General features: G+C 63.8%; 49 protein-coding genes and 2 tRNA genes (1 of these 51 running past the window's edge). 25 read left to right on the plus strand and 26 right to left on the minus strand.

Annotated elements, in window-relative coordinates; genetic code table 11:
* Window positions 1-780 precede the first annotated feature (780 nt).
* From P0D71_RS25365 to P0D71_RS25375, 3 genes are read right to left on the minus strand one after another with little or no spacing between them, the layout of a single operon-like run.
* The gene (locus tag P0D71_RS25365; RefSeq protein WP_408482684.1) at window positions 781-1,824 is read right to left on the minus strand and encodes a Gfo/Idh/MocA family oxidoreductase; all 1,044 of its coding nucleotides are present in this window, start codon (window positions 1,822-1,824) and stop codon (window positions 781-783) included.
* A complete protein-coding gene (gene iolG / locus P0D71_RS25370) occupies window positions 1,824-2,840 on the minus strand; it encodes an inositol 2-dehydrogenase (RefSeq protein WP_091792654.1) in 1,017 nt (338 codons plus the stop codon). The genes P0D71_RS25365 and iolG overlap by 1 nt, the downstream gene beginning before the upstream one ends.
* Window positions 2,833-3,714, minus strand: a complete 882-nt coding sequence (locus P0D71_RS25375) for a MurR/RpiR family transcriptional regulator (protein ID WP_007181073.1) — start codon at window positions 3,712-3,714, stop codon at window positions 2,833-2,835. The genes iolG and P0D71_RS25375 overlap by 8 nt, the downstream gene beginning before the upstream one ends.
* A 276-nt stretch (window positions 3,715-3,990) precedes the next feature.
* Here P0D71_RS25375 and P0D71_RS25380 point away from each other — a divergent pair, with 276 nt between their 5' ends.
* The 7 genes from P0D71_RS25380 to iolB all read left to right on the plus strand — a co-directional run bounded on the left by P0D71_RS25380 (window position 3,991) and on the right by iolB (window position 12,998).
* Window positions 3,991-5,037 carry a sugar ABC transporter substrate-binding protein gene (locus P0D71_RS25380; RefSeq protein ID WP_091792652.1) on the plus strand — a complete coding sequence of 349 codons (1,047 nt, stop codon included), beginning with the start codon at window positions 3,991-3,993 and terminating at the stop codon, window positions 5,035-5,037.
* A gap of 145 nt (window positions 5,038-5,182) precedes the next feature.
* Entirely contained in the window at window positions 5,183-6,337 is a 1,155-nt protein-coding gene (locus P0D71_RS25385; protein WP_091792651.1) for an ABC transporter permease, read from the plus strand.
* A 13-nt stretch (window positions 6,338-6,350) separates the two neighbouring features.
* Entirely contained in the window at window positions 6,351-7,187 is an 837-nt protein-coding gene (locus P0D71_RS25390) for an ATP-binding cassette domain-containing protein (RefSeq protein WP_091792650.1), read from the plus strand.
* Between the two features lie 64 nt (window positions 7,188-7,251).
* Window positions 7,252-9,294 (plus strand): bifunctional 5-dehydro-2-deoxygluconokinase/5-dehydro-2-deoxyphosphogluconate aldolase, encoded by a 2,043-nt coding sequence (locus tag P0D71_RS25395; protein WP_408482687.1) that lies wholly within the window; start codon window positions 7,252-7,254, stop codon window positions 9,292-9,294.
* On the plus strand, window positions 9,291-11,264 hold the full coding sequence (gene iolD, locus P0D71_RS25400) for a 3D-(3,5/4)-trihydroxycyclohexane-1,2-dione acylhydrolase (decyclizing) (RefSeq protein WP_408482689.1): 1,974 nt from the start codon (window positions 9,291-9,293) through the stop codon (window positions 11,262-11,264). Before P0D71_RS25395 ends, iolD begins: the two co-directional genes overlap by 4 nt.
* Window positions 11,265-11,274: 10 nt before the next feature.
* The gene (gene iolE, locus P0D71_RS25405) at window positions 11,275-12,201 is read left to right on the plus strand and encodes a myo-inosose-2 dehydratase (protein ID WP_408482691.1); all 927 of its coding nucleotides are present in this window, start codon (window positions 11,275-11,277) and stop codon (window positions 12,199-12,201) included.
* A complete protein-coding gene (iolB, locus tag P0D71_RS25410; RefSeq protein ID WP_408354142.1) occupies window positions 12,198-12,998 on the plus strand; it encodes a 5-deoxy-glucuronate isomerase in 801 nt (266 codons plus the stop codon). Before iolE ends, iolB begins: the two co-directional genes overlap by 4 nt.
* Window positions 12,999-13,076: 78 nt before the next feature.
* Here iolB and P0D71_RS25415 read toward each other — a convergent pair whose 3' ends face one another.
* The 11 genes from P0D71_RS25415 to P0D71_RS25465 form a co-directional block, all read right to left on the minus strand.
* Entirely contained in the window at window positions 13,077-15,461 is a 2,385-nt protein-coding gene (locus P0D71_RS25415; RefSeq protein WP_408482693.1) for a hypothetical protein, read from the minus strand.
* 195 nt (window positions 15,462-15,656) lie between these two features.
* Window positions 15,657-15,854 (minus strand): hypothetical protein, encoded by a 198-nt coding sequence (locus P0D71_RS25420; RefSeq protein ID WP_143048271.1) that lies wholly within the window; start codon window positions 15,852-15,854, stop codon window positions 15,657-15,659.
* Window positions 15,851-16,564: an ABC transporter ATP-binding protein gene (locus P0D71_RS25425; protein WP_408482695.1), complete on the minus strand. Its 714-nt coding sequence runs from the start codon at window positions 16,562-16,564 to the stop codon at window positions 15,851-15,853. The genes P0D71_RS25420 and P0D71_RS25425 overlap by 4 nt, the downstream gene beginning before the upstream one ends.
* Window positions 16,561-17,313, minus strand: coding sequence for an ABC transporter ATP-binding protein (locus P0D71_RS25430; RefSeq protein WP_091792643.1), 753 nt, complete (start codon window positions 17,311-17,313; stop codon window positions 16,561-16,563). The genes P0D71_RS25425 and P0D71_RS25430 overlap by 4 nt, the downstream gene beginning before the upstream one ends.
* Entirely contained in the window at window positions 17,310-18,620 is a 1,311-nt protein-coding gene (locus P0D71_RS25435; protein ID WP_408482761.1) for a branched-chain amino acid ABC transporter permease, read from the minus strand. The genes P0D71_RS25430 and P0D71_RS25435 overlap by 4 nt, the downstream gene beginning before the upstream one ends.
* A gap of 5 nt (window positions 18,621-18,625) precedes the next feature.
* Entirely contained in the window at window positions 18,626-19,564 is a 939-nt protein-coding gene (locus P0D71_RS25440; RefSeq protein WP_408482697.1) for a branched-chain amino acid ABC transporter permease, read from the minus strand.
* A 4-nt stretch (window positions 19,565-19,568) separates the two neighbouring features.
* Window positions 19,569-20,018 (minus strand): acyl-CoA thioesterase, encoded by a 450-nt coding sequence (locus P0D71_RS25445; RefSeq protein WP_408186632.1) that lies wholly within the window; start codon window positions 20,016-20,018, stop codon window positions 19,569-19,571.
* 53 nt (window positions 20,019-20,071) lie between these two features.
* Complete coding sequence (gene gbd / locus P0D71_RS25450) at window positions 20,072-21,220, minus strand: 4-hydroxybutyrate dehydrogenase (protein ID WP_408186631.1); 1,149 nt, start codon at window positions 21,218-21,220, stop codon at window positions 20,072-20,074.
* A gap of 48 nt (window positions 21,221-21,268) precedes the next feature.
* Window positions 21,269-21,799, minus strand: coding sequence for an NUDIX domain-containing protein (locus tag P0D71_RS25455; RefSeq protein WP_091792639.1), 531 nt, complete (start codon window positions 21,797-21,799; stop codon window positions 21,269-21,271).
* 66 nt (window positions 21,800-21,865) lie between these two features.
* Window positions 21,866-22,897 carry a threonine aldolase family protein gene (locus P0D71_RS25460; protein WP_091792638.1) on the minus strand — a complete coding sequence of 344 codons (1,032 nt, stop codon included), beginning with the start codon at window positions 22,895-22,897 and terminating at the stop codon, window positions 21,866-21,868.
* 121 nt (window positions 22,898-23,018) lie between these two features.
* Window positions 23,019-24,308 (minus strand): YbfB/YjiJ family MFS transporter, encoded by a 1,290-nt coding sequence (locus tag P0D71_RS25465; RefSeq protein ID WP_408482699.1) that lies wholly within the window; start codon window positions 24,306-24,308, stop codon window positions 23,019-23,021.
* A gap of 116 nt (window positions 24,309-24,424) precedes the next feature.
* On the opposite strand from P0D71_RS25465, the gene P0D71_RS25470 reads away from it, so the two are divergent.
* Window positions 24,425-25,342: a LysR family transcriptional regulator gene (locus P0D71_RS25470; protein ID WP_408482700.1), complete on the plus strand. Its 918-nt coding sequence runs from the start codon at window positions 24,425-24,427 to the stop codon at window positions 25,340-25,342.
* A 270-nt stretch (window positions 25,343-25,612) separates the two neighbouring features.
* Here the strand turns inward: P0D71_RS25470 and alaS are convergent, their stop codons facing one another.
* Window positions 25,613-28,237, minus strand: a complete 2,625-nt coding sequence (gene alaS / locus P0D71_RS25475; protein WP_408186628.1) for an alanine--tRNA ligase — start codon at window positions 28,235-28,237, stop codon at window positions 25,613-25,615.
* Between the two features lie 341 nt (window positions 28,238-28,578).
* On the opposite strand from alaS, the gene P0D71_RS25480 reads away from it, so the two are divergent.
* Window positions 28,579-29,799, plus strand: coding sequence for a CaiB/BaiF CoA transferase family protein (locus P0D71_RS25480; protein ID WP_408186627.1), 1,221 nt, complete (start codon window positions 28,579-28,581; stop codon window positions 29,797-29,799).
* Between the two features lie 70 nt (window positions 29,800-29,869).
* Here P0D71_RS25480 and P0D71_RS25485 read toward each other — a convergent pair whose 3' ends face one another.
* Window positions 29,870-30,439, minus strand: coding sequence for an RBBP9/YdeN family alpha/beta hydrolase (locus tag P0D71_RS25485; protein ID WP_408482701.1), 570 nt, complete (start codon window positions 30,437-30,439; stop codon window positions 29,870-29,872).
* 73 nt (window positions 30,440-30,512) lie between these two features.
* Window positions 30,513-32,252, minus strand: coding sequence for a gamma-glutamyltransferase (gene ggt, locus P0D71_RS25490; RefSeq protein WP_408300358.1), 1,740 nt, complete (start codon window positions 32,250-32,252; stop codon window positions 30,513-30,515).
* A gap of 364 nt (window positions 32,253-32,616) precedes the next feature.
* Here ggt and P0D71_RS25495 point away from each other — a divergent pair, with 364 nt between their 5' ends.
* Together P0D71_RS25495 and P0D71_RS25500 are read left to right on the plus strand one after the other, a co-directional pair.
* Window positions 32,617-34,326: a glutamine--tRNA ligase/YqeY domain fusion protein gene (locus tag P0D71_RS25495; RefSeq protein WP_091792632.1), complete on the plus strand. Its 1,710-nt coding sequence runs from the start codon at window positions 32,617-32,619 to the stop codon at window positions 34,324-34,326.
* A gap of 138 nt (window positions 34,327-34,464) precedes the next feature.
* Window positions 34,465-35,478, plus strand: a complete 1,014-nt coding sequence (locus P0D71_RS25500) for a transporter substrate-binding domain-containing protein (protein ID WP_408482703.1) — start codon at window positions 34,465-34,467, stop codon at window positions 35,476-35,478.
* A gap of 44 nt (window positions 35,479-35,522) precedes the next feature.
* Here the strand turns inward: P0D71_RS25500 and P0D71_RS25505 are convergent, their stop codons facing one another.
* Both P0D71_RS25505 and P0D71_RS25510 read right to left on the minus strand, forming a co-directional pair.
* On the minus strand, window positions 35,523-35,972 hold the full coding sequence (locus P0D71_RS25505; protein ID WP_091792631.1) for an NUDIX hydrolase: 450 nt from the start codon (window positions 35,970-35,972) through the stop codon (window positions 35,523-35,525).
* A gap of 106 nt (window positions 35,973-36,078) precedes the next feature.
* Window positions 36,079-36,468 (minus strand): RT0821/Lpp0805 family surface protein, encoded by a 390-nt coding sequence (locus P0D71_RS25510; RefSeq protein WP_091792630.1) that lies wholly within the window; start codon window positions 36,466-36,468, stop codon window positions 36,079-36,081.
* 301 nt (window positions 36,469-36,769) lie between these two features.
* Here P0D71_RS25510 and P0D71_RS25515 point away from each other — a divergent pair, with 301 nt between their 5' ends.
* Window positions 36,770-37,009: a hypothetical protein gene (locus P0D71_RS25515; RefSeq protein WP_091792629.1), complete on the plus strand. Its 240-nt coding sequence runs from the start codon at window positions 36,770-36,772 to the stop codon at window positions 37,007-37,009.
* 67 nt (window positions 37,010-37,076) lie between these two features.
* On the opposite strand, the gene P0D71_RS25520 is transcribed toward P0D71_RS25515, so the two are convergent.
* Window positions 37,077-38,474, minus strand: coding sequence for a cytochrome-c peroxidase (locus P0D71_RS25520; protein WP_408482705.1), 1,398 nt, complete (start codon window positions 38,472-38,474; stop codon window positions 37,077-37,079).
* Between the two features lie 247 nt (window positions 38,475-38,721).
* Here P0D71_RS25520 and P0D71_RS25525 point away from each other — a divergent pair, with 247 nt between their 5' ends.
* Both P0D71_RS25525 and P0D71_RS25530 read left to right on the plus strand, forming a co-directional pair.
* On the plus strand, window positions 38,722-40,299 hold the full coding sequence (locus P0D71_RS25525; RefSeq protein ID WP_408482706.1) for an acid phosphatase: 1,578 nt from the start codon (window positions 38,722-38,724) through the stop codon (window positions 40,297-40,299).
* Between the two features lie 248 nt (window positions 40,300-40,547).
* A complete protein-coding gene (locus P0D71_RS25530; protein ID WP_408482708.1) occupies window positions 40,548-40,931 on the plus strand; it encodes a DUF427 domain-containing protein in 384 nt (127 codons plus the stop codon).
* Window positions 40,932-41,033: 102 nt separating this feature from the next.
* Here P0D71_RS25530 and P0D71_RS25535 read toward each other — a convergent pair.
* Together P0D71_RS25535 and P0D71_RS25540 are read right to left on the minus strand one after the other, a co-directional pair.
* Window positions 41,034-41,107: transfer RNA gene (locus P0D71_RS25535), tRNA-Arg, on the minus strand.
* A 299-nt stretch (window positions 41,108-41,406) separates the two neighbouring features.
* Window positions 41,407-42,237, minus strand: coding sequence for an undecaprenyl-diphosphate phosphatase (locus tag P0D71_RS25540; RefSeq protein ID WP_091792625.1), 831 nt, complete (start codon window positions 42,235-42,237; stop codon window positions 41,407-41,409).
* A gap of 645 nt (window positions 42,238-42,882) precedes the next feature.
* Between P0D71_RS25540 and P0D71_RS25545 the strand changes: the two genes are divergently transcribed.
* The 3 genes from P0D71_RS25545 to P0D71_RS25555 all read left to right on the plus strand — a co-directional run bounded on the left by P0D71_RS25545 (window position 42,883) and on the right by P0D71_RS25555 (window position 45,276).
* Window positions 42,883-43,791 (plus strand): aldose epimerase family protein, encoded by a 909-nt coding sequence (locus P0D71_RS25545; RefSeq protein ID WP_408482710.1) that lies wholly within the window; start codon window positions 42,883-42,885, stop codon window positions 43,789-43,791.
* Between the two features lie 233 nt (window positions 43,792-44,024).
* Complete coding sequence (locus P0D71_RS25550) at window positions 44,025-44,738, plus strand: peptidoglycan DD-metalloendopeptidase family protein (RefSeq protein ID WP_408482711.1); 714 nt, start codon at window positions 44,025-44,027, stop codon at window positions 44,736-44,738.
* Window positions 44,739-44,949: 211 nt separating this feature from the next.
* Window positions 44,950-45,276: a hypothetical protein gene (locus P0D71_RS25555; protein ID WP_091792622.1), complete on the plus strand. Its 327-nt coding sequence runs from the start codon at window positions 44,950-44,952 to the stop codon at window positions 45,274-45,276.
* An 889-nt stretch (window positions 45,277-46,165) separates the two neighbouring features.
* Here P0D71_RS25555 and P0D71_RS25560 read toward each other — a convergent pair.
* Window positions 46,166-46,894: a pentapeptide repeat-containing protein gene (locus P0D71_RS25560; protein WP_408482713.1), complete on the minus strand. Its 729-nt coding sequence runs from the start codon at window positions 46,892-46,894 to the stop codon at window positions 46,166-46,168.
* Between the two features lie 107 nt (window positions 46,895-47,001).
* Between P0D71_RS25560 and P0D71_RS25565 the strand changes: the two genes are divergently transcribed.
* Entirely contained in the window at window positions 47,002-47,310 is a 309-nt protein-coding gene (locus tag P0D71_RS25565; protein ID WP_091792620.1) for a DUF2288 domain-containing protein, read from the plus strand.
* Window positions 47,307-48,674, plus strand: coding sequence for an MATE family efflux transporter (locus P0D71_RS25570; RefSeq protein ID WP_408482716.1), 1,368 nt, complete (start codon window positions 47,307-47,309; stop codon window positions 48,672-48,674). Before P0D71_RS25565 ends, P0D71_RS25570 begins: the two co-directional genes overlap by 4 nt.
* A 348-nt stretch (window positions 48,675-49,022) precedes the next feature.
* Here P0D71_RS25570 and P0D71_RS25575 read toward each other — a convergent pair whose 3' ends face one another.
* Window positions 49,023-49,193, minus strand: coding sequence for a hypothetical protein (locus tag P0D71_RS25575; protein ID WP_177204941.1), 171 nt, complete (start codon window positions 49,191-49,193; stop codon window positions 49,023-49,025).
* A gap of 189 nt (window positions 49,194-49,382) precedes the next feature.
* On the opposite strand from P0D71_RS25575, the gene P0D71_RS25580 reads away from it, so the two are divergent.
* From P0D71_RS25580 to P0D71_RS25600, 5 genes are all read left to right on the plus strand, one after another.
* Window positions 49,383-49,556, plus strand: a complete 174-nt coding sequence (locus P0D71_RS25580) for a hypothetical protein (protein WP_177204940.1) — start codon at window positions 49,383-49,385, stop codon at window positions 49,554-49,556.
* Between the two features lie 378 nt (window positions 49,557-49,934).
* Window positions 49,935-50,093, plus strand: a complete 159-nt coding sequence (locus P0D71_RS25585; RefSeq protein WP_091792618.1) for a DUF3309 family protein — start codon at window positions 49,935-49,937, stop codon at window positions 50,091-50,093.
* 95 nt (window positions 50,094-50,188) lie between these two features.
* Window positions 50,189-50,265: transfer RNA gene (locus tag P0D71_RS25590), tRNA-Pro, on the plus strand.
* 252 nt (window positions 50,266-50,517) lie between these two features.
* A complete protein-coding gene (sixA, locus tag P0D71_RS25595) occupies window positions 50,518-50,976 on the plus strand; it encodes a phosphohistidine phosphatase SixA (protein WP_091792617.1) in 459 nt (152 codons plus the stop codon).
* A 352-nt stretch (window positions 50,977-51,328) separates the two neighbouring features.
* Complete coding sequence (locus P0D71_RS25600) at window positions 51,329-52,141, plus strand: GNAT family N-acetyltransferase (RefSeq protein WP_091792616.1); 813 nt, start codon at window positions 51,329-51,331, stop codon at window positions 52,139-52,141.
* Between the two features lie 108 nt (window positions 52,142-52,249).
* Here the strand turns inward: P0D71_RS25600 and ppx are convergent, their stop codons facing one another.
* The gene (gene ppx / locus P0D71_RS25605; protein ID WP_408482718.1) at window positions 52,250-53,875 is read right to left on the minus strand and encodes an exopolyphosphatase; all 1,626 of its coding nucleotides are present in this window, start codon (window positions 53,873-53,875) and stop codon (window positions 52,250-52,252) included.
* Between the two features lie 201 nt (window positions 53,876-54,076).
* Here ppx and ppk1 point away from each other — a divergent pair, with 201 nt between their 5' ends.
* Window positions 54,077-56,140, plus strand: coding sequence for a polyphosphate kinase 1 (gene ppk1, locus P0D71_RS25610; protein WP_408185377.1), 2,064 nt, complete (start codon window positions 54,077-54,079; stop codon window positions 56,138-56,140).
* A gap of 237 nt (window positions 56,141-56,377) precedes the next feature.
* Here ppk1 and phoR read toward each other — a convergent pair whose 3' ends face one another.
* Window positions 56,378-57,671 carry the 3' portion of a phosphate regulon sensor histidine kinase PhoR gene (gene phoR / locus P0D71_RS25615; protein WP_091792612.1) on the minus strand. Its footprint extends 20 nt past the window's final position, so only the last 1,294 of its 1,314 coding nucleotides appear in the window; its start codon lies off the right edge, out of view; it ends in the stop codon at window positions 56,378-56,380.

Consider the following 57,671-nt stretch of genomic DNA (forward strand, 5'->3'; position numbering starts at 1 on the left):
CTGTGCGGGGCGGCACCTCCTTTCTTTGCCGCGGCAAAGAAAGGAGGCAAAGAAAGCCGCTTTGAACCGCCAGCCCATAAGCGGGTCCCCCGCACAGTTGCAGTAGTGGTGCATCTGGAATCGGTGTCCTCGCACATTCGGCGCTTGTGACACAGCAGTCATTCTTCCGGCGGCGCTGCGCGCGCCGTTGTGGTCGTTCAACTAACCAAGTGTGTTTGGGCTTGGCGGTCTTTCAGCGAAACGGCTGTGTTTTGGGGTTGAGGCTGTTCATTAGATCGTCTGCTCTCTGCGCTCGACGGGCGTCATCAAAACGTTGGCGTTCTTCCGGCGTGCTGTGGCACGCTTGGGTGCCCGGTCCTGTTCGCAGCGGGACTGGGTTGCCCAGTTGGGCTCTGACGCGAGCGGCAGCAGATTGCGATGCCCCGTCGCCCACGCCAGGACCTCCAAAACCACCGCCCCTTCAAAGCATCGCCGAGGCGTAGCCGATGGCCTCCGTAGCGCAGACACAACCGCTGATTCAAAGGCGGACCGTTCCGACGAGCGCGGAGCGCGAGGCGGGAAGGATGACGCCCTTGTCACTGAAGCTGAATGTGCGAGGACACCGATTCCAGATGCACCACTACTGCAACTGTGCGGGGGACCCGCTTATGGGCTGGCGGTTCAAAGCGGCTTTCTTTGCCTACTTTCTTTGCCGCGGCAAAGAAAGTAGGTGCCGCCCCGCACAGGGGCAACGCTAATACACCACCAACAAATCAAGGAAAGGCCAAAACCCCAAAAACCCTACAACCCAACCGCCTCCCCGCTCAACAACGACTCCCTCAACGCCACCCCAATCCGCGTAGCCTCCAAAGCATCGGCAAGCGAAGCCCCGGCCTGCGCAGCCGCAGAACCAGCCCCACCTCGCACGGCAGCGACAAACGCCCGCGCCTCCAACAAGAACGCATCCTCGAACCGATCAAAAAAATTCGCCGTACATTCGTTCCGGATCCCGGTGGCGTCATAAATCTCGACGCGATTCGCACGCGGATTATGGCCAATAGCCAGCGCCCCATCAGTACCAATCACTTCGCTATGCGTATCATTTCCGTGCGCCTGCGTCCGTGACGCATAAAACATGGCCAGCTTGCCGTCTTCGAACTCGCAGATCGCCACACCGTTATCGACATCGCCGAACTCACGCAGCCCTTCGTGCATCGCGGCAACACCTGCCGCAAACACACGTTTGGCCCGTGGCCGACCCAATAACCACCGGGCCACATCGATATCGTGCACCGTGCAATCTAAAAAGATGCCGCCAGACGTCGCCGCAAAGCGCACAAAAAAACCGTCGCTATCGTTCTGATCGGCAGTCTGCGAGCGCACCAGAAACGGCCGGCCGATCTTGCCCGCTTCGATCTTGTCGAACGCGTCCTTATAGCTCGGATCGAAGCGCCGCATGAAGCCGATCGTCGCCTGCAAATGCGGATAGCGCGCCGACTCGGCCAGCACCCTCTCGCACTCCGCCAGATCCAACGACAAAGGCTTCTCGCAAAACACATGCTTGCCGGCGCGCAACGCATCGACAATCTGTTGCGCGTGCAACGAAGACGGCGTCACCAGCCAAACGGCATCCACCTCCCGATCGGCGAGCAACTCCGCGTAATCGTCGTACAGCCGCGGCGCGGGCAACGCTTCACGCGCCCACGCTCGCTCCTCTTCCACAGGACTGCAAGCCGCCACGACCGACGCGCCCGGCACGCGATACGCCAGATTTTCCGCATGCCGCTTGCCGAGACGCCCGAGTCCGACCACGCCCACCCGAAGCCGTGCCGCGGCCGCCGTCATCACAACGCCTCGCCCAGTTTGACCACGCGGCCCTCGCGCCACGAACGGCTCGCGGCCTCGGCGAGTTCGAGCGCTTTCAGGCCGTCCGCCACCGTGGTGCGCACCGGCTTGCCGTGCGTCACGGCATCGAAGAAATGCGCGATTTCATGCGCGTAAGCGGCACGATAACGTTCGAGGAAAAACGCTTCGGGCACATCGCTCGACACCTCGGTTTTCGAGTACGCCGTGACTTCCGTGGGCCGCACGTTGCCCGCCTGCAGCATGCCGGCGCTGCCCAGCACCTCGAAGCGCTGGTCATAGCCGTACGCGGCGCGGCGCGCGGTGTTGATCTGGCACAGGCGGCCGCGCTTCGTGCGGATCGTCACAGCGGTCGAATCGATATCGCCCGCATCGGCGATCGCCGGGTCGCTCAGACAACTGCCGGTGGCATGCAGCGTGTCGGCCTCGTCGTCGAGAATCCAGCGAAAAATGTCGAAGTCGTGAATCAGCATGTCCTTAAAGATGCCGCCCGAATGCCGGATGTAGTCGACGGGCGGCGCACCGGGGTCGCGGCTCGTCACCACCAGCATTTCCGGCGTGCCGATTTCGCCGGCGTCGAGTCGCGCTTTCAGCGCCGAGAAGGTCGGGTCGAAGCGCCGCTGAAAACCGATCATGCACACCACGCCGGCACGCTCGACCGCGTCCGCGCAAGCCTGCGCACGCGCCAGCGTCAGATCGACCGGCTTCTCGCAGAACACGTGCTTCTTCTGCGCGGCGGATTGCATGATCAGATCCGCATGCGTGTCCGTGCTCGAACAGATCACGGTCGCGCCAACGGACGCATCGCCCATCGCGCAGTCGATATCCGCGACCTGCGCGCCGTGCTCGGCGGCGAGCGCGGCGGCCGCCTCACGATTCACGTCGACCACATACTTGAGCCGCACGCCCGGCTGCCGCGCGAGATTCGCCGCATGAATCTTGCCGATGCGCCCCGCGCCGAATACGGCCACGTCGATCGTCTTTGCCCCATCAGTCATCGTATCCTCCGGTGTCTTTGGATTCTTCAACATTCAATTCGAGCTTGTACGCGAGCGCGATGAACAGCGCCTGGCACAAACAGATCGTGCTGGTCAGCGAGCGGAACGCGAACGCGCTGCCCTCTTTTACATACAATTGCGTGGTGGCGTAACGTGCGAGCGGAGATAGTTGGCTATCCGTAATAACGAGCGTCTTGGCCTGGTGATGATGCGCAACACGCAAGCAATACTGCGTTTCCTTTCCATAGGGCGCGAAGCTGATCGCAATCACCACGTCGCCCTTTTTCACGCTGCGAATCTGTTCGCGGTACATGCCGCCGAAACCGGACACCAGATGCACGCGTTTGGGCGTGTGCTGCAACGCGTAGACGATATAGCTCGCCACCGGAAACGAACGCCGCACGCCGATCACGTAAATGTTGTCGGCCTGCTGCAGCATCTTCACCGCGGCGTCGAACTGCTTGTCGTCGAGCCCTGCTTCGAGTTCTTCGAGACCGCCGCGCGAGGCCGCGATGAATTCACGCGCCACTGAACCGCCGGACAGCGCGCCCGGCTTTTCGTCGATCAGCTTGCGGATCCGCTGTTGATAACTCGGCGACGAACTGCCCTGTCCGGTGTAAGCCTGACGGAATACCGCCTGCAGATCAGAGAATCCGGAAAAGCCGAAGCGCTGCGCAAAACGCACCACGGCGGACGGATGCACGCCGCAACTCGCGGCGATGTCGCTGGTGCGGTCCACCATCACGCTCGAACGGTGCTGCTCGATATAGGTCGCGACATTCTTCAACTGACGCGGCAACGCGTCGTAGTTTTCCGCGATGCGCTGCATCAATTCTTCGACACTTGGCAATTCCTCGGTGCTCTCTTCCGCCATGGCTCTCTCTCGGGTGCTTTATTGCAGTGCGGCAGCCGCTCGTCACGCCCGCCACACGGCCTCCTGACGCTGCCGATTATAGGCAGCCGCCGAATCAAATGGAACGTATTTTCCATTTTTATTTGTAATGAAATTTTCATTGCAACGCCTCGGAAGATGGCCTAATCTTGGTCGTGAGCGATGGTGCTTTGGTGGACACACCCGGGCCGTATGCGGATGAAAAGCCGCCCGCCAGACGCTCCCTTCAAAAACGACATACCGAGAAAGGTGGAGACAATGAGACTTTGCAAGGGCAAGGCTACGCTCAGGATTCTGGTGACGGCATTGACGTTGGCGACGGGATTCGGCGCGGCCTCGGCCGCCCGCGCGGCTGACGCACACTTCGTGCTGATCAGCCACGCGCCGGATTCGGATTCGTGGTGGAACACCATCAAGAACGCCATCAAACAGGCCGACGAGGACTTCAACGTCGAGACCGACTATCGCAATCCGCCGAACGGCGACATTGCCGATATGGCGCGTCTGGTCGAGCAGGCAGCCGCGCGCAACTACGACGGCGTGATCGTCACCATCGCCGACTTCGACGTGCTGAAGAGCTCGATCAACAAAGTCACTGCGAAAAAGATTCCGCTCGTCACGATCAATTCCGGCACGGAGGAACAGAGCGCGCAACTCGGCGCGATCATGCACGTGGGCCAGCCCGAATATGTGGCAGGCAAAGCCGCCGGTGAGAAAGCCAAGGCAGCAGGCGTGAAGTCGTTCCTGTGCGTGAATCACCTCGCCACCAACACCGTGTCGTTCGACCGTTGCCGCGGTTTTGCCGAGGCGATCGGCGTCGATTACAAGTCGTCCACCATCGACTCCGGCCAGGACCCGACCGAAATTCAATCGAAGGTCAGCGCGTATCTGCGTAATCACCCGAACACCGGTGCAATCCTGACGCTCGGACCGACCCCGGCTTCGGCCACACTGAAAGCGGTCACGCAAATGGGTCTGGCGGGCAAGATCTACTTCTGCACGTTCGACTTCTCCGACGACATCGCCAAAGCGATCCAGAACGGCACGATCCAGTTCGCGATCGACCAGCAGCCGTACCTGCAAGGCTATATCCCCGTGGCCGTGCTGGCGATCGTGAAGAAAGAGCACACCACCGATCCCGCGAAGATCCGCAAGATTCTCGAGGCGAATCCGAAGTTCAAGGAACGGCTTGCCACCTACGGTCTCGCGCCGTCCTACGGGCCGAAGAATATCCGTTCGGGCCCGGGCTTCATCACCAAAGAAAACCTCGACAAGGTCATCAAATACGCAGGGCAGTACCGCTGATTCTTTTCTCTAGTTAGTCACGCGCACGGCGGGCACCGTTCCGATACCGGAAGGGCCGCCCGCCGCCACCGCGCATTTCACCGGCTGTCGTTCTCGCAATTCATCCCCGCGCGAGGCAGGCACAACCGGGTTCCAAGGAGACATCATGGGTGTAGCCGGCAAACACTTCCCACCGCACGTCAAGACGAATGCCGAGGCAGCCCCGCCGCTGCCCGATTCGGATGAACGGCTGCGCAAGGAATCCAGGTTCGGCCATGTGCTGAACCGCCCCGAATTCGCCGCGATTTCCGGCGCGGTACTGGTGTTTCTCGTTTTCGCGCTGACGGCCGGCAACTCCGGCATGTTCAATCTCGACGGCGTGATGAACTGGTCGCAGGTGTCCGCGTATCTGGGCATTCTCGCCGTGGGCGCGTGTCTGTTGATGATCGCCGGCGAGTTCGATCTGTCGATCGGCTCGATGATCGGTTTCGCCGGCATGATGGTCGCGATTCCGTCTGTCTATTTTCACTGGCCGATTTCCCTCGCCATTCTGTTCGCGTTTGCCGGTTCCATGCTGCTCGGCGCGCTGAACGGCTATCTGGTCATGCGTACGCGCCTGCCCTCGTTCATCGTCACGCTCGCGTTCCTGTTCATCTTGCGCGGCCTCACGCTCGCGCTGTCGATCATGTTCGCGGACCGCACCATCGTCTCCGGCGTCGGCGATCTCGCGCAACAGGATTGGCTTGCGAACACGCTGTTTCACGGCGTCGCGCTGAACGGTCTTTTCACGATGCTCGCGCATCACGGCATCGGCACGCTGCTCGATAACGGCCACGCGCTCGTGCCGGGCATTCCGAAGGTGATTCTGTGGTGGCTCGGACTCGCCGCGGTCTGCGCGTTCGTGCTGGCGAAAACACGCGCCGGCAACTGGATTCTCGCGGTTGGCGGCGACGCCAACGCCGCCAAGAACGTCGGCGTGCCGGTGCGTCGCGTGAAGATTTCGCTGTTCGTGCTGACCGCGTTCTGCTCGTGCCTGTTTGCGGTGCTGCAGGTGTGCGATATCGGCTCGGCTGCCGCCGACCGGGGCTTGCAGAAGGAGTTCGAAGCGATCATCGCCGCGGTGATCGGCGGCACGTTGCTGACGGGTGGCTACGGATCCGTGGTCGGCGCGTGTTTCGGCGCGTTGATCTTTGGCGTGGTGCAGATCGGCATTACCTACACGAACGTCAGTTCCGACTGGTTCCGAGTGTTCCTCGGCGTGATGCTGCTGATCGCCGTGCTGTTCAATCACTATGTGCGCCGCCGCGTCTCGCAGGCGTAACGAGGAGACGACCATGTCCGATACGAATACCGTAGCGAATGCCGTGGGCAGCGCGAGCGATCGCGAGGACGACGTGATCCTCGCGCTCGAAAACGTCAACAAATACTTCGGCAAGGTGATCGCGCTGAGCGGCGTGACCTTGCGTCTGCGACGCGGCGAAGTGCATTGCCTGCTCGGCGACAACGGCGCGGGCAAGTCGACACTGATCAAGACGCTCGCCGGCGTGCATCAGCCCTCTTCCGGCCAGTATCTGGTGGATGGCAAACCGGTGTTGTTCGAGTCGCCGAAAGACGCGCTCGACCTGGGCATCGCCACCGTCTATCAGGATCTGGCGCTGGTGCCGCTACTCTCCGTCGCACGCAACTTCTTCATGGGACGCGAGCCGCAAAAGAAACTGTTCGGCTTCCTGAGCGTGATGGACCTGGAAACGAGCGCCACCACCGCGCGCGACAAGCTCGCGGAAATGGGCATCAACGTGCGCGACCCGCATCAGCCGATCGGCACCATGTCCGGCGGCGAGAAACAGTGTCTGGCCATCGCGCGGGCGATTCACTTCGGCGCACGCGTGCTGATTCTCGACGAACCGACTGCCGCGCTCGGCGTGAAGCAGAGCTTCAACGTGCTGAAGCTGATCCACAAGGCGCGCGCGAAAGGCATCTCCGTGATCTTCATCACGCACAACGTGCATCACGCGTATCCGATCGGCGATTCGTTCACGGTGCTCAATCGCGGCAAATCGCTCGGCACGTTCACCAAGGAAACCATCAGCAAGGACGAAGTGCTCGACATGATGGCCGGCGGCGCCGAGATGCAGAAGATGATCGGCGAACTCGAAGGCGCGACGATCTGATTCATTCGCGCGAGGAACCGGCGCCGCTGCGCCGGCCACCGCGCTCAGCTATTCAGGAAACTTCATGGATCATTCCAGCACATCCAGCGCAAACACGTCCGCCCCGGCGACGGCGGCCAGCCGCTTCGCGCCGGGCCGCAGCCGCGACATCGTCTGCCTCGGGCGCCTCGCCGTCGATCTGTACGCGCAGCAGGTCGGCGCGCGGCTCGAAGACGTGTCGAGCTTCGCGAAGTATCTCGGCGGATCGTCGGCGAATATCGCGTTCGGCTGCGCGCGCCTCGGTCTCGCGTCAGCGATGCTGGCACGCGTCGGCAACGATCATATGGGCCGCTTTCTCACGGAGACGCTCACCAAAGAGGGCTGTGACGTCAGCCACGTGCGTATCGACCAGGAGCGCCTGACCGCCCTCGTGCTGCTCGGCCTGAAAGACCGCGACACGTTCCCGCTGATCTTCTACCGCGAGAACTGCGCGGATATGGCAGTGGATGAAGCGGATTTCGACGAGGCTTTCATCGCGTCGTCGAAAGCGCTGCTCATTACCGGCACGCACTTTTCCACCGAGCAGGTGAACCGCACGAGCCGCCGCGCGCTGGATTACGCGCGCCGCAACCAGGTGCGCACCGTGCTCGATATCGACTACCGTCCGGTCTTGTGGGGTCTCACCGGCAAAGCGGACGGTGAAACGCGTTTCGTCGCGAGCGAAGGCGTCACCGCGCATTTGCAGCGCATTCTGCCGCTGTTCGATCTGGTGATCGGCACCGAGGAAGAATTCCGTATTGCCGGCGGCAAGACCGAACTGGTCGACGCCCTCGCGATGGTGCGCGCCGTCACGCCGGCCACGCTGGTGCTCAAGCGCGGACCGCTGGGCTGTCAGATTATCGACGGCGCGGTGCCCGCCTCGCTCGACGACGTGCCGATTCAAGGTGGCGTGGAAGTCGAAGTGCTGAACGTACTCGGCGCCGGCGACGCGTTCGCCTCGGGCTTTCTCTCGGGCTGGTTGCGCGATCAACCACTCGAAGCGTGCGCACGCGCCGCGAACGCGAGCGGCGCGCTGGTCGTGTCACGTCACGGCTGCGCACCGGCCATGCCGACGCCCGCCGAACTCGACTACTTCCTGCGCGAAGCCAAAGCCGATCCGCAGCGCATGCGCCGCCCGGATCGCGACGCGCGCCTCGCACGACTGCATCGCGTCTCGCCGGCCCGCAAACAATGGGACGAAGTGCTCGGCTTCGCCTTCGACCACCGCAACCAGTTCTTCGAACTCGCGCAGCAAACCGGCGCCGACGACGCGCGCATTGCGCAACTGAAAGGGCTGTTCGTGGAAGCCGTCGCGCAAACCGAGCGCGCGCTGGGTTTGCAAAGCCGCATCGGCGTGCTGATCGACGACCGCTACGGCCAGGACGCGCTGAACGCGGCCACCGGCCGCGGCTGGTGGATCGGCCGGCCGGTGGAACTGCCGGGCTCGGTGCCGCTCGTGTTCGATCATGGCCGTTCGATCGGCACCACGCTGATCCCTTGGCCGCAGGAACATATCGTCAAATGCCTCGTGCAGTTTCATCCCGACGAACCCATCGAGCAGCGCCTCGAACAGGAAGCCCAACTGCGCGCGCTCTACGACGCGACGCAGGCGAGCGGCCATGAACTGCTGCTCGAAGTGATCCCGCCGAAACACGCGCATTTGCCGCAAGCGCCGGACACCGTGTATCGCGCGTTGAAGCGCCTGTACAACATCGGCATCTATCCCGAGTGGTGGAAGCTCGAACCGATGGACGCCGCGCAATGGCGCAATGTCGACGCGCTGATCGCCGAGCGTGATCCGTATTGCCGGGGCGTGGTGCTGCTCGGTTTGTCGGCGGCCGTCGAACAGTTGAACGAGGGTTTTCGCGCGGCGGCGCAATCGGCGACATGCCGCGGCTTCACGGTCGGGCGCACGATCTTCCACGAACCGAGCCATGCGTGGCTCGCCGGAGAAATCGGCGACGACGAATTGATCGCGCGCGTGCGCCGCACCTTCGAAACGTTGATCGCTTCGTGGCGCGCGGCACGTGGCGCGAGCGCCGCGCAACCGGGCGCGACCCACCACGTCCATCAGGAGCAGGCCGCATGAATCAGCGCGTAATGCATCACGACGCGGCGTCCGCCAACGACGCCAGCCTTGCTCGCACGGGCGCGGGCGGCACAGCGCGCCTGACAGCCGCGCAGGCGCTGGTCCGCTATCTCGCCGCGCAACGCGTCGCGACCGAGGACGGCCACGGCACCGATCCGCTGTTCGGCGGCGTGTTCGCCATCTTCGGCCACGGCAACGTGGCGGGGATCGGCGAAGCGCTGTATCAGCACCGCGACGAATTACCGACTCTGCGCGCCCATAACGAACAGGCGATGGCGCACAGCGCGATCGCCTATGCGAAGGCGCATTTCCGCCGCCGCATGATGGCCGTCACGACGTCGATCGGACCGGGCGCCACCAACCTCGTGACCGCGGCGGCGCTGGCCCACGTGAACCGTTTGCCGGTGCTGCTGTTGCCCGGCGACATCTTCGTCTCGCGCGCACCCGATCCTGTATTGCAGCAGCTCGAAGACTTCCACGACGGCGGCGTCTCCGCCAACGACGCGCTCAAGCCGGTGTCGCGCTACTTCGACCGCATCGTGCATCCGGCGCAATTGCTCAATGCGCTGCCGCGCGCCGTGCGCGTACTGACGGACGCCGCCTTGTGCGGACCGGTTACGCTCGCGTTGCCGCAAGACGTGCAGGCGCAGGCATGGGATTTCCCCGTCGACTTCTTCAAGCCGCACATCGTTACGTTTCATTCGCCCGCGCCGCGCATCGACGAAATCGAGGCCGCCTTCGCGCGTCTGCGGCAGGCCAGGCGGCCGTTGATCGTCGCGGGCGGCGGTGTGCTCTACGGCCGCGCCTCCGATGCACTGCATCGTTTCGCCACCGCGCACGGCGTTCCGGTCGCGGAAACGCAGGCCGGCAAAGGGTCGCTTGCCTGGAACGATCCGTTGAACGCGGGCGCGCTGGGCGTGACGGGCTCGCCCGCCGCGAACGCGCTCGCACACGACGCCGATTGCGTGCTGGCGATCGGCACGCGCTTGCAGGACTTCACGACCGGCTCGAACACCTTGTTCACGCAAGCCGATGTGATTGCCATCAACGTCAATGCTTTCGACGGCCTCAAGCATCGCGCGCTGGTGGTCGAAGCCGACGCGCGGCTTGCGCTCGATGCACTCGCCGAACCCCTGCAAGGCTGGCACGCCGATCGCACCTGGACCGCGCGCGCACACAAACTCGCGGCGGGCTGGCGCGATACGGTGAGCACGCTCACCCATGCGCCGCAACGCGACAGCGTGCTGCCTTACGAGGGCGATGTAATCGGCGCGATACAGCGTTCGAGCGCAAGCTCGCCGGCGAACGATATCGTCGTCTGCGCGGCCGGCACCCTGCCCGCCGAATTGCATAAACTGTGGCGCGCCGGCAAACCGGGCTCGTATCACGTCGAGTACGGCTATTCGTGCATGGGCTACGAGATCGCCGGCGGACTCGGCGTCAAGCTCGCACGGCCCGCGCGTGAAGTGATCGTGATGGTCGGCGACGGCAGCTATCTGATGATGAACAGCGAGATCGCGACCTCCGTGATGATCGGCACCAAGCTGATCGTCGTGGTGCTCGACAATCGCGGCTATGGTTGCATCAACCGCTTGCAGCAGGCGTGCGGCGGCGCGCCGTTCAACAACCTGCTCGAAGACTGCAAGCAGGGCCCGCTCGGCGCACCCAAGATCGATTTCGCCGCCCATGCGCGCGCCCTGGGCGCGCAGGCCGAACACGCCGCGAACGTCGCCGAACTCGAAGCTGCGTTGCAACGCGCCCGCGTGGCCGATCGCACCTATGTCATCAGCATCGATACCGACGCTGCCCGCACCACGGACGACGGCGGCTGGTGGTGGGAAGTGGCCGTGCCGGAAGTCTCGGCGCGCCCCGCGGTACGCGACGCCCGTGCGAAATACGAAACCCAACTCGCGGCACGCGCCGAACCGTCCAGCTCCGCGCCAAACGCCGGCCCCACCGACAACGAATGAGGACGCCCGCATGACTGCTTTCGACGTACGTATCGGCATCAATCCGCTCTCGTGGATGAACGACGATCTGCCTTCGCTCGGCGGCGAGACGCCGCTCGAGGTGGCGCTGACGGAAGGCCGCCAGATCGGCTATCAAGGCTTCGAACTGGGCAACAAGTTTCCGCGCGAGCCGCAGGCGCTGAAGACGCTGCTCGCGCAATACGATCTTGCGCTGGTCTCGGGCTGGTATTCCGGACGTCTCGCTCGGCAAAGCGTAGCGGAGGAAATCGCCGCCGTCGGCCCGCATCTGGAGTTGCTCGCGCAAAACGGCGCGACGGCGATGGTGTATGGCGAGGTCGCCGATTCGATTCAGGGCGCGCCGCAGCCGCTTTATCAACGGCCGCGTTTTTTCAGCGACGCGCAACGGGCCGCTTATGCGGAGCGTGTCGACGAATTCGCGCGCTATACCCTAAGCCGCGGCGTGCGGCTCGCGTACCATCATCACATGGGCGCTTATGTCGAGACGCCTGCCGATGTCGATCAGTTGATGGCGCGCACCAGTGACGCTGTCGGCCTGCTGTTCGACGCGGGACATATCACGTTTGCCGGCGGCGATCCCATTGCCGTGCTCGACAAACATATCGCGCGGGTCTGCCACGTGCATTGCAAGGACGTGCGCCCCGCCGTGATGAAACTCGCGCGCAATCGCAACTGGAGTTTTCTGGACGCGGTGATCGCCGGCGCCTTCACGGTGCCGGGCGACGGCGCGGTGGATTTCCCGGCGATCATCCAGCGATTGAAGCGGCACGGTTATCGCGGCTGGCTGGTGGTCGAAGCCGAACAGGACCCGGTCGTGGCGCCTTCGTTCGAGTATGCGCAAAAGGGCTACAAGACGTTGCGCGCGTTGGTCGACGCACCGCTCGACGCCGCAAACAGGACAGAGCAGGAGGCAGCATGAGCTTGTTGGTGAAGGCGCAGCGCGAAGGCCAAACGATCGCGCGAGTGACACCGGAGTCGGCCTGCTGGCGATATGTGGGGTTTGCCGCTTACCGCCTCGGCACGAACGAAGTGGTGCACGTGCACGAGCCAGCTCGCGAAGTGTGCATTGTCGTGCTCACCGGCACAGTGGACATCGAAACCGCGGAGACGACCTGGCGTTCCATCGGCTCGCGTGACAGCGTGTTCGAGGACGCCGCGCCTTATGCGGTGTATCTGCCGCCGAACGTGCGGGCGACGGTTCGCGCTTGCCGCGATGCCGAGATCGGCGTGGCGAGCGCGCCTGCCGAAGGCAAGTATCCCGCGAGGTTGATCGAGCCCGCTTCGATGAAGCGCTCGACACGCGGCAAAGGCCTGAATACGCGATACGTCTGCGATATTCTTCCGCAGACCGAGCCCGCGGAATCACTGTTGGTGGTCGAAGTCAGAACGCCTGGCGGACACGCTTCGAGCTACCCGCCGCATAAGCACGATACCGACAACGTGCCGCACGAGAGTTCGCTCGAAGAGACTTACTATCACCGGCTCGATCCGCCGCAAGGGTTTGCGTTCCAGCGCGTGTACACCGACATGCGCGATATCGACGAGTCGATGGCGGTGGAGGATCACGACGTCGTCATGGTGCCGCGCGGCTATCACCCCGTGGTCGTGCCGTATGGCTATGACTCGTATTATCTGAACGTCATGGCAGGCGGCAAGCGGACCTGGCATTTCCGCAATGACCCGGCGCACGAGTGGATCATCAATAAGGACGCTTGAACTTGCGGCCTGCGCGGCGCATCAAGACGGCATCGCGCAGGCTTCAACCAATTTCAAACGGGCTCCAGTTGAGCCACGCTACTTCCTGACGGCCAGATCGACATCCAGGCCGCCATCCTCGCCCATCCTCACGGTTCCCTTCGACACGTCCTTGCGATAAGCGTACAGATCGAACTTCATGACGCCCGCGTTCGAGCTGTCCTTGATGAACGTGCGCGTATTCGTCACCAGCGAATTGAACATCTTCACGTCGCCGGACTCGATCCAGACGAAGCTCTTGCCCGCGCCCGCAGGCGGCCTTGCCGCCGCGACGTTGCTATCGCGCTTGAACTTCAGCACGAGGCCTTCATCCGTAACCGTCGCGCTGGCGAGACGCCCTTGCAGGACCGGCGGCGGAAACACCGTGTACTGATCGAACACCAGCTCGTTACCCTTGAGCGCCACACCCTTGCGCGTGAACGGCGTGAGTGAGGCGAGCGGAATATCCAGCGCGCGCAGCAAGCCGGCCTGCGGCACGCCCAGCACCTTCACCGAAGTCGGTTCGTACACCAGGTGCCGCTCGTCTTTGGCGACGATCGTGCCGCTCATCGTGGTCGGCAGCCAGACTCCAGGAAAGTGATTCCACAACTTGATGCCACCTGTCACTTCGAGTTTGCCGTCCACGGGTTTCAGCTGCAGGTCGTTGAGCGAACGCGGCTCGTAGTCGAGCAGATAGTCGTTGAAGAGCGCCGCCATGGCGGGCCACGGCTCCACGACCTCGCCGCCGATAATGCGGATATCGTACTGATCGGGATCGTCCAGATCGACCGGTTGTCCCGGCTTTTTCGGCACCATCTGCGCGTCCAGCGAACGCACATGAAAACCGATGCGCCCCGCCACGTAGAAGTCGACGTTCTCGACGTGAATCAGCGGCGCGGGGCCCGGCGAATGGCGCTCATCGCTGAACGCCGAACCCGGCGTCGACATGCGCTGCCCGGAAAACGCCGCGCGTGTGCCGACCGGAATCGCGCGCGCCACCGCGGCGGTTTGCACGGTCTGCGGCACGCGTTGCCACACGAGCCGCGCCTGCGCGAGCGCTGCCTGCTGGGCGCGAATGAAGCTGTCGTTATAACGCGCGCTCGCGCTGCCGGTTTGCGCCGGCGAGTCCTTGTCTTTGTCCGCGCTGGCTAGCGTCGTATACGACGGCAGATGCACGTCCAGCGCGCCCGCTTCGTCGAAGGTGAAAAAACCGGCCGCCATCTGCTCGCGATAGTGATACAGATCCAGCACGAACGGTGCTTTGTTGTCGATCGGCGTGAGCGCCATGTCGATGTTCATCGGCATCGAGCGCATGAATTTGACGTCGCCGCCCTGCACCAGCATGCCGCGCGCGGGCATCGTCGCGGGCCAGACGATGTTCGGCACGCTCCGGTCGTCGAGCGTGAAGCGCACGCCCGCGGCGCTCGTCTCGATCTGCGTGATCGTCATGCGCAACGCGGGCGGCGGCGTCAGTTTGGCCACCTGCATCACAACGTCGTCACCGTCGAGACGCGCGATCGGCGTGTCCACTTTCAGCAGGTCGGCCATCTTCACGTGGGCGGCCTGCATCAGCTTGTCGGCGCCCACGCCAGCCACTTCGACATGATCGGCGTGAAACACGAGTTCCTCGGTGTTGCGCATCGACAGTGATCCGCTCAACACGATCGGCACCCATGTCTCGCGATGCATCTCGCCGGTAATGCGCAAGTTGCCGCCTTCTTGCGGAACGACGCGCATGTTGCGCAGCGGCGAGCCCTGATACTGGAACAGGTAGCGATTGAAGATCGCGGTGAGCTTGGCGCTGTCCAGCGTGACATGGCCGCGGTGGACGTTGATCGTGACGCTGGTCGGATCGTCGAATACGATCGGCTGGCCGGCGCGCGCCGGGCTTAGCGTCGCCGCCATGTCGTGAATCATGAAGCCGATGTCGCCCGTCACGCGAAAGTCCACGTCGCGCGCGAACATCAGCGAACCGTCGATGCCGGAATCGCGCAGCGTCAGCGGGCGGCTGCGCTTTTCGGTCAGGCCGCTCGCCGATGGCACGCGCGCCGCGACGCTTTGTTCCGCGAGTAGCTGTTTGGCTTTGGCCAGTTCGAGTGTGGGACGACGTGTAGAAGCGGCAGGTTGAGTGGCGAGCGCGGGACCCGTAGCGGCGGCGTTGGCGTTGGCGTTGGAATTGGCGTTGCCGTTTCCACGGCTGTCATTCGTGCTGACGTTGTTGCTCGCCACATCGGCTGCCTCGTTCGCGGGATTCGCCGGTGCGGATGCCGCGTCGCCCGTCGTCGAACTGGCATCGGCGCAGGCGGACATCAGCAACGCCGCCGTCAACAACGCGGCGCCCGCGCTGATCGGCGAGCGCCAGGCGCGCTTCGGGCTTGCCTCGTGCGAAGCCGGCATCGGCGCATGATTCGCCGACACCTTATCCAACGCGCGTCCGTATCTCATGATGTCTCCTCCTGGAGCCGCGACGCGTCTTTCGCGCGCCGGGCACGGCATGGTGAGTCGCGCATACGCAGGCTTTAAACAGCAAGCCGCCGTCGCGCGTCTTTTACCCGATTGTCTTTATTTGTCAGCGCGCTGCCGACAAGATTTCTGGAGGACGCTCACCAAACGATCAAGCGTTTGAATCGCCGTGACGCGTCATCGGAAAGCCGCATGCGCGCGGCCTGAGCGGCGCACTGGCAAATGAGATTCAAACGGCATGTCCGGCGCGATTGCCGCGCCGCGCACGCAATGCGCTCGCCAACCGACGCGCGAGGCATTCAGCAGCACAGCAAAGCGATCATCCTTCACCATGCGGCGCTGCAATAAAACCCGGCGAGTCAGCGCCTCGATCAACCGACGCCGAGCCATTCCCGCATCACGTCAGTCCTTTGCACGAACGACGCGAGCGCATCGTCGAACACCACTTCGCCATGCCCCATCACCGCGACGCGGCTGGCGATGTCCTGTGCGATCACGAGCCGTTGTTCAATCAGCAGCATCGCCACACCGCGATCGCGCAGCGCCCGCAAACATCCGGCGACCTGCTCCATCACGAGACGCGCGAGACCCTCGCCCGGTTCGTCGATCACGAGCAGATCGGGATCGCCGAGCAGTGCCCGCGCGAGCGTCAGCATCTGCTGCTCGCCGCCCGACAGCGCGCCCGCGCGCGTGCGCTTGCGCTCGTGCAGCACGGGAAAAAGCGCATAGGCGTCGTCGAAAGTGAAGCGCGGCGCACGGCCGCGCTCGCGCGGCGCAACGCCGAGTTGAAGATTCTCGTGCACGCTTAGCGTCGGAAAGACGTCGCGATGTTCGGGCACGTAACCCAGCCCGAGACGCGCGATTTCGAAGGTGCGCAGACCGCCGAGCGAGCGGCCCGCAAAACGCAGTTCGCCTTCGCTGCGCACGAGGCCCATGATCGCCCGCGCGAGTGTCGAACGGCCCGAGCCGTTGCGGCCGACCAGCGCCAGCACTTCGCCCGCCTCGATGCGCAGCGTCACGCCGTGCAACGCCTGGCTCGCGCCGTACCACGCATTGAGTCCGCGAATGTCGAGCAAGGCGCTCATGTCCCGAACCCTTCGCCGAGATACGCGGCACGTACCGCCGCATCCGCGCGGATCGCCGCCGGCGTGCCGCTCGCGATAATGCGCCCTTGCACGAGGACAGAAATGCGATCGGCGATCGCGAACACTGCGTCCATGTCGTGCTCGACCATCAGCAGCGTGCGGCCCGCCGTGGTCTCGCGGATCAGTTCGATGGCATGCGCCGCCTCCGCGCGATTCATGCCCGCAGTCGGTTCGTCGAGCAGCAAGGTATGCGCGCCGCCCGCGAGCGCGATGCCGAGATCGAGCGCGCGTTGCTCGGCATAGCTGAGCGTACCCGCCTGAGCGTGGCGGCGCGCACTCAGGCCCACCGCGTCGAGCACCTGTGCCGCGCGCGCGTCGACCGTGCGCGAGCCGCTGAAACGCTGCCACCAGCGCGTGCGGTCGCGCTCCGCCAGCAGCGCCGCGCAGCGCAGGTTGTCGAACACGCTGAGGCGCGTGAACACGCTGGTGTTCTGGAAGCTGCGCGCAAGTCCGCGGCGCGTGATCGCGGCCGGCGCAAGGCGCGTAATCTCGGCGCCGAACAGATCGATGCGCCCGGCGTTCGGCCGCGCGCCGCCGGCGATCAGATTGAAGAGTGTCGACTTACCCGCGCCGTTTGGACCAATCAACGCGTGCCGTTCGCCGGGCTGAACCGCGAGATCGACGCCGCGCAGAATCTGCGTAGCGCCGAAACGTTTTTCGATACCGTAGAGCGCGAGTGCCGGGATCATCGCTCGTCTCCGTCGGTGTGCGTGGCGCTCGAAAGCGTGTCTGCGAGGCGGGCCTGCGCGCGAATCGCGTAATGCGCCGCGACTCCGCCAAGCGCGGCCAGCATGAAGACCACGGCGCCGAGCTTGAGCGGCGACCCGCCCAGCCAGACCAGCGCGCCCATGCCGCCGGCGCCACCGGTGCCGCTAAAGACCCCGCCGTCGTCCAATCCGAATTGCACGGCGTACGCCCATTGCACCGCGAGCACGACGGCCGCCGTCCACAGCAGCGCGGCCGCCGTGCCCCACAGGTACGCTGCGCGGCATCGCTGCCAGCCGTGCGTGGCTACACGCGCGGCATGCCGCTCAACGAAACCCGCGAGTCCGTCCGGCGAAATCACCACGACCACGATGAAGAAGAGTCCCAGATAGAACAGCCATGCGCGCGTGACGCTTGCCACCGCGACACTGAAAAACGTCAGAACGACCGCGCCCGCGACCGGACCGAAAAACACCGCCGTGCCGCCGATCACCGTGGCGATCAGCACCGCGCCCGAGCGCATCATGCCGACGCTTTCCGTCGACACCAGCTCCACGTTGATCAGCGCCAAGGTTCCCGAGATACCGGCGAAAAACGCCGACAACACCACGACGCCATAGCGGACGCGGCGCGGATAACAGCCGATCGCGGCCGCGCGCACCGGGTTGTCGCGCACCGCATTGGCAACGCGCATGAAGGGCGTGCGCGAGAGCGCGAACATCGCCGCGCTCGCGAGCAGACACCACACGACGATCAGCGCATACGCCTCGCGCGCCGGACCGAAGCTCCAGCTTCCCCACGGCGCTCCGCTCGCGCGATCGATCGCCACGCCCGCCTCGCCGCCGAACCAGTCGGGCAGCGTCCATGCGGCGGCCGCCACGAGTTCGCCGAGACCGAGCGTGATCATCGCGAAGGCCGTGCCGGCACGCCGCGTCGAGACGAAACCGAACAACCCACCGCACAGCGCGCCGCCGATGCCGCCGACCAACGGCAACAGCACGAGCGGCACGCCGATCCGGTTGAACACCTGCGCGGCGAGGAGTGCGCCAAGGCCGGAATAAGCGGCATGACCGAATGACAGCAGTCCCGTCTCGCCAAGCAGCAGATTGTAGGAAAGCGCGAACACGATCATCGTCGCGGTCTGCGCGAGATAGGCGAGCAGCCAGCTTTGCGGCCAGACAAAAGGCGGCACGGCGAGGAACAGGATAAGCGCGAGCCACGACGCGAGCACGCGCCAGACCGCACGCGGCGCGGTCGCGGATAGCGCGGACGATGCGCCTGGGTCACGCACGGTCGTCACGCATGGTCGTCACGCCGCCCGAAGAGGCCGCGCGGGCGCAGCGCCAGCATCGCGACCAGCAGCAGATACGGAATCAGCGGCGCGAGTTGCGCGAGCGTCAGCGCGTCCCATTGCGCCGGCAGCGATGCGTCGAATAGCGACAGCACGTCGCCCAGCGACACATTGCTCGCCACGGCCAGCGTCTGCACGCAGCCCACCAGCAGCGACGCCGCCAGCGCCCCGCTCAGCGAGCCCAGTCCACCGATCACGACCACCACGAACACGATCGAGCCAAGCGACTCCGCCATGCCCGGTTCGATCACGAAGAGCGGCGCGCCGATCACGCCGGCCAACGCGGCGAGCGCCGTGCCGGCCGCGAACACGCCGGTGAACACGCGCGGCACGTTGTGGCCGAGCGCTTCGACGGCGCTCGCGTGCGTGAGCGCGGCGCGCACGATCAGCCCCGCCTTCGACACGCGCAACACCGCGTAGAGCACGCCCAGCATGGCGAGCGATACCACCATCATGAACGCCCGATAGCGCGCGAACGCCGCGCCGTAGACCGTGAAGAGCGGCCCGTCGAGCACGGCCGGCACCGTCGCGGAAAGCGGGCTCAAGCCCCAGCCGAGCTTGACCAGTTCGCCGAGCAGATACGCGGCGCCGAACGTCAGCAGTAATTCCGCGAGATGGCCGTGTACGCGCACGCGCCGCAACAGCCAACGCTCCAGGCCCGCGCCGATCAGCCCGACGACCAGCGGCGCGATCACCAGCGCGCTCCAGAATCCCGCGCGCGCCGCCACCGAAAAGCCGACGTACGCGCCCAGCATGTAAAAGCCCGCGTGCGCGAAATTCAGCACGCCGAGCATGCTGAAAATCAGCGTCAAGCCTGCCGACAGCATGAACAGCAACAGGCCGTAACTGACACCGTTGAGCAGATTGATGACGAACGACTGCACGCGCCTATTCCGCCTGGCCGGCGACGCACAGCGGTTCGAGCGCCGCGCGCAATTCGGCGGGCAAGCTCACCGGACGCCGTGTGACGCGATCCACATACACATGCACGAAGTGTCCTTGCGCGGCGGGTTGATCTTCGCCCTCCTTGAAAAGCCCCACTTCGTAGCGCACGCTCGACGTACCGAGCCGCACCACCCGCAGGCCCGCTTCGATCCGCTCGGGAAACACCAGCGGCGCGAAGTAATTGCAGTGCGTCTCGACCACCAGCCCGATCGTCGCGCCATGCTCGAAATCGAGCACGCCGGTGCGGATCAGATACTCGTTCACCACCGTGTCGAAGTAGCTGTAGTAGACGACGTTGTTGACATGGCCATAGACGTCGTTGTCCATCCAGCGCGTGGTGATCGGCAGGAAATGCCGGTAGGCGGTGCGCGCGACGGGTACGGGTTTGTTCATGCTGGCGTGAGTATCTTTAGCGTTGTCGTGCGCGGTGCGCGGCGATTGTTTTTTCAGAGCGATTCGCTCAGCATGCGGCGGTAGTCGTCGGCGGTCGCTTCGCGTGGATTCGTGCGGTGACAGTGGTCGGCGAGCGCACCCTGAATCACCTTGTCGAACATGCTTTCGTCGACGCCCATCTGCCTGAGGCCGGTCGGTAAACCGAGCCGCGCGGTCATGTCGAACAGCGCCTGGGCGAGATCGGCATTCTCCGGCAAATTCATCACGCGGCGCATTCTTGCATAGCGGCGCTCGGCCACTACGCTGTCCGCCGTCTCGTTGAAACGCAGCACTGCGGGCAGCACAACCGCGTTCAGCGTGCCGTGATGCAGCGACGTGCGCCCGTTCACCGTCAGGCCGCCCAGCGGATGCGACAACGAGTGCACGCAGCCCAGCCCTTTCTGGAAAGCCATGGCGCCTTGCATCGAAGCGCTCATCATGTTCAGGCGCGCGTCGCGATCGCTGCCGTCCGCCGTCGCGCGTTCGATGTTGGCCCACGCGCGCTCCAAGCCGTCCAGCGCGATGCCGTCCGCGGGAGGATTGAAGGCCGGCGCGAGAAAAGTTTCGATGCAGTGCGCAACCGCGTCCATGCCGGTGGCCGCCGTCAACCCCGGCGGCAGGCCGAGCGTGAGCGCCGGATCGCACAACGCCGACTTGGGCAACAGATGCCACGAATGAAAGCCGAGCTTGCGGCCATCGTTCAGGATCACGATTGCCCCGCGCGCGACTTCGCTGCCCGTGCCCGCCGTGGTGGGTACCGCGATCAGCGGCGCGACCGCGGCCGTGATCTTCGGGCTGCCGCCTTCAATGGTCGCGTATTGCGTCAGCGCGCCTGGATGCGTGGCGGCGATCGCTACGCCCTTGGCCAGATCGATGGACGATCCTCCGCCGACCGCGATCAGGCCGTCGCAGCCTTCGTCACGGTACATCTGAGCGGCCGCGAGCACCATCGCCTCGGTCGGGTTCGACGGCGTGTCGTCGAAGACCGGGACGTCGCCGAGTTTCAGCGCGTCGAGCGCGCGCTGCGCGAGACCCGCTGCGACCACGCCCTTGTCGGTGATGATCAGCGGCCGCTTGATGCCGACGCGTCCGCATTCCGACGGCAACTGCGACAGCGCGTCGTAGCCGAGATGGATGTGGGTCAGATAGAAAATATAGGCCATGCCGTGCTCCTCCCTGAGCGCGAGCTCGTTTACCTGCTGCCTGGTCCGTTACTGCCCGGGCCTTTCGACAAACTCGAACGGCAAGCCGCGCCGCCGCATCCATTCGCCGAGCGCCTGGCCGGTGCCCGCGCGCCACGGCCGCAACCTGGCCGGCTCGACCAGCCGGTATTCGAGCAATTCCGGCGAGAGCGCAACCGTGCCGTATGCCTTCACGTGGTACGCGATGATCAGCTCGTTCTTGCGGATGAATTCATACACGCCGATCAGCTCGACCGTCTCCGCGTGCAACGAAGTTTCCTCGAGGACTTCCCGGGCAATCCCCTCTTCCGGCGTCTCGCCGTTTTCGAGGAAGCCCGTAATCAGCGCGAATACGCCTTCCTGCCACGCGGCATTGCGCGCCAGCAGAATCTTGCCTTCGTATTCGACGATCGCCGCCACCACGGGCAGCGGGTTGTTCCAATGGACGTAGCCGCACTCGGTATCGGGGCAGGTCTGGCGGATGCGCCCGCCTTCATGCGCTTCATCGGCGCGCTCGATCAGCGGCGTGGAACAGCGTGGGCAGAATCGGTATTCGGTCATGGCGTGAGAGAGACGTCCCGTTTGTTTTGTGTGATTGTGTCTGACTTCTGGGGAATGGCGTTCGGGTCACGCCGCGCACAACTCCCGCACCTCGGCGGCGAACCGTTCGACCGTTTCCGGCTGCGTATCCCACGCGCACATCAGCCGGCAACCGCCCGCGCCGATGAATTCGTAAAACTTCCAGCCGCGCGCGCGCATGGCCTTGGCGGCTTGCGTGGGCAACTGCGCAAAGACCGCGTTCGATTCTCTGGGAAACATGATGCTCACGCCCGGAATTTCCTGCAACCGCGTTTGCAGCAGTTGCGCCATCGCATTCGCGTGACGCGCGTTGCGCAACCAGACGTCGTTATCGAGCAGACCCAGCCACGGCGCGGAAATAAAGCGCATCTTAGAAGCCAGTTGGCCCGCCTGTTTCAGGCGGTAGGCGAAATCGTCGGCGAGCGCGCGGTCGAAGAACACCACCGCTTCACCGACCGGCAAGCCGTTCTTGGTGCCGCCGAAACACAGCACGTCCACGCCCGCGCGCCACGTGATCTCCGATGGATGCACGTCCAGCGCGGCGACCGCGTTGGCGAAACGCGCGCCGTCCATATGCACTTTCAGATGACGCCGCTTGGCGATCGCCGCGATCGCCCGCACTTCCTCGACGCTGTAGACCGTGCCGACTTCCGTCGATTGAGTCAGCGTGACGACTTTCGGTTTCGGGTAGTGGATGTCGGCACGGCGTGTGACCACCGCTTCGATCGCGTCCGGCGTGAGTTTGCCGCCGACGCCCGGCGCCGTCAGCAGTTTCGAGCCGCCCGAGAAGAACTCCGGTCCGCCGCATTCGTCGGTTTCGATATGCGCGAGTTCGTGGCAGATCACCGAATGGTACGACTGGCATAGCGACGCGAGCGCCAGCGAATTGGCGGCCGTGCCGTTGAATACGAAGAACACTTCGCAGTCGGTCTGGAACAGCTCGCGCAGACGGTCGCATACCTGGTTGGTCCAGGAGTCGTCGCCGTAGGCCGGCTCGTGGCCGCTGTTGTTGGCGGCGATCAGCGCTTCGAGCGCTTCGGGGCAGATGCCGGCGTAGTTGTCGGACGCGAAATGTTGCATGGCTGGCGGCGCGCCCGGCGACAGGCGCGCTGAGATGACGGGAAAGCGGTCATTTTAGTGCGCCCTTCGGTTATTTGTTTTCCGGTTGCGGGCCGGCGGGGGCGGTCGCGTCGATACGCGCTCAGTTGCAGCCGCAATCGGGCATGCGGCCACGGCCACGAGTCATGCGCGCGACGACGATCAGCCCGGCCGCGCCCACCAGCAACGCGGTCGCCGCCAGCCACAGCGCCGGCGAAAACGACCCGCTCCGTGCGGCAATCGGCGCCGCGACCAGCGGGCCGACGATCTGACCGACACCATAGGCCGCCGTCGCATAACCCATCAGCGCGGCAGCGTCGTCGCCACGCAGACGCCTCGCCTCGCGCATCGCGAACAGGGTGATCGCGGTAAACGGCAAGCCGATCAGGATGCTGCCGAATGAGAAGCCGCCTGCTGTCGGCCAGACGATACCGAGCGCAATGCCGCACGCCTGCAGCACGTAACAGCCGGCCAGCAGCTTGCGATTGTCCCAATGCACCGGCAAACGCGCGGCCAGCAGTGCGCCGACGATTAGCGCCGCGCCGAACATCGGCCAGAACAGGTCCGGCCAGGACGAGCCGGGCAACGCGTGACGCGCGATCACCGGCAGGAAAGTCGCGGTGATGATGTAGCCGAAGCCGGGGATGCCGTAGAGGAGGATGAGCCAGAAGGCGTCGGCGGGGCGGGTGGTGGTGGGGAGGGCGTGGCTTCTTGGGGCGGGGGCCGGAGTGGCGGGAGTCTCGGCAGGCGCGGCATTGCTGTCCACCTGGCGAGCACCCTGCTCATTCCCGCGAGCGGTGAAAACCGGCCAAACCACAATCGCCAGAACTGCGGCGACAAGCCCAAAACCGAGCCACCCCGTCGAGGGCCCGTACCCATCCGCCACGGTGACCAGCAGACCCGTTCCGACGATACCCACACCCGGCCCCGTATAGATCACCCCGCCCCACTCCGGCGCACCGAGTTCGGCGAGCCGCCGCAAGCCCCACTGCGACGCGAAAACGAACGTCATCGCACTGACCGCGCCGGCGACGAAGCGTACCGCCGCCCATACCCAGAACTGGCTCGTCACGCCCATCGCCAGCGTCAGCAGCACCGTCGCCGCAAGCCCCGCGCGCACCATTCGCGCCGGCTCGATCCGCAGCGCGGCGCAACTGACCGCGCCGACGAAATAGCCCGCGTAATTGAACGACGCAAGCCACCCACCATGCTGAATGTCGATCTGCGGCTGGCCAAATGCGCCGCCGTGCAGCATCAGAGGCAAGAGCGGCGTGAACGCAAATCGGCCGATGCCGAGCGCAACGGCCAGTGTGACCATGCAGGCAAGCGCGGCGCGGCGGGCGGCGTGGTGCCCGGCTAGGCTGCCGCGCGCAATGGAGGCGAATTCGTTCATGAGCGGGCGGTGATAGATGCCGTTAGCAGGATCGGAATGGTTGAATTCATGATAGCTTGACCTTTCGATCACGAAAAATGAATAATTCGGATATCACCAATCGCCAGGAGAGAATCATGGATCTGGCCGCCCTGACCATTTTTCGCGCCGTCGTGCGGGAAAACGGCGTGACGCGCGCCGCTGCCAAGCTCAACCGCGTGCAATCGAACGTCACCACGCGCATCAAGCAGCTTGAAGAGCAACTGGGCACCGACCTGTTCATCCGCGACGGCCGCCGTCTCGTGCTGACGCCGGCCGGCGAGACGCTGCTGCCATATGCTGAACGGCTGCTCGCGCTCGCCGACGAGGCGCGTCACGCGGTGCGCGAGGATCGTCCGAGCGGGCGCCTGCGTTTGGGCACGATGGAAAGCGTCGCGGCAACGCGTCTTCCCGCGTTGCTCGCGCATTACCACCAGCGGTGGCCCGCAGTTGCACTGGAACTGGAAACCGGCACGACCGGCAAGCTGATCGAGCGGGTGCGCGAATTCGAAGTGGATGCGGCGTTGGTGGCAACGCCGTTGGACCCCGCCGCGCTCGGCGAATTATTCGAGTCGGTGCCTGTGTTCAGGGAGGAGCTGGTGATGCTGACGCCCCGCGGGCATCGGCCGATCCACGACGTACGGGACATTGCGCTGTCAACGCTGATCGCGTTCGAGCGCGGTTGCGCTTACCGGGCCTACATCGAGAAGTGGTATCTGGAACACGGCGTGAGGCCCGCGCGCGTGCTGGAGTTGGGCTCCTACCACGCGATCGTGGCTTGCGTGGCCGCCGGCGCGGGAGTGGCGGTCGCGCCACGATCGGTGCTGAATTTGCAGGCTGACGCCAGCAATATCGCGGTGCATGAGCTACCGGATATCGGCGAGATCGAGACATTGCTCGTGTGGCGGCGCGGGCATTTTTCGTCCGCACTGAACGCGCTCAAGCAGGCAATGGTGACTCGGGAAAGTGTCGCGAATTTGCCTGAGCCAGCAACTGCGGCGGAAGGTGCTTCCTGATCTTGCCGCTGTGGCTGTGGCTGCGGTTGCGGTTGCGGTTGCGGTTGCGGTTGCGGTTGCGGTTGCGGTTGCGGTTGCGGTTGCGGTTGCGGTTGCGGTTATGCCTGCGCGGCGCGGCATGAGATCAATTGTGCGAAGGTGAACTACGAGGGAATCCTCGCGAGGCGGGGCGCCACGCCAATGAACAAACTGGCGTGACAGACCTAAAAAAACTCAGGCCACACGGCACGCCCAAACTGCGGCGCGCGGTGTGGCCCAATCATGCTCGAATCAGAGCTGGCCTTCGACCCAGCCCTTGACGCCGGCCAGTGCCGCCGGCAGATTCGCCGGCTCGGTGCCGCCCGCCTGCGCCATATCCGGACGGCCACCGCCCTTGCCGCCGACTTGCTGCGCGACGAAGTTCACCAGTTCGCCTGCCTTGACCTTCTTGCTGGCGTCCGCCGTGACACCCGCGATCAGGCTCACCTTGCCGCCTTCGACCGATGCCAGCACGATCGCCGCGCTCTTCAGCTTGTCCTTCAGCTTGTCGACGGTTTCGCGCAGCGTCTTCACGTCCGCGCCTTCGAGCGTAGCTGCGAGCACGTGCACGCCGCCGACTTCGATCGCCTGACCGGCCAGTTCGTCGCCCTGGCTCGACGCCATTTTCGACTTCAGCGCGCTCAGTTCCTTTTCCAGCGACTTCACCTGGTCCTGCACCTGGACGATACGTTGCGTCAATTCCGACGGTTGCGCCTTCAGCACGGCAGCGGCCGCATTGATGCGCGCGTCGAGATCCTGCACGAAGCGCACGGCGTTGTCGCCCGTAATCGCTTCCACGCGACGGATGCCCGCCGCCACGCCGCCTTCCATCACGATCTTGAAGAGGCCGATGTCGCCGGTGCGATGGACGTGCGTACCGCCGCACAATTCACGCGAAAAACCCAGGTCGAGCACACGCACTTCGTCGCCGTACTTTTCGCCGAACAGCGCCATCGCACCGCCCTTCACGGCTTCGTCAAACGGCATGACCTGCACGATGCCCGGCGCGTTCGCCAGCACTTCGGCATTGACGATTTCCTCGACGCGGCGGATCTGCTCGTCTGTCATCGGCGCGTTGTGCGCGAAGTCGAAACGGGTCTTGTCCGCGTCGACGAGTGATCCCTTCTGCTGCACGTGCGAACCGAGCACTTCGCGCAACGCCTTGTGCATCAAGTGCGTGGCCGAGTGGTTGCGGGCCGTGCGGGCGCGGCGCACCGCGTCGATTTCCGCCTTGACGACGTCGCCCACCTTCAGCGTGCCCTGCTCCAGCGTGCCGTGATGACCGACCACGTCGGCTTGCACCTTCAGCGTATCGCTCACCGCGAAGCGCACGCTCGCGTTGGCCAGCACGCCCTGGTCGCCGACCTGGCCGCCCGATTCCGCGTAGAACGGCGTGTGATCCAGCACGACCACCGCCTGCTGGCCGTGGCTCACTTCCTGCACGGATGCGCCATCCACATACAACGCGATTACCTTCGCGTCGTCGAAGACGATTTCTTCGTAGCCGTGGAACGTGGTCTTCGCGCCCGAGTATTCGAGGCCTTGCGCCATCTTGAACTTGCCGGCCGCGCGAGCCTGTTCGCGCTGACGCGCCATGGCTTCGTCGAACGCGGCTTCGTCGACCGTGACTTCGCGCTCGCGGCACACGTCTGCCGTCAGATCCAGCGGGAAGCCATAGGTGTCGTGCAGCTTGAATGCGAGTTCGCCGTCGAGCGTCTTGCCGCCCTTGGCTTCGAGGTCGGCCAACGCGCTCTCGAGAATCGACATGCCGTGTTCGATGGTTTCAAAGAAGCGCTCTTCTTCCTGACGCAGCACGTCGGTCACGCGTTGCTCGGCTTCCTTCAGTTCCGGATACGCACTGCCCATTTGCGCGACGAGGTCCGCCACCATGCGGTGGAAGAACGAGCCCTTCTTGCCCAGCTTGTAGCCGTGACGGATCGCGCGGCGCACGATCCGGCGCAGCACGTAGCCGCGGCCTTCGTTGCCCGGAATCACGCCGTCGACGATCAGGAACGAGCACGCGCGAATGTGATCGGCAATCACCTTCAGCGAGTTGTTGGTCAGGTCGCTCACGCCGGTTTCGCGGCCCGCAGCCTTGATGAGCGCCTGGAACAGGTCGATCTCATAGTTGCTGTGCACGTGCTGCAGAACGGCGGCGATACGCTCCAGGCCCATGCCGGTGTCGACGCACTGCTTGGGCAGCGGGGTCATGTTGCCTTGCGCGTCGCGATTGAACTGCATGAACACGAGATTCCAGATCTCGATGTAGCGGTCGCCGTCTTCTTCAGGAGACCCCGGGGGGCCGCCCCACACGTCCGGGCCGTGATCGTAGAAAATTTCCGAGCACGGGCCGCACGGGCCGGTGTCGGCCATCTGCCAGAAGTTGTCCGACGCGTAGCGCGCACCCTTGTTGTCGCCGATACGGATGATGCGCTCGACCGGCACGCCCACTTCTTTCGCCCAGATGTCGTGCGCTTCGTCGTCTTCGTGATAGACGGTGACCCACAGCTTGTCTTTCGGCAGCTGGTATACGCCTGTCAGCAGCTCCCACGCGTAGTGGATCGCGTCGCGCTTGAAGTAGTCGCCGAACGAGAAGTTGCCCAGCATTTCGAAGAACGTGTGGTGACGCGCGGTGTAGCCGACGTTTTCCAGATCGTTGTGCTTGCCGCCGGCGCGCACGCTGCGCTGCGCGGTCGTGGCGCGGGAATATGGACGCGACTCCGCGCCGAGGAACACATCTTTGAACTGCACCATTCCCGAATTGGTGAAGAGCAGTGTCGGATCGTTGCCGGGCACAAGGCTCGACGAGCGAACGATCGTATGGCCCTTCGATTCGAAGAACTTGAGGAATTTCTCGCGGATTTCGGCGGCTTTCATAGCGTGCGGGGGACGGGTTTGCCAGTTCCCTGGCTGTTACCGGCGGCATCGTGGGATGCGCCAACTGTTTGTTTCTTAAACGACTGATTATACGGGATCGGCGCCCGTGCGCGGCAGCGCGCCCTGCAGGGTCGGCCGTTCGGCCAGGTTTGAGCGGGCAGCGTGGGACATTATGGGGCGCGCCGTTAGTCTTATGACGTTCGGCCGACTCCGCCCGCGTGCCGGAATCGCTTAAGATTGCCTCCATTCGCGGCGCCTTGCGCGCCGCCTCGCGATTCGCAACTACGTGCATGAAACCAGGGCGCGCTGCGCGCTGGCCGACACAGGAGACATCTACGAATATGGGCGCTCTCAGTCATATCCGCGTGCTGGATCTCACACGCGTGCTCGCCGGACCCTGGTGCGCGCAGACTCTTGCCGATTTCGGCGCCGACGTGATCAAGATCGAACGCCCCGAAGTCGGCGACGACACCCGCCATTGGGGGCCGCCGTACCTCAAGACACCTGACGGCGAAGACACCCGCGAAGCCGCGTATTACCTCGCGGCGAACCGCAACAAGCGCTCGGTCACCGTCGACATCGCTTCGCCCGAAGGCCAGCGGATCATCCGCGAGCTGGCCGCGCAGAGCGACGTGGTGCTTGAGAACTACAAGGTCGGCCAGTTGAAGAAATACGGTCTGGACTACGCATCGCTCAAGGAAGTGAAGCCCGACCTCATCTATTGCTCGGTGACAGGCTTCGGGCAGACCGGGCCGTATGCGCAGCGCGCCGGCTACGACTTTATCGTGCAAGGCATTGGCGGCTTCATGAGCATTACCGGCGAACGCGACGGCCAGCCGGGCGGCGGCCCGCAGAAGGCCGGCGTCGCGATCGCCGACCTCATGACCGGCATGTACTCGACCATTGCCGTGCTCACCGCCCTCACCCACCGCGACCGGACGGGCGAAGGCCAGTACATCGACATGGCGCTGCTCGACGTGCAGGTGGCGATGCTCGCCAATATGAATTCGAACTACCTGGCAAGCGGCCAGCCGCCGGTGCGCTGGGGCAATGCGCATCCCAACATCGTGCCGTACCAGACGTTCCAGACGAGCGACAGCTGGATCATCGTCGCGGTCGGCAACGACGGGCAGTTCCGCAAATTCGTCGAAGTGGGCGGCCGTCCGGAACTGGCCGACGACGAGCGATTCGCGACCAACCCGGCGCGGGTGCGCAATCGCGACATCCTCGTGCCGATTCTCGCGGAGATGGTCCGGCTCCAGGGCAAGCAGCAATGGATCAGCGCGCTCGAAGCCGCAGGCGTGCCGTGTGGGCCGATCAACGATCTCGGTGAAGTCTTCGAGAACGAACAGGTGGTGGCGCGCGGGATGCAGGTGGATCTGCCGCATCCGTCGGGCGGCACGGTCAAGCTGGTGCGCAATCCGATCAATATGACCGGCACGCCGCCCGAAGCGCTTGCGCATCCGCCTATGCTCGGGGAACACACGGAGAGCATTTTGCGTGACGTGCTCGGCTATGACGAAGCGAGGATCGCGGCGTTGCGGGGGCAGTCGGTGATTTGAATCCGCCGGGGTCGCGGTGGTCGCGCGTTGATCACGGTGGCACGTTGATCGCGTTCAGCGCGAGCGTTACTCAGCGACGGTTTGACGTACCGAACGACTCCAGCCACTCGCGCCCTTCGTCCCAATCACCAAGCCCGCTGTCCGCGTTGATATGCCCGCGCGCACCGATGTCGATCCAACGGCTGCCCCAAGCGTTCGCACAGGTCTGTGAAAACGGCACGCCGCCATAGGGATCGTCGCGGCTCGCCACGACAATGGACGGAAACGGCAGGCGCGTGAGCGGCACGGGTGCGAAACCGCTCGCGTCCTGCGGGAAATGCGCTTCGGCGGGATCGGGCGGAGCGACCAGCAATGCGCCCGCCACCTTCGCAAGCTGCGCGGCGCCCGCGTACTGCGAGGCCCAGAAGGCGACCGCCAGGCAGCCGAGGCTATGCGCGGCGAACACCACCGGTGCGTCAGCGGCGGCTACGGCGGCATCGAGCGTGCGGCACCAGGCGTCGCGTTCCGGGTGGTCCCAGTCCGTCATTCGCACCCGTACGAATGACGGATTCAGCGCTTTCCAACGCGTCTGCCAATGGCCGGCGCCGGAGCCTTGATAGCCGGGCAGCACAAGTGTGCTCAGTTGTTTTTGTCCGCTCATCGCGTTCCCCGTTGGTCGTTACCTGCAGTTAGTCGTGACTTGCAATTTATTGTCGTAGGCACGGCCACCCTTTTCAACGCATCACGCGCGCCACACCCACGCCGCGCGGGTCCGCTGCCGGCTCAGGCGCGGTGCCGTCGATACGAATCATCTGCACATCGCCGTTGAACGACTGCCCCTCGAGCGTGTAGCCCATGCCTTGCAACTGCTCGGCCAGCTCACCCGTGACCGGATGATACGGCTCGAAATAGATCGTCTTTTGCGGCAGCAACTGATGGTGGAAACGCATCGCGGCGAGCGCGTCGGCGGGCGGCATATTGAAATCGTACAGGTCGGTCATTATCTGGAATATCGAGGTCAGGATGCGCGAGCCGCCTGGCGTGCCGATCACGAGCGATACCTTGTTGTCCTTCAGCAGAATGGTCGGCGTCATCGACGACAGCGGGCGGCGTCCGGGCGCCACCGTATTGACCTCCGCGCCGCTCGCGCTCGCCGGCCTGGTGACGAAGTCATCCATGGCGTCGTTCAGCAGAAAGCCGCCGCCGTCCACCACCACGCCCGAACCGAAGTCACCGTTCAACGTGTACGTGTTCGACACGGCATTGCCCCACTTGTCGACCACCGAGAAATGCGTGGTCTGCGCCTTCTCCGGCGCCGCGTCGCCGAGGCCCGGCTTGACCGGCACCGCGCCCGGCACTTCGTCGGGTTTGACTTCGTCCGCGCGCTGCACAAGGTAGGCGTCGTCGATCAGTTTGCCGACCGGCACCTTGTACGCATCCGGATCGCCCAGGTATTGCTGGCGATCAGCGAACACGCGGTCCTCGATCTGTGCGATCAGATGGATATACGGCACGGAATTGAGTTCGAGGCCGTCGAACGCCTGCTTCAGATCGGCTTTCATCTTCAGCATCTGGATCAGCCCGACGCCGCCCGAACTCGGCGGCGGCGCGGTAACGACCTGGTAGCCGTTCCAGTCGGCGGTGAGCGGCTGGCGCCACACGGCTTTGTATTGAATCAGGTCCTGCTTCGTGACAAGACCGTGGCCGTACATCTGCTGGGCAATCAGATCCGCGGTGCGGCCTTCGTAGAATTCGCGCCCGCCGTCGCTCGCAATGCGCGACAGCGTCTGCGCGAGTTCAGGCTGGCGGTACGTCACGCCTGCCTTGAGACTGGAAAAGTACGCGTCGAAATTGGTCTTGCCGGCGAAGTTCTTCGCCGCGGCGTCGCGGCGCTGCTGCAACCATGGCTCGACCTGAAAACCGTCGGTGGCATAGCGGATCGCCGGCGCCAGCACCTGCTTCCACTTCAGCTTGCCGAAACGCTGCTGCGCCTCCCACATGCCCTCGACCGTCCCCGGCACGGCCACCGCGCGGTGGCCGACGGTGCTCATGCCCGGCAACAGGTTGCCCTTGTCGTCGAGGTACATGTCGCGGGTCGCCTGTTGCGGCGCGCGCTCGCGGTAGTCGAGGAAGTACGGCTTGCCGTCCATGAACACGGTCATGAATCCGCCGCCGCCCAGATTGCCCGCGTCCGGACAGGTCACGGCCAGCGTGAACGCGATTGCGACAGCGGCATCCACCGCGTTGCCGCCGGCGGCGAAAATCTGCTGCGCCGTGTCCGCGCTGTAACGGTCCGGCACGGCCACGGCCGACGCGTCGAATACGGCTTTGGGCGGCGGCGTTTTCGCCAAAGCGGGCACGGGCGCGAGCGCGCTGCCCGCAAACGCGGCGAGCATGGCCGACACCGTCACGAGCCGGGCGAAATTAAGAGCGGTGAAAGGCGCGCGAGGCGCGCCGTGCGTGGGGACAGACATCCGAGAAACTCCGGCAACTGAGGGCGCCATGGTGCACGAACGGCGGGATTTCGTGCAAGGCGACAAGGGACTGTGCGGCCCGGGCATGGAAGGCTCGCGACCGGGTGCGGCGCCAGAAAGCCCAATGCGGGCATGCCGCACGCGAGCGGACGAGGCCGCGCCGCTCGCATCCTAAGTCGGCGGCGAACCCATCAACAAACCGATTTACCTCCTGTTACAGCGCCGGCTGCGCCCCGAATCCGCCTCGAAAACGGCTCAAACGTTGGCTGCATGCCGCACTCGCCTGCCGCAACGGGGCTCGTCAGGTAGAATTGTCGGATAAGAGGACGCATTGCGCGCCCTCGACAGACTTTCACCTTCTCGCATGAATACCGAACGCAACGACGCGCCAGCGGCATCCAATTTCATCCGCAACATCATTGACGAAGACAACCGCACCGGCAAGTGGGGCCAGCGCGTCGAAACGCGCTTTCCGCCCGAGCCGAACGGCTATCTGCATATCGGTCACGCCAAGAGCATCTGCCTGAACTTCGGCGTGGCGCGCAGCTACGGCGGCGTGTGCCATTTGCGCTTCGACGACACCAATCCGGAAAAGGAAAGCGTCGAATACGTCGACTCGATCATCGACGCCGTGCGCTGGCTCGGCTTCGAGTGGGAAAAAGACGGCAAGGAACAGCTCTACTACGCGAGCGATTACTACGACAAGCTGTACGAATTCGCCGAGCTGCTGATCGAACGCGGTAAGGCGTATGTGGACAGTCAGTCGGCCGAAGAAATGCGCGCGAACCGCGGCTCGGCCACGGAAGTCGGCACGCCCTCGCGCTTTCGCGAACGTTCGGTGCAGGAGAATCTCGACCTGTTCCGCCGCATGAAGGCCGGTGAGTTCAAGGAAGGCGAGCATGTGCTGCGCGCGAAGATCGACATGTCGTCGCCGAACTTCAATATGCGCGATCCGGTCATTTACCGGATCCGTTTCGCGCATCACTACCGGACCGGCGACAAGTGGTGCGTGTACCCCATGTACGACTACACGCACTGCATCTCGGACGCGCTGGAAAACATCACGCATTCGCTGTGCACGCTGGAGTTCGAAGACCACCGTCCGCTGTACGACTGGATTCTGAACGAGCTTGCCGAGGCCGGCATTTTCACGCGCCCGCTCCCGCAGCAGATCGAATTTTCGCGCCTGAATCTGACCTACGCGATCACCAGCAAGCGCAAGCTGCTGCAACTCGTGACCGAAGGCCACGTGGACGGCTGGGACGATCCGCGTATGCCGACCATCGTCGGCGTGCGCCGGCGCGGCTTCACGCCGGAAGCGATCCAGTTGTTCTGCGAGCGTATCGGCATCACCAAGGTCGATTCGTGGATCGACATGAGCGTGTTCGAAGGCGCGCTGCGCGACGACCTCGACGCGAAGGCGCCGCGCACGGCCGCCGTGCTCGACCCCGTCAAGCTGATCATCGACAACTTCCCGGAAGGCGTGACCGAGCCGTGCAATGCGCCGGTCCACCCGCATCATCCGGAAATGGGCGTGCGCGAATTTCCGATTTCACGCGAGCTGTGGATCGAGCGCGACGACTATAACGAAACGCCGCCCAAGGGCTACTTCCGTCTGTTCCCGGGCAACAAGGTACGCCTGCGCTACGGCTACGTGATCGAATGCATCGGCGCGGACAAGGACGAAAACGGCAACATCGTCGCGATCCACTGCAACTACTTCCCGGACAGCAAATCGGGCACCGAAGGCGCGAACAACTACAAGGTCAAGGGCAACATCCACTGGGTCAGCGCCGCAGCCGCGTGCCCGGCCGAAGTGCGCATCTACGACCGCCTGTTCAAGGAGCCGCAACCGGACGCCGGCGGCCGCGATTTCCTCGAGGCGCTGAATCCGGATTCGAAGCGCGTGGTCAACGCCTACCTCGAGCCGGGCGCGCGCGAGGCGCTGCCGGAACAGCGCTATCAGTTCGAACGCCACGGCTACTTCGTTGCCGACCGCGTCGATTCGCAACCGGGTAAGCCCGTATTCAATCGCATCGTCAGCCTGCGCGATAGTTGGGGCAAGCCGGCGTAAGCTGAACGTGAGCTTTGTTGCGCAGTAAACGTTGAATACGGCGTGCGTCTCGTGAGAAGGATGCACGCCGTTTTGTTGCATCCCTATTCCATCGACAGTGACGACGCGGTGTTCGCAAGCGCCAGTCCCGGAGGTCTGATGAAAGTTTCAGCCCGCCACAGGGCGAGTATCAAGGACACAGCGCGGCACCCCATGCAGGACACGGCGTGGCGTGCAACGCGCGGCGCCGCGCAGGCCACGCGCGGCTGCGTTCGTGGTGCGCGTCGCGCGCTCATGGCACTGGCCGCCTTCGGCGCGGCGTCGCTGACCTGCTCCGCGTACGCGGACGAACTCACCGGCACGCTGAAGAAAATTCACGATGATGGCGTGGTCGTGCTCGGCGTGCGTGAAGCGTCGATCCCCTTTTCCTATTTCGACGGCAAAGGCACGGTCGGCTACTCGCAGACCATCGCGCTGCAGATCGTGGACGAGATCAAGAAAACGCTCGGCATGCCGCAACTGAAGGTGCGCGAGATCACCGTGACCTCGTCGAACCGTACGCCGATGTTGCTCAACAACCAGATCGATCTGGAGTGCGGGTCGACCACGCACACGGTGGAACGCGAAAATCTGGCTGCGTTCTCCAACAGTTTCTTCCAGTACGCGGTGCGCATGATCGCGCGCAAAAACAGCGGCATTACGGATTTTCAGGATCTGGCCGGCAAGGCGGTCGTAACGACCGCGGGCACCTCGGATGAGCGCCTGCTGCGTCGCCTGAATACCGACAAGCATCTGAACATGCGCATCACCAGTGCCCGGGATCATCCCGAGGCGTTCGGCGCGCTCAAGGACGATCGGGCCGTGGCCTTCGTGATGGACGAGCCGATCGTGTACGGTTTCAAAGCGACCGACCCGCGTCCGGACGACTTCGTGGTGACCGGCACGCCGCTTGGCTATGAAGTTTACGCGTGCATGTTCCGCAAGGGCGATGAACCGTTCCGCAGCCTCGTGAACGGGGTGATCGCACGCGGTCAGACTTCCGGCGAAGCGGAACGTCTGTACAAGCAGTGGTTCACGCAACCCATTCCGCCGCACGGTATCAATCTGAATTTTCCGCTGTCGGAGCAGAACCGCGCCCTCTTCGCGCATCCCAACGATCGCGCGCTCGACTGAACGTCAGGCGGCCTGCGCACTCGCCCGCCTCGCCAACCTCGCCACTAGAGCGACCGGTGCAATTCCGCGAGTGACAGCGTGGTCTGAAAGAGCCGCGTGAGACTGCGGCTCGCATACTTGTCGACCTCGTCCGGCGAGGTCCAGCGGTAGGCATCCATTTCCGGAATCAGCGTGCCGTCATAGCGGCGCGGAAAAAGCGACGTGCAGGTGCATACGCTCAGATCGAGTTCGTCGACGGTAGCGCGCGCGCCGAACAGATGCAGATCCTTGTCGCGCCGGTAGACGAACAGACCGAGGTCTTTCAGACGCGCGGGCTCGATGGCGATACCGGTCTCCTCGACCATCTCGCGCAACGCCGTGACATGCGGCGCCTCGCCTTCTTCGCCGTGCCCTTTCGGAATATCCCAGTGCGATGTCTCGGTGGCATGCGCGAGCAGCACGCGGCCATCCGGATCAAGCAACACGATGCCGCACGAGATCACCCGCGCGCTCATCGCGCCCCCGCTTCACGCGAGCACACACACCAGCGCACACGCACATGCGGGACTTCCAGCCGCGCCGGCAGCAAGCGGACACGCGCCGCCATGACGGCCTGCATGCTCAATGCTTTTTCTGCAGTTGCCAGGTGCCGCTGCCCTGCTTGCAGAACTGCGGGCGCAGGCTCATGGACTGTCCCTTCGCATTGAGGACGACGCCGACATCACGGCAGGTGCGTTCGCCATCTTTGGCCGTGCTGGCAACCGTTATCGCTGCGTCGATCTTTACGCTGTTGCCCGTGCCTTCATTGACCCAGTTCGTGGTTTCGCCGTCCTGCTTGTCGTTGAGGGCGGAGAAGACCGCCTTTTTGACCGAGTCGATGTCGCGTTGCTTCATATAGGTGAGCGGCGTGTCGTTCAGAAAGCCGAGGTTCGCTGCGTGCGCGCCGATCGCGCCACCGAGCAACACACTAGCGGCGGTCAGGTGACACAGCACACGGGTTCGCATCGACATGAAGGGTTCTCCTCGAAAGTGTTCGGACGGTCTCGCGCACGCTCACGGCGTCTCGCGATCTGGACCTCAAGAGCATAGCATGGCGCCTCTGAAGTGACCGTGCGAAACGGCTGAGCTGTGAACCAGCACAAACGCCCGAGACGTGAGCCTGCGGCGCGCGCCGCTCCCCGAGTCACGCGTTGGCGCCTGCGGCGGCCTCACGCAATTTTAGGACGCGTCCCATTCCGAATAGTACGACCCATTCTTAAGATGGCTTGTCGCGCTTTCGCGGCAATCCGAAACCCGCCCCGGCCACCTCGCCATGCACATCCTGTCCACTCTGGAAATCTTCGCTGCCGCGCTGGCGCTGCTGTGCCTCGCGCTCGTGCCGGTTGCTATTCGCCGCGATCCGGGACTTGCGCGGCGCATCGTGCGGATGGACGCGCTGCCTCGCGCCCGCTGGCCCAATCTGCTGACGCGCGCGGGCATCGCTTGCCTGCTCATGTCGTTCGCCTGGCTGCTCGTCGGCTGCTATTACATGCTGGCGAGCGCAGGCGATTAAGACTGCACTGAGCGGCTGACTACGCGAGCAATCGCAGCCCTTGCACCACCTGCATCCACGTCTTGCTTCACTTCGCGGCCACTGAACTGACCGTCCCGCCACCCGCGCTATACCCGTCCGTCAGCGTATTCAAAAACGCGACCACGTCCTTGATTTCAGCCTCGTCGAGCGCCGGCTTGTCGCCCGGTTTGCGGTCGAACGGCGCCTCGGTATTCAGATTGGCCCAGTATTGCTGCGGCAGATCGTCGAACTTCTGCACCTTGCCTTTCGACACCGGATAGAACTTCTCGGGGTTCGTGTCGCGCTGCGCATAGAAGCGCACCACCTGATCGAGCGAATGATAGATGCCGTTGTGGAAGAAGCTCTTCTTCAACGCCACATTGCGCAGCGTCGGTGTGCGGAAAATGCCGCAAAATTCGGCGCGGCCCTTCAGATCGGTGCGCTCCGGACCGCACGCGCCGAGGTCATAGAAATGCGGATCGCGATTCACGGGCAGCGTGCGATTACGCGGCACGCCGATCGCGATCAAACCGAAGTCGCTGAACTGCGGTGGCGCGCCGTCTTTAGTGCGCTGGCTAATGTGGCAGCTTGCACAATTGCCTTTATTTTCGTCGTTGAAGAGCTGCAGTCCGCGAAGTTCGGCTTGCGTCAACGGTGCCTTGCCGGCGAGATACGCGTCGTACTTGCTGGTGTACGGATAGAAAGTTTCGGGCGTCTGCTCGAAGGTTTCGAGCGCTTGCAGCACGGCTTTGAAGGTGGCGTCGTCGCTATCGAAAACGTGTTCGCCGAAGGCCGCGCGGAAAGCGCCGGCATACGGCGCGGCCTTGACCGCCGCCGTGACCCTGGCCGGCGTGCTGCCCATTTCGAACGACGACAGCAACGGAATGCGCGCCTGGTCAGCGCCACGGTCCACGCGGCCATCCCAGGTCAGGCCGCCCGTCGGCCCCGCGTCCACGCTTTCGTCGCCCTCGTCGTCGGACTCGTGATAGTGCTCGGCGAACGCCGGCACCGATTGCAGATACTTCAGCGTCGGCGCGGCGCGCATGCCGGTGCGGTGCATATCGCTGCCGCCCAGTTGCACCGACAACGCATTGGCCGGCGAGAACCCATGGTCCGGACTGTGGCACGACGCGCAAGCGAGCTTGCCGGAGCCGGAGAGCGACGCATCGAAAAACAGCTGCTTACCGAGGGCTGTCATCTGCCGCACCGACTCATAGACCTGCGCGCGCGACTGGCCCGCCTCATGGCCGGCGACCCGCACAGCCGACGCCGCAACCGGCCCGGACGAATGGGACGATGCGCCCGCGCCAGCGCTCGCCGCTTCACTCGCGATGGCCGCGGTCCCCGGCGCACCCGCGTCACACGCGGCAAGGGTCATGGTCATGGCGGTCAGCGCGAGCGCCGCGGCGAGCCGCACGCGCCTCGGCGCGAGTCCGGCAGTACGCCGCGCCACGCCTCCAGCCATTATTTTTCGAATCCCCGACAGACCTGGCCGCATATGAAAGATGTGAGTTCGCGATAGTGAAGTCCGCGAGCGTATTTCATCCGCATGTCGATTAAATGACATGTAGCCGACGGAATTTCCCAAAGCAGAGGCGATTCGTAATCAATTACATCTTTCTGTCAAATTGCCTTGCCAAACTTTCGCCGGCGGCCATCCGTGTAAGGAGTGCACGTGGCCCGCCCCCAACGCGAGAGAGAAACCACATCAAATGAACAAGAAACTGATCTGTGCGACGCCTATCGCGATCGCAGCAGCGTTGAGCCTGTATGCATGCGGCGGCAGTGAAGTCACGCAACCGGACATCACCTCGATCAAGACGGTCGTGGTGATTTACGCGGAAAACCGCAGCTTCGACAACCTGTACGGCAACTTCCCGGGCGCGAACGGTTTGCAGAACGTGACGGCGGCAAGCGCCACGCAGGTGGACCGCAACGGCACGACGCTCGCGACGCTGCCGCAGGTGTGGAACGGCCTCACGCAAACCGGCGTGACGCCGGTGGTGACACAGGCCATGACGGCAAATCTGCCGAACAGTCCGTTCGCGATCGACGATCCGAACGGTTTCAACACGCCGATCACGGCCACCACGCGCGACCTGTATCACCGCTTCTACGAGAACCAGATGCAGATCGACGGCGGCAAGAACGACAAGTTCGCCGCGTGGGCGGATTCGGGCGGTCTCGTGATGGGCCACTACTCGCTCAATGCCGACAAGCTGCCGCTTTGGAAGATCGCGCAACAGTACACGCTGGCCGACAACTTCTTCATGGGCGCGTTCGGCGGCTCGTTCCTGAACCACCAGTGGCTCGTGTGCGCGTGCACGCCGACCTATCCGAACGCGGACAAGAGCCCGGCGGCCGGCTCGATCTCGTCGGTGGAAAGCGACGGCGTCACGCTGAAGGTCGCGGCCAACTCGCCGGCTTCGGCGTTGAGCGGCCCGCCCAAATACGTGAATTCAGGCAACCTCACGCCTGACTTCTACGCGATCAACACGATGCAGCCGCCGTATCAGCCGAGCGGCAACAAGGCGGCGTCGGGCGGCGACAAGAATCTCGCCGATCCGTCCGCGGCGACCACCCTGCCGGCGCAGACGCAGCAGCACATCGGCGATCTGCTGAACAACGCGAAGGTGTCGTGGGCATGGTACGGCGGCGCGTGGGGTGCGGCGGTGTCGGCGGCGCAAACCGGCACCTCGAACGTGATCTACGGCGCGAATCTGTCGGCGCCGAACTTCCAGCCGCATCACCAGCCGTTCAACTATTTCGCCGACCTCGCGCCGGGTAGCGCGAACCGCGCGCAGCATCTGCTCGACGGCGGCCTGGGCGGTTCGGAGTTCATCAAGGCGATCGACAGCGGCACGCTTCCGCAAGTGTCGTTCTACAAGCCGCAGGGCAACCTGAACGAACACCCGGGCTATACGGACGTCGCGTCGGGCGACCAGCACATCGCCGACGTGATTTCGCATCTGCAGAAGAGCCCGCAGTGGAACAACATGGTGGTCGTCGTGACGTACGACGAAAACGGCGGCTTCTGGGATCACGTGGCGCCGCCGAAAGCCGACCGCTGGGGTCCGGGCACGCGTATTCCGGCGCTGATCATCTCGCCGTACGCGAAGAAGGGTTATGTCGACCACACGCAGTACGACACCACCTCGATCCTGCGTTTCATCACGCACCGCTTCTCGCTGCCGACGCTGCCGGGCATCGCGGCGCGCGACGCGGCGCTCGTGAGCAACGGCAGCAAGCCGATGGGCGATCTCACGGCCGCGCTGAACATCCGGCCATGAGCGAACGGCCGAACGCGTCCGATACCACGCGGACGACGTTGAGCATCAAGCAACAGTCCGCCGGACGGTGAGACTTTGAGGGGCAGCTTCGGCTGCCCTTTTTTTATGCCTGCCGCACGGAGTGCGACGCGTTTTCACGAGCGGCGTATGCTTCGACGCAAGACGCGATCGCTTCGCCTCGCCGATGACGGCTCGACATGCTTCGCAATGCATGGCGGGCTTGCCCACTCACTCAGGAGTTCGACAGCATGACTGGAAGAACCATCAAGGTACCCGGCCCCGACCATCCGATTACGGTCGAACCAGCGAAGGCGCGCGTGGTCGTGACCGTAGCCGGCAAGGTGATCGCCGATACGCACAATGCGCTGGTGCTGCGTGAAGCGTCGTATCCGGCGGTGTATTACATTCCGCGCAACGACGTCGAGATGACGCTGCTCGCGCGCACCGACCACGCAACCTACTGCCCGTACAAGGGCGATTGCGCGTACTACAGCATTCCGCTTGGCGGCGAGCGGACGGTGAACGCGGTGTGGACTTACGAGTCGCCGTATGCGGCGGTGAAAGAGATCGCGCAGCATCTCGCGTTCTATCCAGACCGCGTGGACTCGATCGATGTGAAAGCGGCCGGTTGAGAACGGCGCGGCGAGGCAGCAGCAATGAGCGACGCACGCTCGCCGCGCACCTGCACGGGCAGCGGCACGCCGCGCGGCGTGAGCACTCGCAAACATGAAAAGTACGGCAGGAGGGACTCGAACCCCCCACCCTCGGCTTAGAAGGCCGATGCTCTATCCAGCTGAGCTACTGCCGTATTGACGTGAGGCGATGCAACTACGCACAGCATGCATCGCCCGCAATGAGAACCCGCTCTCGGGCATTGGACGCTGTGCCCCGACAAGCCACAGAGTTCGTGGAATACCGAAATTCTAACTGACCGTGCCCGAGACGGGAAATCTGAGCTCGCGCGGGACAGAGTTCCGCGAGCCGGCCCGAGCGCCGTGGCAAGCCATAATAAGCCATCAAACAAACGGGCCCGGCAGGTTGAGCCGGGCCCGGATTATAACCGATCGCTCCCTGCCCGCCAGCACGCAACGGACACGGCGAACACAATCAGACCGGTTGCGGATTCAGCAGGAACCAGCCGAGGAACACGATACCGGCAATCACGCAATACACGCCGAACGAAGCCAGACGACCGCGGCCTTCGAAATAGCGCATCAGGAAACGCACGCTGAGGTACGCGGCGATCGCCGTCAGCACGCCGCCAAGCAACGCGTCCGCGAGCTGGCCCGGCGCGTGGAACAGCTTCGGCAGTTCGAGCACGCCGGCCGCGAAGATGATCGGCGTGCCGAGCAGGAACGAAAACTCCGCGGCCTTCTCCGCCGTCAGGCCGGCCGCATTACCGGCGATCATCGTCAGGCCGCTGCGCGAAAAACCTGGAATCAGCGCGCCGATCTGCGCCAGACCCACGAAAAACGCCTGACCGAAACTCAGCTTCTCCGGCGCCTGATGCGTCCGCGTACGCTGCAGGCGGTCGCCGAACCACAGCAGCACACCGTTGACGATCAGCGCGATCGCCACGATCCGCAAGTCGTGGAAAATCCGCTCGAGCCGCTTTTCCAGCAGTAGGCCGACGAGACCCGCCGGAATCGTGCCGATGATGAGCGCCCACATCATGTGCGCGTCGTCGTTACGGCGGCCACCGAACGACGCAAAGAAACCGCGCACCAGCGCACACCAGCGTTTGCGGAAATACCACAGCAGCGCGAACGCCGTGCCGAGATGCAGCGCGACGAGGAACGGCAGCAGTTGCGGCGCGTGTTTGTCGATATGCATACCGAACAGCGCGGGCACGAGCAGCGTATGGCCGAGGCTGCTCACCGGAAACAGTTCGGTGACGCCTTGCAGCACGCTCAGGAAGATCAGAAACGACAGGTTCACGCGGCGGATCCTTGTAAGGAAAATGTCGGGGACTAGCGCGCCGGATAAGGCTCTGCGGGCGCGTCAAAGGCGCACCGATTATGCCTGGCTGCAATGTCAGAGCCAAGCGTTTGAGCCGCATTCGGAGAAATATTGTGCGCCGCGTCACAACTCGAAACCGTTGTTACGGGCCTGAAAAAGAATGGGCACCGTGGGAAGGCTGCCCTATGTCACTAGCGTGAACGTCATGACAGCCGGCGGACCAACCGTCCGCGAGCCGCGCTTTGACGGCGAAACAAGAAGGTAATCCGGAGCGCTCGAATCAGCGTTCGAGTTTGTAGAAGAAGTAGACCGTGCTTGCCGCGAACATGCCGAATAAAGCCACACCCATTGCCATTGCGAGATCCATACAGCCTCCTGAGCCGATCTTGCCGGGTCGTCGAAGTTACCCGGGAGTCAGACGAATTATCAGAAGGATGCCCTTGCGGCGACACCCGCAATTTCCCCAGAAGGGTTTCCCCGTAGCGGAAAGCAGCGCAAAATCATTCCTTTCGTGAGCCGCCGCGCGGCGATTTCCGATGTTCACCGCCGCTCGCAAGCCGCGCTTGCGCGGCCTTCGGCTCACCACTGTCCGCCCTCAAACCCTTACCCATCAGCCCATCGACCATGCCCCTCTCCCCGCAACAGGACATTCTCGAGATCGACCAGGACGACTCCGTGCTCCGTTTCGCGCCGCAAGCCGGCGGCCGCCTCATGTCGTGGACGATCGACGGCGAAGAAGTCATCCATTGGCCGGAGCACGCCGACTGGAGCCAGCCCGCGCGGATTCGCGGCGGCAATCCGTTGCTGTTCCCGTTTCTCGGCCGGCACAGGGTCGACGGCAAGATCGGTTTCTGGCGTGACGCCAAAGGCACGGTGCGCGAACTGCCGATGCACGGCTTTGCCCGCGACCTCCCATTCGAAGCCCACGCCGACGTGCATGGCGCGGGACTGCGCATGATCCTCACCGATAGCAAGGCAACCCGTCACGGCTATCCATTCGGCTTCCGCTTCGAGGCCGCCTACAGCCTCGCGGATGCGCGCACGCTCGACGTCACCTTCACCACCACCAATACCGGCGACGCGCGTCTGCCCTACTACGCCGGCCATCACTTCTACTTCACGCTGCCGCACACGCAGCGCGCCGAGACCTCGCTGGAGCTGCCGCGCACCGAACGGCGCTATCAGCAGGACGACGGGTCGATCAGCGCCGCCGAGGCTGGCGAAGCGCGCTACACGCTCGACGAGGCACGCATTCATGACCGCTTCCATTGCCTCACTGGGACGCCGGATCAGCCGGTGCGGCTCATCGCGCCGGGTCTGGACCGGCTCGTCACGATCGACCTGCAACGGCCGGGCTCGGTGCCGTGGTACGCCGTGACGACGTGGACCGAAGCCGCGGAGTCGGACTTCTACTGCGTCGAACCGTGGCTCGGTCTGCCGGACGCGATTCACAACGGGATGGGCTTGCGCTGGCTCGAACCGGGTCAGACGGAGGTCGCGGCGCTGCGAATCACCGTCACCAGGCTGGGTTGATCGCGGCAATTTCACCCAGAGGCTCGCGGACGGATTTGAAGCGGGGTTTGCTTCCAGCTTTAACCCCTGCTTTTGCCTCGACCGTCGCTACATTTCACCGCACGCCGGCCCGCGCGAGCCGCCCGCGTTGCCCGCTTTTCGCGTGTTGCAGCGCAAAACCGTTAGAATCGGACGCTTTGTATCCACCTGCCGCGTGATCGGGATCGGCGCGCGGCAGCGCTTTGCGAGGTCCAATGCGTAACACAACAAGAATGATGAAGCAGCTCGTCGGTGCGTCGCTGGTGGCTTTGCTCACCGCATGCGGGTCGGCGCCGGTGGGACCGGGCTTCTATCGGGTGGAACAGGGCGATACGCTGTCGAAGATCGCGCGCAGTAACCGGCAATCGGTGCAAAGCATCGTGCGCTGGAACAATTTGACCAATCCGGACAGCATCGAGGTCGGCCAGGTGCTGCGCGTCGCGCCGCCGGGCGGCGCCGCATCGACCAGTGGCGCCGTGCGCAGCAGCGGAAACGGCAGCGCGTCTTCGCCGGCTCCGCGCCCGGCGCCCGCGGACAGTTCGCCGTCCGCCGCGCCGGCTTCGACCATCTCGCTGGTATGGCCAGCCGACGGCACGGTCATCCGCCGTTTCGACGGCAGCAATTCGAAGGGCATCGATATTTCGGCGGCAGCGGGCACGCCCGTGATCGCCGCGGCGCCCGGCACGGTGGTCTACGCAGGCAATGGTTTGCGCGGCTACGGCAATCTGCTGATTCTGAAACACAATGCCGAGTATCTGACCGCCTATGCGCACAACCGTGTGCTGCTGGTGAAGGAAGGCCAATCGGTCACGCGCGGCGAGAAAATTGCCGAGATGGGCGACACCGATACCGACCGTGTCATGCTGCATTTCGAGCTGCGCTATCAGGGGCGTTCGATCGACCCTTCGCGGGCGCTGCCGCCTCGCTAGAGGGCGGACGCAAGCGCGGACTGGCGGACGGTTTCGCCAGTCCCGATCCGGACTGTGCCGATCATGTATGCGCCTCTGGCGCTCACTCGGTCCCGTATCTGGCACGCGCCGTGCAATGCGGCCAGGGGAACCCGGCGTGCTATAAAACGCCCAATCAGGACACGACGTGGCCTCGCTTCACGTCTTTTTCGGTCATTTGTAAGGAACCTCTATGAAGAGCGCATTTGCGTCCGTCGCGACGGCTGCGGCGATCGGTCTCGGCGTGCTGACGCTCGGCGGCCTCGGCGGCTGCTCCAGCACCACCACCATGACCTACCTGCCGAGCGGCGACACCGGCTTTGCAATCAATTGCAGCGGCAGCGACGCAAGCTCGAGCTGGGCCGAGTGCTACAAACGCGCGGGTGAAGTCTGCGGCAACTATGGCTACGACGTCGTTTCGAAAGATGTCGACAACGGCGCGACCTCGGGCGGAACGGTGGGCGGTATTTTTGGCGCGAACGTGAAAAATCGCTCGATGGTGGTTCGCTGCAAGCAATAACGACAACCCACGACAACCCACGACAACGCACGGCAACGCGCCAGCCGCCACGCGGGCGGCCGCTGCGATTAGCGGCGGCGCCAGCGTCCTGAGCGCGGGTCGATGCGCGCGGCGAAGGCGACCAGCACGCCGAGCGCGATCGGCCAGATGCCAAGAAAGATGAGTAGCGCGGTCATACTCAGGAAAGAAAAAGTAAGGTTTCATGATCCGCCGTTGATATGAAACCGCAGTGACCCGCACGTGAATCCCACGAAAAAAAAGCCCGGCACGAGGCCGGGCTAACGGGGGTTCGGCGCATATCGGCAAAGGACCGGTTCACCATGCGCCAGAACGAAATCTAACAACCCGCTTTTACAAGCGCAATATATTAATTGCGCATGCAATGTGATACGGCGTACGGATTCCGCGCTACGTGAACTAAACAAGTCGGAAATAAACAGGCTTAATACGCCCAGCGTTTCAACTGAAACGCCAGCAGTGCCGCGCCGTAAAGCCCACGCAAAACTCTCGGATTGCCCGGCGCACCGCGCGGCGCTGGAATCCGCCTGAACCGGCCTGCTAAAAGGCTGAAGAAAGGCCACTGGCGGATTTCGGCTAATCCATTCAGCATATTTCGGACGCTTTGCGTCTTGCGTAGCTTTAGTGCGCCAACGCACTCTTTCTGACAATCAATGAAAATCGGGAGGACATTCACCGCCTCAATAAATCAGCTGATTTCTTCACCACACATTCGCGAATGGCGAATATATAGAGATCGGTTAATCCACCGACAAATTGCGATGCCCAAAATCGACTCACATTAATGAGTCGATCAAACAAATCATAAGTAGCGGCATCGAATCGTTCAAGCTGGCCGAATGGCTAAAATCGGCCGGCTGGAGTTCCGTGCCTAGATGACGCGCAAGCCCAGTTCGGTGACGAGCACGGCCGCCTGGGCATGCGAGATCGTCGCGCCCTTGAAGAGCGCTGCGTCGACGAGCCGCACGCCGCTCAGGTCGGCTTCGCGCAAGTCCGCGCCGTCGAAGCGCGCGCCCTTCAGATGCGCGTCCTTCAGGCTACCGCCGTCGAAAATCGCTTCGCGGAAATCGACCCCGGCGAGATCGGCGTCGGAGAAATCGAGCTGATGCAGGGTGGCTTTGCGAAACGACAGGCCGCGCAAGTGCGCGCCGACCAGCAGGGTTTCGACAAAGCTCAAGCCGAGCGCCGCGCACGCTTCAAAATTGGCGCCGGTCAGCTTGCAGCTGTGAAACGACGCCGAAGCCAGCTTGGCGCGCCGCCAACTGGTGTTGTTCAGGTCACTCGACTGAAACTGCGCGTCGACCAGATCGGCTGACGCGAAATCCGCCTCGCGGCCGCGGCAACGGACCCAGCGGGTATGCGAGAGCGTCGCGCCGAAAAACGAGGTTTCGACGATCGTGCAGCGATGAAACTCGGCGCCGCGCAGGTCGAGTCGTGACAGATCCACACCTTCGAAATCGCAGCCGGTGAAATGAAGCGGCGTCTTGTTGCCGGCGCCGCTCGCCGCGATGAGTTGCTCGACCTCGGCACGCGTGAGCGTCGCGTCGGTCACGATATGCGCTTGCGCGCCCGCAGCCGGCGCCGTTGAATCCAGTGACATGAAGGTTAGAATCGATTTCGAAAGACCGCTAGCCTACCGGAACGCGGGGCCCGCTGGCGGCCCGCACCGACGGTTTATAGTAACGACCCCGTCAAATCCCGCTTACGATGACTTCCAACGACGCCACCCATAGCCCGCTGTACGCCAAGCTGCTCGCCGAAACCGCCAAGATCGGCTGGCCCGAACTCGAACGCTTTTTTGCGCGCGGCATGCTGCTGCGCGTCGTGCGCGACCTCGACCTGGTGAGCGTTGCCGAAGCCATCGCCAGCGACGACACCACGCAGGTGACGCAATGGCTGTCCGCGGGCCTCGTCGAGCGCGTGCAGGCGGAAACCGCCGCCGATTTCGCCGCGCGCGACCCGGACCTCTGGGCGGTGGTCGTCTCGCCTTGGGTGTGCGTGCAGGAACGCAATTGAGCAATGCCGCGCGCGGCGCGGACCCGTCGGCAGCAGCGCCCGCCGTTCCCATCCACTGGCACCGCCGGGTGCTGGCGCTGGCGTTTCCCATTGTCCTTGCGAATCTGACGCAGCCGATTCTCGGTGCGGTCGACACCGCTGTCGCCGGCCATCTGGACGGCGCGTCGTATCTCGGCGGCGTGGCGCTCGGCGGGCTCTTTTTCAACTTCGTGTTCTGGGGTTTCGGCTTCCTGCGCATGGGCACCACGGGTCTGGTCGCGCAATCGCACGGCGCGAACGACTCCGCCGAACTGCGCAACAACGTCGTGCGCGCGCTGTTGCTGGCAGCCGCGATCGGCGCCACGGTGCTGGCGCTGCAATTGCCGCTGATCGACTACGCCTTACGCGTGATCGGCGGCAGCGACGCGGTGCAACGCAATGCCCGGCTCTATTGCCACGCGCGTATCTGGGCCGCCCCGCTCGCGCTGGGCAATTACGTGGTGCTCGGCTGGCTGCTCGGCACGCAGCAGGTGCGGCTCGCGTTGCTCTCGCAGGTGTTTATCAACGGCGTGAACATCGCGGCCGTGCTGTTGTACGTGTATGTGTTCGATTGGGGCGTAGCGGGCATCGGCGCGGCCACGGCCACTGCCGACGCACTCGGCTTCGTGCTCGGCGCCGCGCTGTTATGGCACGGCAGGCCGCGCGGCCTGCCCGCGCTGAACCGCGCCGCCCTGTTCGACGCGGCTGCACTCAAGCGGCTGGTGGTGCTCAATCGCGACATCTTCGTGCGCACCTTGTGCCTGCTCTCGTCGTTCGGCTGGTTTGCCCATCTGGGCGCGCGGCAAGGCGACACCACACTCGCCGCCAACGCGCTGCTGCTCAATTTTCAGACCTTCATGGCTTACGGGCTCGACGGCTTTGCGCACGCCGCGGAGGCGCTGGTCGGCGCGGCGATCGGCGCGCGCGACCGCCATGCATTCACGCAGGCGATCAAGGTGGCGGCGCTGTGGTCGGGCCTCGGCGCACTGGGGTTCTCGCTGGTGTATTGGGGCGCGGGCTCGTGGATCGTCGAACGTCTGACCAATCAGGCCGCGGTGCGCGTCACCGCCGAGATGTATCTGCCGTGGGCGGCGCTCTCGCCGGTGGTTTCCGTGTGGGGCTTTCTGCTCGATGGGGTGTTCATCGGTGCGACCCGCACGCGCGAACTCATGATGTCGATGGTGGTGTCGTTCACGCTGTTCGTGGCGGCGTCGTGGGCCTTGCTGGCGCTCTACGGCAATCACGGTTTGTGGGCCGCGATGCTCCTCTTCATGGCGCTGCGCGGCCTCACGCTCGGTCGGTACGTGCCGGGCGTCGTGCGCGGCATGGCGGGTGCGACGGCGTAGGTGGCGTAGGTGGGGTGGTGGCGTGGTGGCTTGCTGGCTTGCTGGCTTGCTGGCTTGCTGGCTTGATCGGCTTGATCGGCTTGATCGGCTCGAAGGGCTTGAGCGGCGTAAGCGGCTTGGCCCAGCTGGCCAGCTTAAGCCCCACTCATTTCGCATCGCGGTAGCCGGTTACGGCTTGAAACAAGCGCACACATATCCGCCGCCACGCGCGCCCTAGAATGATTCCAGCCCGCGCATTCCGCGCGAACAGTCTGCGCGGGTCAGAGGCGCCGGCGTGCCCGCGCCGGTGCTTCGCCTCCGCTATTCATCCCCCGCCTCCTCTTTGCCGATTTCGTGTTCCGTCGACGCTCAAGGCGCGACCGGTGCAGGCACCATCGTAGGCGGCCGGGTGTCGGTGGGCACGCCGTGATAGTCGGCGGGATCTTGCGGCGGCGGACCGCCGTGATGGCCGGACGGATTGTTCGCACAGCCGGCAACGCCGGCAATCAGCAGCAACGCAAGCATCGGAACGCGGATCATAAACAGGTAGTCTCTCGAAGCGGAATGCAGAATAAAAAAGCAGCAGCCCGCCGGTAGTCCGGCAAGCGCGAGCGCCGAGAGTCTAACCGCAAAGCGCCTTTAACGACGCCGCGGAAAACAGCGTGCACCTGCCATTTTGTCGCGCGTGACCTACTATAAAGTCACCGCCGCATGTCATAGGAGGCTGCCATGGACGCTGAAACGATCGCGGGTCTGACCGGACTCGCCATAGGCCTGCTCGTGCTACTCGCATTGTCGATTTTCGAAGCGAGAACGTATCGGCGCGAACACGACGGCGAAGGCATGGTGCATCACTGGCTGACTCATCAGCACATGCCGCATTGGATGCGTCGCCGGCACTGAACGGAAACCGGCTGACGAACGATGACGCCCGCAGTGGTCTTGCTGTTGCGGGCGGATTTCAATCATGCCTGCGCGCGGAAGACAAGCGCGACGGCGGCCACGCACTGAAATATTGCCCCATTGCGCGGTAACGGCGGCAACGCATCCGCCCGGGCCGCGCGAATCTTTCCTGCTTGCCACTCCCCACGCACGTTGCGCTCTCGTGACGCACGGCACCCGAGCGCCGTTCCGCGCTCGCTCGTCGCTACAACCCGCTCAGGCACACGCCTTGCTGCTCTTCAGTCTGCAAGCAGCGCGCAGATCGCGCGCGGAATGTCCCGGCGTGAATGCGCCGAACCAATCAGACTAACTGGCCGAGGCCAGACAGGGAGAACCAGAATGACCATCGGAACCATACTGCTTATCGTGCTCATCCTCCTGCTGATCGGCGCGCTGCCGAGCTGGCCGTATAGCAGCGGCTGGGGCTACCGGCCGACCGGACTCGTGGGCGTCGTACTGATCATCGTGATCGTCTTGCTGCTGATGGGACGCATATAAACGCGGCCGCATCGCGTTTCTGAGCAATCGTTTTCGGTCCGGCGCAAATCGTGGTTGACTCTGGCACCCAATGCCACGTAGAATCTCGGATTCGTCGGAGCGTAGCGCAGCCTGGTAGCGCATCTGATTTGGGATCAGAGGGTCGAAGGTTCGAATCCTTTCGCTCCGACCACGAAAAGCAACACGAAACCCGCGTAGCCTCCGGCTTCGCGGGTTTTTGCTTTTTGGCGTTCGCGTCGCGACAAATAAAGCGCGACAAACGAAGCAACGGCTCACGCGCGTCACACCGCGACGACTTGCCGCAACGCTTATACGGTCTGCCCCGATCGCCTTGCGGATTCACGAGCCCGCATGCGACAGTGATCAAAACCGTGCGCGTGCCTCATCAGGCACAAGCGCCGCAACCAGAGTCAAGGAGACACGCATGGATCTGATTCTCTGGCGTCACGCCGAAGCCGAAGACATCGCCACGACCGACCTCGCGCGAGCGCTGACCACCCGAGGCCGCAAGCAGGCGCAAAACGTCGCCAAGTGGCTGCGTACCCGGCTGCCCGATGACGCCGTGGTGCTCGCGAGTCCTGCCGTGCGCACCATCCAGACCGCCGAGACCTTGAGCGATCAATATCGCGTGCTGCGCGAACTCGCGCCCAACGCGAGCGCGGACGACGTGCTCGAGGCGGCCGGCTGGCCCAAAGGCGTCGCGCAGACGGTGGTGATCGTCGGCCATCAACCCACGCTCGGCCACGTGGCCGCCCGTCTGCTTGGCAATAGCGAAGCGAGTTGGCCGCTCAAGAAAGCCGGCGTATGGTGGATTGCGAGCCGCGAGCGCGACGGCGACGACCACGCCGTGTTGCGCGCCGCAATGAGTCCCGATCTGGTCTGATTCGGTTCGGCGGGCCCGCGTCCTTAAAAAACCCCACGCGGTTCGGCGAGCCCGCGCCCATAAAAACCCACACGCGGTTCGCGACCCTCGCCGCGCCGCCCGTATCGATCACACGCTTGCCCCACTTCGCCGGGATTGAATCGTCCCTGCGCTCGAACCGCTCCCACACTTCGCCCCGCTGCCCGGCTTTTGCGCGGGAGCAACACTCGCCCGACGCACGCACAACATTACAAGCCGCGCGCCCACAGCTTACGGGCAGTCATCCAATCGTCATGGCTTTGCCATGCGAGCGTCACCAGGCGTTACTACATTGGCGAAAAAAGAATTCTCCTTTTTTCGACCAGGACCCCCAATGCGAGAACTGCCGACGCCTACCCTGCCCCTCGCTTCCATCTTCGAGTCGCGCCGCCTGCCGCGCGCCGAGGAGACGGTCACCGCCCAGCATCGTTTGCAGGTCACATGGGCGCGCACCGACGAGGAACTGCGCGAAGCCCAGCGTCTGCGCTACCGCGTGTTCGCCGACGAAATGGGCGCACGTCTGACGGGCCCCGCGGGTCTCGACGTCGATTCATTCGACGCCTACTGCGATCACCTGCTGGTGCGCGATCTCGACACGTTGAAAGTGGTCGGCACGTATCGCGCCTTGCCGCCGCATCAGGCCGCGCGCATTGGCCGTCTGTATGCGGAAAGCGAATTCGATGTGTCGCGCCTGACGCACCTGCGCGCCAAGATGGTCGAAGTGGGCCGCTCGTGCGTGCATCCCGACTATCGCAGCGGCTCGGTCATCATGTCGCTGTGGGCGGGGCTTGCCGCCTACATGAAGCACAACGGCTACGAGACGATGCTCGGCTGCGCGAGCGTGGCGATGGTCGACGGTGGCCACTACGCGGCGAACCTGTATTGCTCGCTGCGCGACAACGCGCTGACCGCGCCGGAATATCGCGCGTTCCCGCATACGCCGCTGCCGGTCGATGAATTGCAAACGGGCGCCGAAGTGGCGCCGCCGCCGCTGGTGAAGGGCTATCTGCGCCTCGGCGCCAAGATTTGCGGCGCACCGGCATGGGATCCCGACTTCAATACCGCGGACTTTCTGACACTGTTCCGTTTGTCCGATATCAATGCACGTTACGCTCGCCATTTCCTCGGCGATGCGCTGCCGCGCTAAGCGGACTCGCTCACGTGACGCGCCTTGATGCGCGTCGGCGAAACGAACGGCCGTAAAAAAAGCCCGGCGACATGCCGGGCTTTCTCATTCATGCACGAGCTCGAACGTTCAATCGTCCGTATAGACCACGCGATACGGCAGACCGACCTTCTCCCACTCCGCAGCTTCCTGGATCAGGCTGTAGTCGGTGAGCGGATTGTTGGCTACCCACTCGTTTGGCAAACGCACCTCATAACCGCCGTTGACTTGCGCCACCGAAATTCCCGGCAAGCCGACATCCGCACGCCGACGGCACAGCAGCGCCGCGAGGCGCAGACAGAACAACAGCGGCCACTCCACTTCGCGCGTTTGAGACAGCTTGCCGAGTTTGCCCGCGTGACCGAGCACGAGCGCGGCGAGCCGCGCCTGGTCGGTGCGCGAAAAGCCCGGCATGTCCGCGTTGCTGGCGATATAGGCCGAATGCTTGTGATACGCGCTGTGCGAGATCGACAGGCCGATTTCGTGCAGCGCTGCCGCCCAGCCGAGAAACATGCGGTTTTCCGCACGGCGTTCTTCGTCGGGTTCCGCGAACTGGTCGTAAAAGCGCACCGCGAGTTCGCCGATGCGCCCCGCCTGCGCCCGATCCACGCCGTAGCGGCGCATGAAGCCCTCCACCGTCACCGTGCGCATGTCCTCGTGCTGCGAACGGCCCAGCAGGTCGTACAGCACGCCGAGACGCAGCGCGCCGTCCGTGGTGTCGACGTAATCGACGCCGAGTTCGTCGAACACCGCGATCATGATCGACAGGCCACCGGCCAGCACCGGAACCCGATCGCCCTTCAACGCGACGAGCTTCAGCCGATTAACGTTCTCCGCCTTGATGAGCGCGCGCTTGAGCCGTTCAAGGCCGCCGCGCGAAATGCCGTGCGTAACGCCCGGATCATTGAAGCCGTTCGCTTCGACCAGTTCGGCCAACGCGCGTGCGGTGCCCGACGAGCCGATCGCCTGTTCCCAGCCGGTTTTCTTGTACTCGGCGGAAATGATCTGGATTTCGCGCCCCGCGGCGAGTTCGGCCTGGCGCATGGTGTATTCGTCGACGTTGCCGGCCGGGAAGAACGCACGGCTATGGCTCACGCAGCCGATATACAGGCTCTCCATCTTGATCGGCGTGTAATGCGAGCCGATGATGAATTCCGTCGAGCCGCCGCCAATGTCGACCACCAGACGTTTGCCAGGGCTCGCAGGCACGGAGTGTGCAGCGCCTGCGTAGATCAGGCGCGCTTCTTCACGCCCGGCGATCACTTCGATCGGAAAACCCAGCGCAGCTTGTGCCTCTCCGAGAAATTCACCGGCATTCTTGGCGATGCGCAACGTATTGGTGGCGACAGCACGCACATGATCGGGATGAAAGTCGCGAAGACGCTCGCCAAACCGCTTGAGCGCGTCCCATCCGCGCACCTGCGAAGCGCGATCGAGCATCTTGTCGCGCGACAGGCCGGCCGCGAGGCGAACCGGTTCGCGCAACGCATCGACCTGATAAATCTGGCTGCCTGCGTCGGTTTCCTCGACCCGGCCGACGATCAGCCGGAAGCTGTTCGAGCCGAGATCGACGGCAGCGAGGAGTTGTGGCGTAGTGACCATCGAGTAAGCGGACTCCATGCGCGCGAGCGTGGCGGCGGAAGATGCGTGGGGAGCCGGTCGTCCACCCGGTGCCTTAGGCGCCTTCTGGCCAGCCGCGCTGTTCAAAGACGCCATTCTAAGCGTACCGGACCTCACGATGTCACCTCGCAGCGTTGGGGGAAACTATGCTCCCATATGAACTGCGTCATATTGACGACACGCAGCGAATCCGGCGTAAAATTTAAAAGATCGAGAATGTCATAACAACGTCATCATACTGTGAGAATTTCCGAGCGTCTTTCCGCCTCCCTTCCTGACATTCCATTCTCGCTGCCGATGTCCATCCGCTACCCCTTATTGAATCGCGAGCTGGGCATTCTGGGTTTCAACGAGCGTGTGTTGGCACAAGCTGCCGACCCAGCCGTCCCTTTGCTCGAACGCCTGCGCTTCATCTGCATCACCAGTAGCAATCTCGACGAATTCTTCGAAGTCCGCATGGCCGGACTGCAGGAGCAGATGCGCGACAACCCGGGCGGACTGTCGCCGGACGGCATGTCGCTGCAGCACGTCTACGACCTCGTGGTCGAACGCGCGCAGAAGCTCGTGCATCGTCAATACACCATGCTGCACGACACGGTGCTCACCGCGCTCGAAGCGGAAGGCATCTATTTTCACGGCACCGAAGCGTGGAACGAAGCGCAGACCGAATGGGCGCGCAACTACTTCTTCGACGAACTGTTGCCGGTGCTCACGCCAATCGGCCTCGATCCCGCGCACCCGTTTCCGCGCGTGCTCAACAAGAGCCTGAACTTCGTCGTCGAACTGGAGGGCAAGGACGCCTTCGGCCGTCAGGCGATGATGGGCATCGTGCAGGCGCCGCGCGCGCTGCCGCGCCTCGTGCGCATGCCGCAGGAGCTATCCGGCTACCCGCATGGCTTCGTGCTGCTCAGCTCGCTGTTGCAACGCTTTGTCGGCGAGCTGTTTCCGAACCTCGTCGTGCGCAGTTGCAATCAGTTTCGCATCACGCGCAATAGCGAACTGTTCGTCGACGAAGACGAAATCACTAATCTGCGTGTCGCGCTGCAGGGTGAATTGCCGGCGCGGCATCTGGGCAACGCAGTGCGGCTCGAAGTGTCGGCGGACACGCCCTCGCACGTGGTGCGACGCCTGCTCGACGAAAGCAGCCTCTCCAACAAAGATTGCTATTACGCCGACGGCCCCGTCAATCTGGTGCGGTTGATGCAATTGCCGGAGATGGTGGACCGCCCCGATCTGAAGTTCGTGCCGCACATTCCCGCAATTCCACCGCAGATCGCCAACAGCACCAGCATGTTCGACGTGATCGATCAGGGCGACGTGCTGCTGCATCACCCATACGAAAGTTTTCAGCCGGTGCTCGAACTGTTGCTGCAGGCGGCCAAAGATCCGAACGTGATGGCCATCAAGCAGACCATCTATCGCACCGGCACCGATTCGCCGCTGATGGACGCGCTCATGCAAGCCGCGCGCAACGGCAAGGAAGTGACGGTGGTGGTCGAACTGCTCGCGCGCTTCGACGAAGAAACCAACATCAACTGGGCCTCGCAGCTCGAAGCGGTCGGCGCGCACGTCGTGTATGGCGTAGTGGGCCACAAGTGCCACGCGAAGATGATGCTGATCGTGCGGCGCGTGTCGGTGGGCGGCAAGACCACGCTCAAGCGTTACGTCCACCTCGGCACCGGCAACTATCATCCGCGTACGGCGCGTCTGTACACCGACTTCGGCCTCATGACCGCCGACCAGAAAATCTGCGAAGACGTGCATCACGTGTTCCAGCAGTTGACCGGCATTGGCGGTGAATTGAAGCTGCACGAGTTGTGGCAATCGCCGTTCACGCTGCATCCGAAACTCGTCGAGGCGATTCGCGCTGAAGCCGAGCATGCGCGCGCCGGCAGGAAAGCGCGCATCGTCGCGAAGATGAACGCGCTCCTCGAACCCACGGTGATTGCCGAGTTGTACGAAGCAGCGCAAGCCGGCGTCAAAATCGATCTGATCGTGCGTGGCGTGTGTTCGTTGCAGCCAGGTGTGGCGGGCCTTTCGGAGAACATCACCGTGCGCTCGATCGTCGGGCGCTTTCTCGAACATCACCGCATCTTCTACTTCTACGACGGTGGCAAGGAACAGGTGTATCTGTCGAGCGCCGACTGGATGGACCGCAACTTCTTTCGGCGCGTAGAAGTCGCGTTTCCGATCAACAACCGGCGTCTTAAGCGGCGCGTGATCGCCGAAGGTCTGTCGGCGTTTCTCGGCGACAATCAATCCGCGTGGCTGATGCAAAGCGACGGCCATTATCGGCGCCGTCGGCCGGGCAAGTCTTCGCGCAACGCGCAGATGAGTCTGCTGGGGAAATTCTGTTCGTGACGGGTGCGCTCGCTCCGGCGGGCTAGTAACAACGCTCGTCACGCGCCGTCGAATAAGGTTCTTCTCACTTTGGAAAGAGGCTTTCCCGGCGGCGGGCAACGTTTTGCCTCACATCACCTGCATGCGGCAGTTCGGGGCGGAGTCGATATCCGCTCATATTCTGAGTCGATTAGGCATTCAATCGACTCACGGTGGCTCACGCGAACATCCCGAGCCAATGCAAACGATGCGTTAACCTCAAACCGGCGCCGGTTGCCGACGCGCCGTGCGATACACCGGAAAGCGCACCGTGAACGTACTGCCACGCCCCTCTTCGCTCTTCACATCGAGCTGTGCATCGTGACGTTGCAGCACGTGCTTGACGATCGCGAGACCGAGACCCGTACCGCCGGTGTCGCGTGAACGGCTGCGATCCACGCGGTAGAAGCGCTCGGTCAGCCGCGGAATGTCCGCGGCGGGAATGCCCAATCCACTGTCCGTGACGGAAAACACCGCATTGCCGCCTTGCGCGTGCCAGGACACCTTGATCGCACCGCCGTCCGGCGTATAGCGGATCGCGTTCGTGACGAGATTGCCGAACGCGCTGAGAATTTCCGTTTCGACGCCGGTGACGGTGAGCCCTTCATCGGCATCGAACACGATCTTGTGATGATCGCTCGACAGGCTTTGCGCGTCGTCACGCAAATGCCGCAACACCGCGCGCATGTCGATCATCTGATCGCTCGGCGGCTTGTTGTCGCCCTCGAGTTTGGCGAGCACCAACAGGTCGCTGACGATATGGCGCATGCGCGAAGCCTGTTGCTCCATCAGCTCGAGATAGCGCGAACGTTCAGCTTCGCTCAACGGCAACTCGCGCATGGTCTCCAGAAAACCCGAGAGCACCGTGAGTGGCGTCTTCAGCTCATGCGACACATTGGCGACGAAGTCGCGCCGCATTGCATCGGTCCGTTCGAGTTCGGTGATGTCTTGCGAGAGCACCAGCTTGCGGTTTTCGCCGTACGGAAAGACCTGTACCGACAGCACGTTTTGACGCTTGTCACCCATGCCGCGCATGATCAGCATCTCTTCGTACCGGTGCGAATTCAGGTAACGCACAAAGTCCGGCTGACGCACCAGATGCGTGATGTGTTGACGCAGATCGCGTTTCGCGTCCAGGCCGAAATGGAGTTCGGAGATCGCGTTGCACCACTCGATCTGATCATGATCGTCGAGCATCGCCACGCCGTTTGGCGAAGCCTGGATCGCCTGGATGAACCGCGAATGCTGCTGCTCGACCTGGCGCACCTGAGCGTGCCAACGCTTCGCGAGCTTGTGCAAACGGTAGTAGATTTCGCCCCAGATGCCGGGGGCGCTAGGCACTTCGCCGTACACCGGCGCGTCGAGCAAACGCCACAGACGCTGCTTATGGAAGGTGCTGAAAATGCTCTGCGCGAGCAACATGACGATCGCGAGGACGAGCGCTGTCTTGACGTTCACCAGTGCGCCGACCACCACGCACAGAACAGCCAGCAGCACGACCGACACGATGGAG

The sequence above is a fragment of the Paraburkholderia sp. RL17-383-BIF-A genome, assembly GCF_046028015.1.
Classification (GTDB): domain Bacteria; phylum Pseudomonadota; class Gammaproteobacteria; order Burkholderiales; family Burkholderiaceae; genus Paraburkholderia.

Coding starts and splice junctions, on each gene's coding strand:
- P0D71_RS25480 (WP_408186627.1), top strand. CDS start 28,579: ATGGGCGCTCTCAGTCATATCCGCGTGCTGGATCTCACACGCGTGCTC.
- P0D71_RS25485 (WP_408482701.1), bottom strand. CDS start 30,439: ATGAGCGGACAAAAACAACTGAGCACACTTGTGCTGCCCGGCTATCAA.
- P0D71_RS25460 (WP_091792638.1), bottom strand. CDS start 22,897: ATGCAACATTTCGCGTCCGACAACTACGCCGGCATCTGCCCCGAAGCG.
- gbd (WP_408186631.1), bottom strand. CDS start 21,220: ATGGCCTATATTTTCTATCTGACCCACATCCATCTCGGCTACGACGCG.
- P0D71_RS25470 (WP_408482700.1), top strand. CDS start 24,425: ATGGATCTGGCCGCCCTGACCATTTTTCGCGCCGTCGTGCGGGAAAAC.
- P0D71_RS25375 (WP_007181073.1), bottom strand. CDS start 3,714: ATGGCGGAAGAGAGCACCGAGGAATTGCCAAGTGTCGAAGAATTGATG.
- ppk1 (WP_408185377.1), top strand. CDS start 54,077: ATGTCCATCCGCTACCCCTTATTGAATCGCGAGCTGGGCATTCTGGGT.
- P0D71_RS25555 (WP_091792622.1), top strand. CDS start 44,950: ATGAAGAGCGCATTTGCGTCCGTCGCGACGGCTGCGGCGATCGGTCTC.
- P0D71_RS25575 (WP_177204941.1), bottom strand. CDS start 49,193: ATGATCCGCGTTCCGATGCTTGCGTTGCTGCTGATTGCCGGCGTTGCC.
- P0D71_RS25365 (WP_408482684.1), bottom strand. CDS start 1,824: ATGACGGCGGCCGCGGCACGGCTTCGGGTGGGCGTGGTCGGACTCGGG.
- P0D71_RS25415 (WP_408482693.1), bottom strand. CDS start 15,461: ATGAGATACGGACGCGCGTTGGATAAGGTGTCGGCGAATCATGCGCCG.
- P0D71_RS25565 (WP_091792620.1), top strand. CDS start 47,002: ATGACTTCCAACGACGCCACCCATAGCCCGCTGTACGCCAAGCTGCTC.
- iolB (WP_408354142.1), top strand. CDS start 12,198: ATGAGCTTGTTGGTGAAGGCGCAGCGCGAAGGCCAAACGATCGCGCGA.
- iolD (WP_408482689.1), top strand. CDS start 9,291: ATGAATCAGCGCGTAATGCATCACGACGCGGCGTCCGCCAACGACGCC.
- P0D71_RS25455 (WP_091792639.1), bottom strand. CDS start 21,799: ATGACCGAATACCGATTCTGCCCACGCTGTTCCACGCCGCTGATCGAG.
- sixA (WP_091792617.1), top strand. CDS start 50,518: ATGGATCTGATTCTCTGGCGTCACGCCGAAGCCGAAGACATCGCCACG.
- P0D71_RS25600 (WP_091792616.1), top strand. CDS start 51,329: ATGCGAGAACTGCCGACGCCTACCCTGCCCCTCGCTTCCATCTTCGAG.
- P0D71_RS25380 (WP_091792652.1), top strand. CDS start 3,991: ATGAGACTTTGCAAGGGCAAGGCTACGCTCAGGATTCTGGTGACGGCA.
- P0D71_RS25525 (WP_408482706.1), top strand. CDS start 38,722: ATGAACAAGAAACTGATCTGTGCGACGCCTATCGCGATCGCAGCAGCG.
- P0D71_RS25445 (WP_408186632.1), bottom strand. CDS start 20,018: ATGAACAAACCCGTACCCGTCGCGCGCACCGCCTACCGGCATTTCCTG.
- P0D71_RS25425 (WP_408482695.1), bottom strand. CDS start 16,564: ATGAGCGCCTTGCTCGACATTCGCGGACTCAATGCGTGGTACGGCGCG.
- P0D71_RS25430 (WP_091792643.1), bottom strand. CDS start 17,313: ATGATCCCGGCACTCGCGCTCTACGGTATCGAAAAACGTTTCGGCGCT.
- P0D71_RS25395 (WP_408482687.1), top strand. CDS start 7,252: ATGGATCATTCCAGCACATCCAGCGCAAACACGTCCGCCCCGGCGACG.
- P0D71_RS25530 (WP_408482708.1), top strand. CDS start 40,548: ATGACTGGAAGAACCATCAAGGTACCCGGCCCCGACCATCCGATTACG.
- P0D71_RS25505 (WP_091792631.1), bottom strand. CDS start 35,972: ATGAGCGCGCGGGTGATCTCGTGCGGCATCGTGTTGCTTGATCCGGAT.
- P0D71_RS25550 (WP_408482711.1), top strand. CDS start 44,025: ATGCGTAACACAACAAGAATGATGAAGCAGCTCGTCGGTGCGTCGCTG.
- P0D71_RS25560 (WP_408482713.1), bottom strand. CDS start 46,894: ATGTCACTGGATTCAACGGCGCCGGCTGCGGGCGCGCAAGCGCATATC.
- P0D71_RS25510 (WP_091792630.1), bottom strand. CDS start 36,468: ATGTCGATGCGAACCCGTGTGCTGTGTCACCTGACCGCCGCTAGTGTG.
- P0D71_RS25500 (WP_408482703.1), top strand. CDS start 34,465: ATGAAAGTTTCAGCCCGCCACAGGGCGAGTATCAAGGACACAGCGCGG.
- P0D71_RS25385 (WP_091792651.1), top strand. CDS start 5,183: ATGGGTGTAGCCGGCAAACACTTCCCACCGCACGTCAAGACGAATGCC.
- P0D71_RS25495 (WP_091792632.1), top strand. CDS start 32,617: ATGAATACCGAACGCAACGACGCGCCAGCGGCATCCAATTTCATCCGC.
- P0D71_RS25585 (WP_091792618.1), top strand. CDS start 49,935: ATGACCATCGGAACCATACTGCTTATCGTGCTCATCCTCCTGCTGATC.
- P0D71_RS25545 (WP_408482710.1), top strand. CDS start 42,883: ATGCCCCTCTCCCCGCAACAGGACATTCTCGAGATCGACCAGGACGAC.
- iolE (WP_408482691.1), top strand. CDS start 11,275: ATGACTGCTTTCGACGTACGTATCGGCATCAATCCGCTCTCGTGGATG.
- P0D71_RS25465 (WP_408482699.1), bottom strand. CDS start 24,308: ATGAACGAATTCGCCTCCATTGCGCGCGGCAGCCTAGCCGGGCACCAC.
- P0D71_RS25515 (WP_091792629.1), top strand. CDS start 36,770: ATGCACATCCTGTCCACTCTGGAAATCTTCGCTGCCGCGCTGGCGCTG.
- P0D71_RS25580 (WP_177204940.1), top strand. CDS start 49,383: ATGGACGCTGAAACGATCGCGGGTCTGACCGGACTCGCCATAGGCCTG.
- P0D71_RS25520 (WP_408482705.1), bottom strand. CDS start 38,474: ATGGCTGGAGGCGTGGCGCGGCGTACTGCCGGACTCGCGCCGAGGCGC.
- ggt (WP_408300358.1), bottom strand. CDS start 32,252: ATGTCTGTCCCCACGCACGGCGCGCCTCGCGCGCCTTTCACCGCTCTT.
- iolG (WP_091792654.1), bottom strand. CDS start 2,840: ATGACTGATGGGGCAAAGACGATCGACGTGGCCGTATTCGGCGCGGGG.
- ppx (WP_408482718.1), bottom strand. CDS start 53,875: ATGGCGTCTTTGAACAGCGCGGCTGGCCAGAAGGCGCCTAAGGCACCG.
- alaS (WP_408186628.1), bottom strand. CDS start 28,237: ATGAAAGCCGCCGAAATCCGCGAGAAATTCCTCAAGTTCTTCGAATCG.
- P0D71_RS25390 (WP_091792650.1), top strand. CDS start 6,351: ATGTCCGATACGAATACCGTAGCGAATGCCGTGGGCAGCGCGAGCGAT.